The organism is Micromonospora sp. WMMD1082 (assembly GCF_029626175.1).
GTDB lineage: Bacteria > Actinomycetota > Actinomycetes > Mycobacteriales > Micromonosporaceae > Micromonospora.
In genome coordinates this window covers 1,546,744-1,604,414 of sequence record NZ_JARUBM010000002.1, presented here as the reverse complement: position 1 = coordinate 1,604,414, position 57,671 = coordinate 1,546,744, and the positions used below count along the sequence as shown (strand labels likewise).

Below are 57,671 nucleotides of genomic sequence, written 5' to 3'. Positions count from 1 at the left end.
GGGGCAGCCGGTCGAGCCAGCGCTTGAGCCGGTCCTCGCCGACGACGGCACCGAGCCAGTAGAGGACCAGCGCGCCGAGCACCGAGCCGGCGGTGGCCGCGACGGTCACCAGGGCCACGTTGAACCGACCCTCGCCGGCCAGGTACCCGGCCATCGCCAGGACGATCTCGCTGGGAATGGGCGGGATGATGCTCTCCAGGGCGACCAGCAGCGCCACCCCCACCGCACCGCTGGCCTCGATCACCCCGGCCACCCAGCCGGTCAGCCCGCCGAGTTGGCCGGGATCGACGTCCTGGGCGAGCGCCATGGCGATGCCTCCGCGGGATCGGCGTGCATGACCCACCTACCCGCGGAGCGGGTTCGCACACCGGGAGCTGGGCATCCTCACTCCGGCGAGTGCAGCCCCCCGTCGGCCGGGCCGTGCCGCCAGCCGGTGAACCGGACCACCAGCCCTCCCCGGCTGGGCGAGCAGCAGTAGGGGCCCGCCCATGCCGTCGCCTCCGGGGCCAGCGGAGCGAGCCGTACCAGCCGCCACGGCTGCGCGGCCACCCGGGCGCGTACGGTCAGCGCGTCACCGGCCCGGCTGACGCGTACGGTCACCTGCCGGCCGGCCCAGTCGGGGACCGGCGCCACCGACCAGTCGGAGAGGTCCCGCGTGACCACCGCACCGACCTGGGGTTGGCCGTCGCTGACCTCCACCCCGGCCTTCACCCAGTTCCGGTCGTCCACCCGGACCAGCACGCCGGCCTGGTCGAACTGCTCGGTCCAGTCGAGCCGGAAGTCCACCTCCACCGCGCTGCCGGCCGGGAACGGCGTGAGCAGCGCCGGGGCGTCGTCGTGCACGAAGCCGTAACTGGTGTGCCGCCACAGGTCGCTACCCGCGCCCGGTTCGACACTGAGCCCGCCGTCGGGCTCCTCGACCGCCCGTACCGGCTGCCGGTGCCAGCTGCCCTCGGACCACTCGATGCTCCGCATCACGGCACCGTACCGAGCCGCCGGGTTTGCCGCCTTCCCGCGCGGGAGAAGGTACGCAGGCATGTCTGACAGGTGGTACTCCGAGGCCGTCGTGTACTGCCTCGACATCGACACGTTCGCGGACTCCGACGGCGACGGGGTCGGCGACATCCGGGGCCTGATCGGCCGGCTGGACTACCTGGCCCGGCTCGGTGTGACCTGCCTCTGGCTGCACCCCATCCACCCGTCGCCCAACGACGACGACGGGTACGACGTGACCGACTTCTACAACGTCGACCCCCGGTTCGGCACCCTCGGTGACTTCGCCGAGCTGCTGCACCAGGCCGGCAACCGGGGCATCCGGGTGATCATCGACCTGGTGGTGAACCACACCTCCGACCAGCACCCGTGGTTCGTCTCCGCCCGCTCGTCGAAGGACTCGCCGTACCGCGACTGGTACGTCTGGTCCGACCGGGAGCCGGCCGACCGGCACCAGGGCATGGTCTTCCCGGGGGAACAGCACGAGACGTGGAGCTACGACCGCACCGCGAAGGCCTGGTACTACCACCGCTTCTACGAGTTCCAGCCGGACCTCAACACCACCAACCCCGAGGTACGCACCGAGATCAAGAAGATCATGTCGTTCTGGATCCAGCTCGGTGTCGCCGGCTTCCGGATGGACGCGGTGCCGTTCATCATCGAGCGCACCGAGCCCGGTGACCCGAACCCGGACCTGGACTTCGAGTTCCTCACCGAGCTGCGCCACCACGTGCAGTGGCGGCGCGGCGACGCCGTACTGCTGGCCGAGGCGAACGTCGAACCCGACGAGCTGCCCGCCTTCTTCGGCGACAGCGGCGGCTCGGCGAACCGGCTGCACATGCTCTTCGACTTCATGCTCAACGGCCGGCTGATGCTGGCCCTGGCCCGGCAGGACCCGGAACCGGTGATCGAGGCGCTGCGGGACACCCCGGCGCTGCCGGAGGGCGGGCAGTGGGCCACCTTCCTGCGCAACCACGACGAGATCGACCTGTCCCGGCTCACCGCCGAACAGCGCAACCAGGTGTACGAGCAGTTCGGTCCCGAGGAGGACATGCGCATCTACGACCGGGGCATCCGCCGCCGGCTGGCGCCGATGCTCGACAACGACCGGCGGCGCATCGAGCTGGCGTACTCGCTGCAGTTCTCGCTGCGCGGCACGCCGGTGCTGCGCTACGGCGAGGAGATCGGCATGGGGGAGGACCTGTCGCTGCCGGGGCGGGAGGCCATCCGTACCCCGATGCAGTGGTCCCCGCACCCCAACGCCGGCTTCTCCACCGCGGAGCCGGAGAAGCTGGTCCGCCCGGTCATCGACCGGGGCGAGTTCGGGTACGAGAAGGTCAACGTCAACCTGCAGCGTCGGGACCGCAGCTCCTTGCTGGCCTGGTTCGAGCGGATGATCCGGACGCTGCGGGAGGCCCCGGAGATCGGCTTCGGCTCCACCACCCACATCGACGTGCCGATGCCCCCGGGTGTGCTGGCGCACCGGGCCGACGGGCCGACCGGGACGATGGTCTTCCTGCACAACCTCGGCACCGCCGACGCCGAGGTGGACCTCAGCCTGCTCCAGGCCGAGGCGGATCTGCCGATCGACGTCCTCGCCGACCGCAACTACGACGACGTCGGCAAGCTGGACAAGCTCAAGGTCGCCGGCTACGGCTACCGCTGGATCCGGCTCTGCCGCTCCTGGTCGTCGTCCTGACCGCCGGTCGTCCGGCTGCTGGTGATCCTCGCCGCCGACCCGGGTGGGTTAGGCTCCTGCCGTCGAGCGAAGTTACCGGGAGGTAGGTATGTCGGAGGGGCAGCGGGTCGCCATCGTGACCGGGGCGGCGCGGGGGATCGGGGCGGCCACCGCCAAGCGGTTGGCCGCCGACGGGCTGGCCGTCGCCGTGGTCGACATCGAGGAGTCGGCGACGAAGGAGACCGTGGACGCGATCGCGGCGGCCGGGGGCCGGGCGCTCGGCGTCGGCGCGGACGTGGCCGACCGGGCACAGGTGGAGGCCGCCGTCGGCCGGGTCGTCGCCGAGCTGGGCGCGCCGACCGTGCTGGTCAACAACGCCGGGGTACTCCGCGACAACCTGCTGTTCAAGATGACCGACGCCGACTGGGACGCGGTCCTGGGCGTACACCTGCGGGGTGCGTTCCTGTTCAGCCAGGCCGCGCAGAAGCACATGGTCGATGCCGGGTGGGGCCGCATCGTCAACCTCTCCAGCACCTCCGCGCTGGGCAACCGGGGCCAGGCCAACTACTCCGCCGCCAAGGCCGGCCTGCAGGGCTTCACCAAGACCCTCGCCATCGAGCTGGGCCCGTTCGGGGTGACCGTCAACGCGGTCGCGCCCGGGTTCATCGTCACCGACATGACCGCGGCCACCGCGGCCCGGATGAAGGTGGACTTCGCCGCGTTGCAGAAGCACGCCGAGTCGGAGATCCCGGTGCGCCGGGTCGGCCGGCCCGAGGACGTGGCCCACACCATCTCGTTCCTGGTCAGCGAGGGCGCGTCGTTCGTCTCCGGCCAGGTCGTCTACGTCGCGGGTGGCCCTCGGGACTGACGGGGCCCCTGCTTACCGCCGGCGGGTGCCGTAGAGCCAGGCGAGGCCGAGGATGGGGAGCACAAGCGGGATGTAGCCGTAGCCGCTGCCGAAGCCCGACCAGACCGTCTCGTCCGGAAACAGATCCGGGCGGGCCAGGCTGAACGCGCCGATGCCGACCACGCCGACCAGCTCCACGGTGCAGCAGGCCAGGGCGACGCGGCGACCCGCATGACCGGCCCGCGCCAGGCCCACCGCCGCGACGATGTAGACCACCGCGGCGAGCGCGGAGAGCAGGTACGCCAGCGGTGCCTGGTCGAACTTCGTGGCGATCTGGAGGCCGGCGCGGCTGGTGGCGGCAATCGCGAAGAGCAGGTACACCGCGATCAGCAGCCGCCCGGGACCGGCGTTGGTCCGCGGCCGGTCGGCGCGTACCTCAGCCACCGAGCACCTCCCACGTCTGCTGGAGCCGGACCACGACCACCGGCGTCACCAGGCAGACCGCGCAGACGATCGCCGATCCCCAGCGGGTCGGCTCCATCCGGGCCAGCACCGCGGCCAGCGGCGGCAGGCAGAGCAGGGTGACCAGGTAGCCGAAGAAGGCCCCCGGTTCGCCCGGCCGCTCACCCCCGGCGAGCGCCACGGCGGTCACCACCACCAGCCCGAGCAGCAGCAGCTCCAGCAGGGCCAGCCCGACCAGCTGCACCCGGTCCGGCGGCCGGTGACGCAGCGCGGCCACCAGCGCCCAGCCGGCGACCAGCAGCGACAGCACGATGGCGGCGACGGCCAGCGCGCCGTCGGCCGGCGACCCGGTGGCGGTCGCGGCGGCGGTCACCGGGTCCGCCCGGTGCTCGTTCCGATCACCGGCCCACTCTACTAACCCTCGTAGTAAGAGAGGCGGTGGCACCGGGCGGCCGTCGGGCGGGGGACTAGCGTGGACCTGTCGCGGGTCCGCCGCGGCCAGGCGAGGACGCGGAGGTACGCGATGCGGTTCGGGTTGTTCGGCACCGGCCACTGGGCGGCGGAGACGCACGCGGCGGCGCTCGAAGCGCACCCGAGAGCGGAACTGGTCGGCGTGTGGGGGCGGAACCCGGAACGGGCCGCGGCGCTGGCCACCCGCTACGGCGTGCCGGCCTTCGACGACATCGACGCGCTGATCGAGGCGTGCGACGCGGTCGCGGTGGCCCTGCCACCGGACATCCAGGTGGAGATCGCGGTCCGGGCCGCCACCGCCGGCCGCCACCTGCTGCTGGACAAGCCGCTCGCGCTGACCGTCGCCGACGCCGACCGGGTGGTCGATGCCGTGGCCGGGTCGGGCGTGGCGTCGGTGGTCTTCTTCACCGGCCGCTACCAGCCGGACGTCGCCGGCTTCATCGCGGCGACCGCCGCGGCCGGGGGGTGGCACACCGCCAACGTGGTCCGGTTCGCCTCGATCTTCCAGCCCGGCAGCCCGTACGCCCAGTCGCCGTGGCGCCGGGAGCACGGCGCGCTGTGGGACATCGGCCCGCACGCCCTGGCGGTCCTGCTGCCGGTGCTCGGTCGGGTGACCCGGGTGGCGGCCACCGACGGCCCGGGCGGTCTGGTGCACCTGCTGCTCAGCCACGCCGACGGCGCGACCAGCACGGTGTCGCTGACCCTGGACGCCCCGCCCGCGTCGGTCGCCGCGGAGTGCGTGTTCTACGGCGAGAACGGCATCGAGACGCTCCCGAACGGGAGCGGGAGCCCGGCGACGGCGTTCGGGGTGGCGATCGACCAGTTGCTGGCGGAGATCGACGCCGGCACCCGGGACCACCGCTGCGACGTACGCTTCGGCCGCGAGGTCGTGGCGGTGCTGGCCGCCGCCGAAGCCGCCCGTGAGCAGGGGGTACGGGTCAGGTAGGTGGGCGCAGCGCCTCGGTCAACTCGGCGGGTGAGCTGACCTGGTCGACCGGGAGGGCCTTCACGGCCTGCAACTGCTCGGTGCTCGCGCCGTTCTCCTGGCACCAGCGGATCAGGTCCTCTCGGGAGACGGGATAGTCCAGCCCCGCGAGGTACTCCTGCAGGGAGGCGCCGCTGTCGGTCATGCTCTCCGACCTACCCGGGCAACCGCCCGGCCACACCACCGGCGGGCCCCCGCGTTTGCCCGTCCAGGTCCCGGGTAGCCGCAGGCATGCTGGTACAGCGGCTCGGCGCGCCGAGCGACCTCGATCCGTTGCTGGAGCGCGTCCGGGACGCCCGGGTGGTGATGATCGGGGAGGCGACGCACGGCACCTACGACTACTACCGCATCCGGGAGCAGCTCACCCGGCGCCTGATCTCCGAGTGCGGCTTCTCCTTCGTGGCGGTGGAGGGCGACTGGCCGGACTGCGACCGGGTGCACCGCTCGGTGACCGCTGCTCCCGGCGGGCCGGTCGAGCCGCAGACGGCCCTGGAGCGCTTCGAGCGCTGGCCGACGTGGATGTGGGCGAACGCCGAGGTGGCCCGCTTCTGTCGCTGGCTGCGCGCCTGGAACATGGAGCGGGCCGAGTCGTCCCGGGTCGGGTTCCACGGCCTCGACGTCTACAGCCTCTGGGAGTCGATGCAGGCGATCTTCGACTACCTCGGCGAGGAGGACCCGGCGTCGCTGGAGGCCGCGCAGGACGCGTACCGGTGCTTCGAGCCGTACGGCAAGCGGGTCGAGGAGTACGGCGTGGCGAGCCGGTTCGTCTCCGCCCGCTGCGAGCAGGAGGTGATCCGGCTGCTGGCGCGTACCCGGGAACACGCCGCCACCGACGGGCCGGGATCCTTCTCGGCCTGGCAGAACGCGGAGGTGGTGGCCGGCGCGGAGCGCTACTACCGGGAGATGGTGGCCGGCGGCCCCGGCTCGTGGAACGTCCGCGACGTGCACATGACCGACACGCTGGACCGGCTGCTGGACCGCTACGGGGCCGGTGCCCGGGGGATCGTCTGGGCGCACAACACGCACATCGGTGACGCGCGGGCGACCGACATGGCCGCCGACGGGATGGTGAACATCGGCCAGTTGGCCCGGGACCGCCACGGTGCCGACCAGGTGGCGCTCATCGGCTTCGGCAGCTGGCGGGGCACGGTCGTCGCCGCGCCCCGCTGGGGTTCGCCGGCCGAGGCGATGGTCGTGCCGCCGGCCCGCCCCGGCTCGCTGGAGCACCGGCTGCACGAGTTGATGCCGGAGCGGGCGGTGCTGGTCTTCGGCGGCCCGGACCAGCCGGGCTGGGTCACCGACACCCTCGACCACCGGGCGATCGGCGTGGTGTACGACCCGTCGTTCGAGTCCTGGGGCAACTACGTGCCGACCCGGCTGGGGCAGCGGTACGACGCCTTCATCTGGTGCGACGAGACGACGGCGCTGCACCCGTTGCCCGCCCTGACCACCCCGGGCGAGATGGAGACCTACCCGGCCGGGGTGTGAGGCCGGCGACGGCGTCAGGCAGATACCTTCTCGTGGAGCTGGGCGCGCAGCTTCTCGCCCTCGATGTCGACGTTGGGCAGCGCCCGGTCGAGCCAGCGGGGCAGCCACCAGGCCCGCTTGCCGAGCAGCGACATCACCGCCGGGACGATGGTCATCCGGACCACGAAGGCGTCGATCGCCACGCCGATGGCGAGCGCGAAACCGACCGACTTGATCACCGGGTCGTCGAGGAAGACGAAGCCACCGAAGACCGAGGTCATGATCAGCGCGGCGGCGGTGACCACCCGGGCGCCGTGCCCCATCCCGTTGATGGTGGCCTGGTGGGCGGTGTCGCCGTGGACGAAGTCCTCCCGCATCCGGGAGACCAGGAAGACCTCGTAGTCCATGGCCAGGCCGAACAGGATGCCGATCAGCAGGATCGGCAGGAAGCTGATCAGCGGGCCGGGGGTGTCCAGGCCGACCAGATCGGCGAGGTGACCCTGCTGGAACACCGCGACCGTGATGCCGAACGTGGCGGCGACGGTGAGCAGGAAGCCCAGGGCCGCCTTGACCGGTACCAGCAGCGAGCGGAAGACCAGCATCAGCAGCAGGATCGACAGGCCGACCACCAGCGCCAGGTAGATCGGCAGCGCGTCGGAGAGCTTCTCCGAGATGTCGATGCCGATCACCGTCACGCCGGTGAGCAGCACGTCCGCGCCCTGGATGCCGCCGACGGCGGCGCGGATGTCGTGCACCATCGTCTCGGTGGCCGGGTCGGTCGGGCCGGTCTGCGGAATCACTCCGATCACCGCCGTACGGTTGTCCGGGCTGAGCTGCGGCGGGGCCACGGCGAGCACGTTGTCGGTGCGCTGGACCAGGGCGGTCACCTGCGGGATCGCCGCGGCGGTGGCCTGCGCGTCGTCGCCGGCGACGACCACCGCGAGGCGGCCCGTGAAACCCGCTCCGAATCCCTCGGTGATCAGGTCGTTGGAGACCCGGGCGGCGGATCCGGCCGGCGCGGTGCCGGCGTCCGGAAGGGCGAGACGCATGTCCGGGGTGGGCAGCGCCAGCAACCCCAGGCCGAGCACGCCGACCAGGATCACCGGGATCCGGAAGCGGGTGACCAGCCGGGCCCAGCGGAATCCGAACGCCGACGGGTCCTCACCGGCGATGGTGGCGGCCTCCGGTGCCGCGCGGTGGGTGGTGACGTCGCTCCGGTGGGCGTCGGTGCCCGGGGCGTCGTCGCCGCTGATCGCGACCGGCACCGAGGAGCGCAGCCGGCGGGGCAGCACCCGGCGTCCGGCGAAGCCGAGCAGGGCCGGCTGGAGGGTGATGGCCACCAGCACCGCGATGGTCACCGTGCCGGCGGCGGCCAGACCCATCACGGTCAGGAACGGGATGTTCACCACCGCCAGACCGGCCAGGGCGATCACCACCGTGGCCCCGGCGAAGACCACCGCCGAGCCGGCGGTGCCGACCGCGCGGCCCACCGCCTCGTCGGCGGGGAGACCGTCGAGCAGGTTCTGCCGGTACCGCGAGGTGATGAAGAGCGAGTAGTCGATGCCGACGGCGAGGCCGAGCATCAGCGCGAGGATCGGCGCGGTGCTGGTCAGCTCGACCGCGCCGCTGAGCGCGAAGAGGCCGGCCATCCCGACGCCGACGCCGATCAGCGCGTTGAGCATGGTCATCCCCGCCGCCACCAGCGACCCGAAGGTGACCACCAGGACGACGAGGGCCACCGCCACGCCGATCGCCTCGGTGGAGCCGACCTCGGGTTCGGTGTTGAGCACCTCCCCGCCGGCCGCCACCTGCCAGCCCTGCGCCTCGGCCTCGGCGCCGACCCTCTCGTACGCCTCCCGCTGCTCGTCGGTCACCTGGTCGGCGCCGCCGCCGAACTGCACCTGGATCAGCGCGTACTGGCCGTCGGGCGAGACCGCGCCGACCTGGAACGGGTCGACGGCGCCGACCACGCCGGGCACCGTCGTGGCCTCCGTGGTGACGGCCTGCACCACCGCCTGACCCTCGGGTGTGCCGAGCTGGCCGGCGGACGGGGCCTTGACCGCGATGGTGCCGGTGGCGCCGGCCGCCGCCGGGAACTGCTCGTCGAGCAGGTCGAGCGCGTGCTGCGACTCGGTGCCGGGCATGGTGAAGTTGCTGGCCGTCGGGCCGCGCAGGGTCGCCGCGGCCAGGCCGAGCCCGACGAGTACGACGAGCCAGATCGCGGCGACGAGTCGCCGCCGGCGCATCGAGCCCCGGCCGATCCGGTAGAGCAGGGTCGCCATGAGGTTCTTTCCCTCTCGGTCGTCAACAAGTGGTGGGACGGGTCAGTGGGTGGGCTCCAGCGCCCGCCGCAGCAGTGCCAGCAGCGCGTCGCCGAGTTCCTCGTCCGGCACGTCGGCAAACTCGCCGCAGGCCTCGGCGATGCCGGCGAGCAGCACCAGCGCGGCGATCCGGGCCGAGGCCCGCTCGGGGTGCCCGGCGAGGGCGTCGATGAGCCGCTCGGAGATCCGGTGGATGTGCGCGAAGACGGGTTGTTGCAGCAGTTCCGGGAACTCACCGCGAAGCAGGGCGATCTCGCTGCGGAACCGGACCGCGAGTTCGACGAAACCCTCGGCGGCGACCCGCTGCGCCGAGGCCGGGTCGGGCTGGGCGGCGATCCGGTCGTCGAGCGACCGCAGCACCTCGATCGCCGGGGCCATCAGCTCGGTGAGGATGGCCTCCTTGTTGGCGAAGTGGTAGAGCACCGCCGCCTTGGAGCAGCCCACCTCGCCGGCGATGTCCTGCAGGGAGGTGCCCCGGTACCCGATGGTGGCGAAGCGCCGAGCCGCGGCGGCCAGGATCTCGCCGTGCGTCTGCGGGGTGAGGCGGGCCATGACCTCAGCATGCCTGACCGATCGGTCAGAGCCTGACCGATCGGTCAGATTAGTGGCGTTGGCCACAGCCAAGTCGGCGGTCCTGCCGGTCGGCGGAGTGCGGTGCTGGCCCTGTCGAGCTGAGAGCACAGACGGATCGGGCTGGCGGGTTCCGGTTGACCGCTGGGCGCCCGGCCGGGATGGTGGTCGGATGGACGGCGCAGACGAGACCCGGGACGGGATTGCGCTGACCAATCTCGACCAGGCGTTGTTCGACGGGTCGGGGGCGACCAAGCGCGACCTGGTCGATTACCTCGACGCGGTGGCCGGACGGATCGTCCCGCACCTGCGCGGCCGCCCGCTGTCGGTGGTCCGGGTGCGCCCGGGCCAGCCGCCCTTCATGCAGAAGAACCTGCCGCGCCACACCCCGGACTGGGTACGTCGGGTGCCGATCTGGGCCGAGGCGTCGCGCCGCGAGATCGCGTATGCGCTCTGCGACGACCGCCGGACCCTGCTCTGGTTCGCCAACCAGCGGGCCGTCGAGTACCACCCGACCCTGGCCACGGTCGACGACCTGGGCCGCCCCACCCACCTGGTGCTCGACCTCGACCCGCCGTCCGATGGCGGCTTCGCCGCCGGGGTGGCCGCCGCGCTGCTGGTCCGGCAGGCCCTCGCCGACGCCGGGCTGGCGGGCGCCGTGAAGACCAGCGGCGCCAAGGGGGTGCACGTCTTCGTCCCGGTCGCGGCGGGCCCCGACGCCGAGGAACTGGCCGCCGCCACCCGCGCCCTCGCGGCCCGCGCGGAACGCCTGGATCCGGCGCTGGCGACCACCGCGTTCATCCGCGAGGACCGGGGCGGGAAGGTCTTCGTCGATCCCACCCGGAGCGGCGGCGCGACCGTCGTGTCGGTCTACAGCCCCCGACTGCGACCGGGGGTGCCGGTCTCCTTCCCGGTGCCGTGGGCCGACCTGGAGTCGGTGACACCGGCGGATTTCACCATCCGGACGGCTGCCGCGCTGGTGACGGACGAGGATCCGTGGGCGGACCTGATGCCGGCGCCGCAGCACCTTCCCACCGACCTGGTCGAGGAGGGCCGGACCATCCCGGTGCCCCGGGTGCAGGCCATGCACGAGGGCCGCCGCCGGGCCCGCGCCCGGCGTGCCGCCGCCGACTGAGTACGCGGGCCACCGCGCCCGGCCCGCTGTCACCGTTCGCCGTGCGCCCATCCCGGCGCCCGTGATCCCGCCGCGCCGGCGGTCGGACACGACGCTGTGCCGGACCGTGGCGGCGGTCCGGCACAGCGGGTTCGGGCGGGTCAGATCATCCAGCGGTGGCGCTGCACGAAGGGCAGGCGGGCCCAGACCCGACCCAGACCCCAGGTGTGTCCGGCGTACGCGGCGGCCAGGGCGACCAGCACCACGGCGTAGATCAGGTGGTAGTCGACCAGCGGGTTGGTCGAACCGGTCGGGTCGCCGCCGGCGGTGAACCGGGCCAGTGGGAACTCGGCCAGCCACATCAGCGCCATCATCAGCGTGCCCGAGGCGGCCGCGATCCGCAGGCCGACGCCGGCGATCAGGGCGAGGCCGATGGCCGCCAGGCCGACCATGAACAGCGTGTTGGCCCACCAGGTGCCGGCGATCGAGTGCGCGATCGACTGCAACGGTCCCACCTCGACATTGGCGAGGAAGCCCCGGGTCGGCGAGCCGCCGTTGATCCAGGCCCGCTCGGCCGGGGTGGCGTAGCCGAGGCCGAAGGTCTTGTCGAGGAAGGCCCACAGGAAGACGAGGCCGGTGGCGACCCGCAGCACGGCCAGGGCCCGGGCGGCGGTGGTGGTCAGCATCGCGCCGGGCAGCTCGGCGTGCTCGAGGGGCCGTTCGATCGATCGGTGGGTGCCGTGGTGGATGGTCATCGTTGCCTCCGTGGTCAGCTTCTTACGCGACCACCCTCCCTCGGCGGCGGGGCCTGGCGCCTGGGCCGGAACACCCGATGCCGCCGGGACCTTGGTCCTGACCTCGCCGGGCATCCGCAGGATCGATCGTGGTCCTTGTGCTGCCTGACGAGCGGGCACTAGATTCTCGGCGAGCACGTTGGTCAAGGGCGCGCCCGCGGCGAACGCTGGCGAGCCACCGGGGGAGTGACCATGAACGATGCCCATCCGTCGGCCCTCTCCATGCGCGGGCTGCACAAGTCCTTCGGCCAGAAGGTCTCGGTCGACCGGGTGGACCTGGAGGTCCCCCAGGGCTCCTTCTTCGGGCTGGTCGGGCCCAACGGGGCCGGCAAGACCACGCTGCTGTCGATGGCGGTGGGGCTGCTGCGCCCCGATGCCGGCACGTCGGCGGTGCTGGGCGCCGACGTCTGGAGCGATGGCACACGGGCCAAGGCGGACCTGGGTGTCCTGCCCGACGGCCTGGCGATGCCGGAGTTCCTCACTGGCCGTGAGCTGCTCACCTTCCTGGGACGGCTGCGCGGGCTCGGCCCCGGGTTGGTGGACGCCCGGGCACAGGAACTGCTGGCGGTGATGGACCTGCTGGGGGCCGAGCAGACCCTCGTCGTGGACTACTCGACGGGCATGCGCAAGAAGATCGGGCTGGCCACCGCGCTGCTGCACAACCCCAGGGTGCTGGTGCTCGACGAGCCGTTCGAGGCCGTCGACCCGGTGTCGGCGTTGACCCTCAAGCGCATCCTCACCCGGTTCGTCGCTCGGGGCGGCTCCGTCATCCTGTCCAGCCACGTGATGGCCCTGGTCGAGCAGCTCTGCGACACCGTGGCCGTGATGTCCGGGGGCGTGGTGGTGGCCAGTGGCCCACTGGCCCAGGTCCGTGGCGAGGCCACCCTGGAGGAGACGTTCGTCGACCTGGTCGGCGCGGCGACCGGCACCGTCGAAGGGCTGTCGTGGTTGGGGACCTGATCCGGCTGAAGCTCGCGCTGACCCGGAACTCGGTCACCGGTAGCCGGGCCGTGTGGGCCTGGAGCGGAGCCACCGTCGGCGCCGCCCTCGCCCTGGGCGTGGTGGTGCTGGCGGTGCTGCCGCTGCGGCCGGCCTCGGTCGTGCCGGACCTGCTCGCCATCGCCTACTTCACCTGGCTGATCGGCTGGGTGGTCGGGCCGGTGTGGTCACCGGCGCCGCCGCTGCGCCCGGCCCACCTGGCGATGCTCCCGCTGCCTCGGCACCGGCTGGCGGTGGGGATGCTGGCGGCTGGTTTCGTGGGTCTGACCACCGTGGTCACCGTGCTGCTGTTCACCAGCCTCGTCGGCTATGCGGCGCGGCTGGGCGTGCTGCCGGTGCTCCTCGCCGTGCCACTGGTCGCGTTGCAGGTGTCCCTGCTGGTGCTGTTGTCCCGGGTGGCGCACGTGGCCTTCGGCCGGCTCGCCCGGGCCCGTTCCGGCGCGGCGCTCAACGGGGTCCTGCTGGCGATCGTGCTCGTGCTCACCCAGTCCGGCTGGATGGCGGTGACCGGGCTGCTGTCCTCCGGCGTCCTCGATCAGGGCTTCCCCGACGGCTTTTCCACCGCCCTCCGGTGGGCACCGTCCGGGTGGGCGCTGGCCGCGGTGGAAGCGGCCGCGGCCGGTAACTGGGTGCGGACGGTCCTCGTGGTCGCGGCGATGCTCGCCGTGGCCGCGGTCCTGCTCGCCCTCTGGGGCACCAGCCTCGGCGAGGCGCGCGGTGCCCGGGCGGTGATCCGCGGTTCGGCTGGGCGGCGCACCCCGCGAACCGCCCCGTTCGACCGGCCCGCCGGCGCCATCGTGCTCAAGGAGCTGCGCAGCTGGTGGCGCGATCCGGCCCGGTCCGTAGCGTTGTCGGCACCGTTCGCCTGGGGGGTGCTCACCGCGCTCCTGCCGCTGACCTTCGGCGCGGTCGAGCTGCTGCCGTGGGCCGGGACCTTCATCGCGGTCATGTCCGCCACCTGGATGGCCAACATGTACTCGTTCGACGGGACCGCCCTCTGGCTGACCATCCAGACCGGCACCGAGCGGATGGACGTGCGGGCCCGGCAGTGGGCCTACCTGATCGTCTACCTGCCGATCACCCTGCTGGTCACGGTCGGGTTCACGGCCTGGAGCGGGCTGGGCTGGGCCTGGCCCTGGGCGCTGGCGGCGGTGACCGCCACGCTCGGCGGCGGAGCCGGCCTGGTCGCGTACACCTCCGTGGCCTCGCCGGAGCCCGGACCGGACGCCCACGAACGGGCGGAGAACCCGGCCGAGGGTTCGGAGGGCATCGGGCGGGCCTTCGTGGTGTTCTTCGCGGCGCTGCTGCCCCCGTTGCCGGGCCTGGGGGTGGTCTATCTCGGCACCGCCCGGGACAGCGCGGCCCTGCAGTGGCTCGGTGTCCTGGTCGGTGTCCTCGTCGGCGCCCTGCTGGCCTGGGGCCTGGGCCGGCTGGCCGCCGTCAGGCTGGCGCGCACCGCCCCGGAGATGCTGCTGCTGATGCGCTCCGGACGCGCGCCGTCGGACACGGGCACCAGCCCCGACACCACCGCGGACGAGTCGCCCCTGACCGGGCGGGACCTGCTCGTGGAGACGACCTGCTGGGTCCTGGGCGCCATCGCCGTCCTACCTCAGGGACTGCTCACCATGCTGTTCAAACTCACCGGCAACCACGACGTGCGGGTGTGGTTCCTGGCGATGTATCTACCCGAGCCGTGGGGCTGGCTGACCAGCATCGGCATGGTGCTGCTCGGCGCGTACCTGCTGTGGTTCGCCGCCCGGGTGCGCAGGACGCGCGGCCAAGGCTAGGAGCGCCCCAACCGGAGGCCATCTCGACGGGGCCGGGACCAGGGCCCCGACCTCGTCGACCGCCGGCCGTCAGCCGCCGCTGGTGTTCCAGTTCTGCACCTCGATCCGGCTGCCGCCGCTGTGGGGGGTGAAGATGCTGAGCACGTTCTGCGTGGGAAGCAGGGCGTGGTCGATCAGGGGATCGGACATGTAGGTGGCCGCTGACCTGTGCCGCACCGTCCAGTCCGACCAGTTGGACGCCTTGGAGGCGGTCGCGATCTGGAGTATGCGGGTGCTGGAGTGGCCGCTGACCACGTACAGGTTGTCGCGCGAGTCCACCGCGATGTCGCCGCGGCTGAGTCCTTCGGTGTAGCCGAGGTACCGCTGGTTCCATTGCTTGGAGGCCTTGTCCCGCCAGTAGTGGACCAGGACGGCGCTGTTGCGGGCGGTGTTGAAGTCGGTGATGCTCGGGGTGTTGGCCGGCAGGTGCGAGGAGAGCACGTGTACGTTCCCGGCCGCGTCGACCACCTGGGACTCCTGGTTCATCAGGCCGCGGTTCTGGCTGTTGGGCCAGACCCGAAGTCCGGCGGCGTTGGAGGCCAGCGGGTTCGAGCCGGCGGTGGCGACCACGGTGCCCGCGTTGTTGCGCCAGCTACGGCCCTTGTCCCGGCTGTAGGCGTAGAACAGGTCGTGATTGGTGCTGCCGTTGGGGGTTTCCCGGACGGTCCAGGTGACGTGCAGCAGCCCCTCGCGGTCGTACTCGATGCCGAACAGGTACGGGTTGTTGTCGTACGAGGTGCCGTCGATGAACTCGCCGATGTAGGACCAACTCCCTGAGCGGTACTCGTAGAGGACCTCGTCGCCGTTGCCGCTGACGCCGGTGCGGATCGCCATCTGCAGCGTGCCGTCCGGAGCGGAGAAGAACTGCGGGTAGGTGACCGTGGGCATGTTGGTGCCGGCGAGGCTGTTCTGCACGGCGCCGAAGCTGCTCGCCGACCAGGTGGCGCTGCCCGGTGAGGTGGCCAACCCGGTCGCGGACCGGCGGTACTTGAACCGGTCGGAGTGCATGTCGAAGGCCAGGTGGATGGTGCCGTCCTGGGGCGAGATGCCGATGCAGATGACGTTGTGCGAATCGGTGGAGGTCGTCCGGTAGTCGGTCAGCCGGATGTTCTGCCAGGTGCCGCTCGGTGCCTGCCGGCGGGACAGGTTGGCGTACCCGTCCTGGTCCCAGAACGCGGCGTACTGCCAGCCGTTGAACGTGGTGATGCCGTCCTGTTGGAACGATTCACCGTTCATCAGGCCGGAGTAGCTCACCGCGGTCCGGCCGTTCGTGGTCAACGTGCTGGTGGAGGCGTGGCTGACCACGGGCGCCGCCGCGAACGAGGCGGGCGTCGGGCCGACCGTGACGGCGAGCGCCGTCACGGTCAGCAGACTCACTGCTGCGGCGGCGGATCGTCTAGGTAGGCTGAAACGTTTCATCGAGGCTCCGTTTGTTTCGGTGGTGTTATGCGGGAGTGTTCGAACGATACGAATGCCCCACCCGTCCGTCAAGGTTCGACGTCGGCCGATGCCTGTGCGTCGCCTACTTCCGAACTTGACCTTGACGCAGCGTCAACCCTGCATGCTGGCGCCATGTCCACCGAGACTCGACCGACGACCGAGGTGAAGATCCTGTCCACGGTACGGCGGGTGTCGATCGGTAGGGATCATGGCGTGGGCCGTGGCGGGCCCGTCGACGTCTGCACCTCGCAGGGGATGCCGGTGAAGAAGAAGTCTCGTGGTGGGGTGAAGTCGCCGGTGTACCGACCGTGGAAGCCGAATTCGATCGGGGTACCGGTCGCCGGCGGCGTTCCCCAACCGCCCGACAGGAATGCCTGGGTGCCGTCGAGGGCAAGGCTGCCGTTCCAGACCTGGGTAACGGTCAGGTGCGGCGCGATGGTGAAGGTGGCCCGCCAGGGCCAGGGCGGCACGCCGGACCAGGGCACAATGCCGTGGACGGCGAAGGACTCGCGTCCGGCACCGATCCGCACCGCGCAGGTGAAGTCGGCGGGCAGCGTACGGAAGGTGACCGGTTCCGACAACGGGCTGACGCTGTAGCCGGCTCCGGCCAGCGGGGCGGCGTAGACCGCGAACGTGTACTCGGTGTCGGGGGTCAGCGCGGCCAGCGCGTACGAGGTGCCGGGCATCGAGGCGTAGCCCTGCCATGCACCGTCGACCAGCCGCTGCATCGAGTACCGGAAGACCGGGCCGTCGGGCCGGCTCCAGGTGAGAACGGCGCTCGTGGCAGTCACCTCGGTAGCCAGCGGCTGGCCCGGTGCGGGCAGCGGTACGAGGGGATCGCCGGAAGCCGGCGTGACCGGTGCGAAGAACCCGGCCAACACGGTCGCCAGGACGAGCACGATGAGACGAGGTGCCGGTCGATGCATGATGGACAACCTCCTCGGCTGCGCGATCGGCGACAGCCTGAGCCATAGATAGAGTTCAAACTCTAAGGCATCTCCGCTGTCGGGCGCAGCCGCGCGGCCTCGATCGTCGTGGGGGTTGCCGGCGAGTGCGCCGCCATGCGGAGCAGCGGCTGAAGGGCGTCCAGTAACGGTCCGGGATGGATGGGCACGCCGTGGGCGCTTTCTCCGGCTTCGCCGGCTTCGAACTCGCCGATCTCCAGCCCGATGACGCCCGCCTCGGCTATCGCGAGCGCGGCGGAGCTGAGATCGCTGAGCGTGAGGCCGCCGGGCACGAGGTAGTCGGTGGGCACGATGCCGGGCTCAAGGACGTCACAATCGAGGTGTACGTAGACCGGGCGACCGGCGATCGCGGCCGCCAACCGCTCCGCGATGCCCGGGCCGGCTTCGACCAACGTGATCACGCCGTCATCGATCAACGACTGCTCGGCGGGATCGATGTCGAGCGCGCCGCAGAGGATCGCGTTCTCTGGTTTCAGCCCCTGACCCAGGCCCGAGTTCCACAGCCCCAGGGGGCCGCTGAAGGCGAGGCCGCCGAGATAGCCCGTGGTGGTGCTGTCGGGCGTGTTGAGGTCCGCGTGCGCGTCGAACCAGACGACCACCGCATCCGGGCGATATCTGGCGACGACCGGGAGCGTGGCCAGGGCCACCGCACAGCGGCTCAGCGCGGTGACGGGAAAGGCCCCGTGCCGAAACAGGTCGTCGAAGTGCGCCGACATGGCTCGCAATGCCGGTCGGGCCGCGGCCAGTTCCTGGTCCCAGTTCGCGCCCAGCGCCGGCTCGGGCGAGCCGATGACGACCGGCGCCGACCCCAGGCGGGCCGCGAGTTCGGCCGCAACCATCGCCGATCCCCGCATGGCGCGGTCGTTGTGGTCACCGGCACGGCCCGCGAAGTGGGTGATCACCGGCGACGGGATGGTGGAGGCGGATACGGTTCTCACTGTGTCAATGTCGGTCTGGGACTAGACAGAAGGGGTGCCCGGCCGGATCGGTGAGTACCCGGAACCGGTCTCCGCCCGGCTGGTACTCGGGCTTGACCGCCCCCAACTCCAGCAGCATGGCCTCAGCTATATCGATGTTCTCGACCGCGAAGTCGAGGTGTAGTTGCTGGGGTGTGCTCTGTCCGGGCCAGCATGGCGGCTGGTAGTCGTCGACTCGCTGAAAGCCGATGAACAGCCCGTCGTCACGGGTGATCCCGGCGAACTCATCGTCGGACTTAGGATGCAGTGCGAGTCCGGTGGCCCGCCCGTAGAACGCGGCCAACGCCAGGGGGTCGGCGCAGTCGAGCGTGATCGCCGCAAGGGTCAGCGTCGAGCGCACGGGCCACTCCTTCGTGGCGATACGCCGGCAAGTCCACAGCAGTGCTGCTCCACGTGGCTCATACGGCGCAACAGTAGTCCGGCGGACGTGGCTGTTCACTGCTTCCGGCGGCGCGTAGGGGACTCCCCGGGTCACCCTGGCGGGGTCTCCCCATGAGTTAGCGGTATTACCGCGACGATCCCCCCGGAAGGCCGACTAGGACGCCAACCGGCGTAAGAAGGGGTCCAAGGGCGGCCGGCCACCAGCCTTCGACCCGCAGCGGTACAAGCAGCGTCATGCCGTGGAGTACGGCATCAAGTTGGCGGCCATCCGACGCCAACCCTGACTACGGATACATGTGGTGGCTCAACGACGGAGGCCGCGTGTTCCCCGCAGCACCCACCACCGGGCGATGTGCCCGAGGGAACCTTGGCCGCCATCTGCTGTGGGTGGACCCGGCCCGGGAACTGGTAATCGTCTCGCATTGGGGAAACGAGCCGGAGATCCTACTGCGGGATGTAAGCGCTGCCGTACCTCTGTCGGTCTCGTAGGCCGCACGGAGCCAAAGAGCGCAGGCAAGTCGGATCCGTTGGGCGCCGAGTTGATCGGCGAACACTCGTCGTCATCGACAAGATGATCATAACCGCGAGGCCATCGCCACGCTGCCCCTATCCGGTGAACACCGGACCACCGCGGCCCGAACGAATACGAAACTGTCTGGCACACCCGCGAGCACAACTACAGACGTCAATTGCGCCATCCTCAAGCAGCTGTCACCGATAAGTCGCCAGGCCAATCACAGCAATCCCCGAACTCCGGAAAAACGGACCGGCCTCACTTGACAGAACTCCCCTTGCGGTCAAACTTCTGAAGACTGGCTCGAATCCAGCTAATCGATCCCACGGAAATGGAGTCGTCATGCGTGGTCTGCGATTGCCACGAAGCCCATCCGTCCACCGGCCCTCGGGGCTGTCCAGGTATGTCGTCCCCCTGGTCGCCGCCCTGGCCGTGCTTGCCGTGCCGTCTGTCGCCTCCGCCTCGGTTGTCACGATAGAGCAACTTGCCACCGCCCGCTGGTCGACCCCGATCCAGTGCCCGGATGGCTCCGCCGCTTCCAACGGCCTCCTGATCGTGCAGTCGCAAAACTTTTTCGACGAGGGCGTGACGCCTGACCCTAATCCGCCCATTTCAGTCACGTTCCGGGGTCAATGCCCGGACGGCACCTTCAGCTGGGGCGCGGGGCAGCCGACCCACCTACCGACGACGCAGTTCGACCCGGACCTCGCATACGTGAGCGTCAGCGGCACATACGAAAACGTCCGGGACAACAGGGGCGGGCTACACACCGTCTCGGTCAACGCCAATTGGACCGCGACCGGACCGACCGTGACCGAGGACGACGGGCATGGAAACTGGCTCATCCAGCGCCCGGCGGCCGCGACGGCGACGATCATCTTCGACGGCAACACGGTCATCGACGGCACCGCCAACTACCCGAACCATACGCCGTTCATCCGAGTCGAGGCATTCAGCTACTAGGCGGTGTTTCGTGGGGCGTTGTTGTTGGTGCGTGGCGGTGGTCGGTAACTGAAGAGGTCTCCGGTAGTTGGTTCAGCGACCAAGCTGGGACTTCACACCGGAGACCTCGTGCCGAGCGTAGCGGCAGTGAGGCGACATGACCTGACCGATGTGCAGTGGGCGGTGCTGGAGCCGTTGCTGCCTGCGGGAACGGGTCATGCTCGACTGCGCAGATGGACCATGAGACTGGATCAACGTGCCCACTGGTGGTGCACAGTTCTGTGAGGTGCCCCCGGCGGGGCATGTCACAGAACTGCAAATGGTCGCTGCCCCCGCCGTCGTCGGCGGGCACAGCGTCGTTTGTGCTGGTGTGGCCGGTGGTGGCACGGGGGCCGTCTGCCGTGGCGCGGGTTAGCCGGGCCAGGTGTGGGGCGGCGTGGTGGCTGACGGTGGCTCGGAACGTGACGTGGTTGGTGCGGACGTCGTGGTGGATCTGTACGGCGAAGGCGTCCAGGAGGCGGCGGAGGCGGTCGGTCGGGAGTAGGCCGAGTTTGACTTCCATCTCGGGTAGGGCGGTGAGGATGTCGGCGCAACCGGGCTCGGCGGGCATGGTTTCTTCGAGGTGGGCGAGTTCGGCGGTCTTGGTTTCGCGGTCGCGGTCGAGTTGGGCTCGGCGTTCGGAGATTTCCGCGAAGACGGTGCCGTCGGGGTCGTCGTTCTCCTCGATGACGCGTAGGAGGCGTCGGCGGCGGGTGGTGATGTCGTCCAAGGTCCGTCGTAGGACGGCGATTTGTCGCCGTTGCTCGTCGGCTGCCTGTTGGGCGGTGATGTCGAGGCTGCGTTCGGCGAGTTGCACCCGGTCGGGGCCGAGGACGTAGGTGTTGAAGAACCGGTCGGCGAAGTCGAGCAGGACGTCTTCGGTCACGGAGATCATGCTCGGGTGGCCTTCGGGGATCGCGCGTTCTCGGGGTTGGCAGGAGTAGTAGGTGTATCCGGTGACGGTGCGGCCGAACATGCGTCGCTGGCACGGGGCGCACCAGACGTAGGAGCGCAGGGCGTAGACCCGTTTGGTCTGCCTATGCCGGTTGGGCGTTCCGTGGTGGGCGTCAGCGCGGGAGCGTTCTCGGGATCGGCTCACGTTCTGCGCGGCGAGGAACGTCTCGATCGGCACGATGCCCGGGTGGGTGGGTTGGGCGGAGACGATCCACTGTTCACGGGGGTTGACCTTGCCGGGGTGCAGTTTGTCTTTGGTCGAGCGCCGGTTCCAGACCATGTGGCCGGTGTACTTGGGGTTGACGAGGATCTCGCGGACGGCCGAGCCGGTCCATCGTCCGACCGCGCGGGCGGGGTCGACGGGTTGTGGGGGCGGGTAGCGGTCGAGGTCGATGTTGAGCCGCTCGGCGATGGCCCGGTACGACAGCTTCTCGTCGACGCGCCAGGCGTAGATTCGCTCGACCACCGGTCCGCGATTCGGGTCGATCTTCAGCTTGGTCTTGTGTTTGCCTTCCGCGCGTTTGGCGGGGACCGGGTGTTTGTGCTTCTCGGCGAGGTAGCCGTATGGAGGCTTGCCGACGTTCCAGCCCTGGGTGGTGTGTTCCTCGAAGCCGTCCCACGACTTCTCCAGCATCTCGATCATGTACCACTCGGCGACGCCCTGTTTGGTGCGGCGCAGGAGGATCTGGGCGGCGCGTTTGCGGCTGTTCGACTGCGTGATCGGCTCGTCGGCGGCTAGCAGGGGCACCCCGGCGAGTTCGAGGTCGTGCTCGATCTTGGTGCCCTGGTGGGTCCACCGGGCGATGCGGTCGATCGACTCGCAGATCACGACGTCGAAGCGGCGATCCGGTGAGGTGGCCTCATCGAGCATGTCGGCGAGGCCGCCGTCGCGGTGCACGGCGATGTCGAACTTCTGCCACGCGGTGCCCCGGCCGCGCTGGCTGAGTTCCTTGCGGGAGGATTCCACGTCCCAGAACCACGCGACGATGACCATGTTGGGCAGCAGAGCCCGTTCGGAGTTGGTCAACTGCCGGGGGATCGACAGGGTGGGGTCCTGCTGCTCCTCGGTCGAGGTACGCCCGAGGAACGCGACCCGTATCGTCCGCTGGGGTACGGGCGTGGTGGCGGGTGGGCGGAGCCAGTCGGGCAGGGTGCGCGTCACCGGTAGCCTCCGTCGCGGATGAGCTGGGTCAGGACGTTGATGTACTCGACGCTTCGCAGTCGCCAGGGCATGACCGGCCGCCGGTCACCGTCGCGGATTTCGGGGGCGTGGAGGAACTCGATGCCGGCGACCGCGAACGTGCGCAGGAGCACGGTGCTCGTCGTCGTGTGGCGGGATAGGCGGTGGACGTCGGTGCTGATCACGAAGTCGAATCGGCGTGCTGGCCGGTTCGCCTCGGTGAGCAGGTCATTCAGACCACCGTCACGGCTGATCTCTCGCTCGGTGTCGAGGAACAGGCTGGCGGGTGTCCGCTGGTAGTCGGGTCGGGTGCCGAGGTCGGAGAACACCGCCGTGATCGCGCCGTCAGGCAGCACCGAGACGCACCGCTGGTACTGACCGCCGAGCACACGGGTGGCCGTGGCGAGGTCGCTGGCCTCGGCGGTCCGGCCGTAGAACGCCACACGCGGAAGCACTGTCGTGCGGCGGATGTTCATGCCTCGGCCGAAGTGCCGGTGGTGCGGTCAGCGGCCCCCGGTGGGCGGACGGCGACGGTGACTGCCCCATCGTTCGGCGCTGTGGCTGGTTTGTCGTGGGGGCCGTAGACGACGATGCGCCCGCTGTCGTCGCGGGTAGCAGTGGCGTACATGACGCGTACCTCCTGCGGTTGGTTGGTGTCTGGTCAGGCGACGGCCGACCGCCGGTGCTGCCGGTCGGCCGGTGGACGTCGATCACCGCTCAACTCGGTGAAGGGATCAAGACCGCCCCGACGGCAGCACACTCCACGGCACGCCGAGTGGCCCGGAGGGTGACCGGTCAGGCGGGCTCGGCGCGGTGCCGCTGGTCGTGAAGCCAGGTCAGCACGTCGAGGATCACCTCGGCTTGCAGCACGGCCAGCCGCCGACCGGCGTCGCCGTCGAGCACGGTGACGTCGAATCGCACCTCCGGTGCATCACTGCGGGCGACCGTGACCTCTGCCGACTGCCCGTCACCGCGAGCCGGAGACTCCCGATCGGGCTGGGTCGACGCCCTGCGTTGTCTGCCGTGGCCCGGCTCAGGGGCGGACGGTCCGCGCCCGTCCGGTACGCCCGGATCGGGGTTGCGGGGGACGTGAGTAAAGGGAAGGAGAAACCCGGCGGGTGCCGGTTGGGGCCGGTCGCCGGGGCTGGTGGAGCTGGGCTTCGGCATGGGCGTGTGGGCCACGTCCGCCGACGAGCGCTGACACTAAGGGATTACAAATCCGGGCCTCGGATTGGAAACCCCGCCCCGCGCCGAACAACTCGCGTCCCCCGAGTTGCTTGGTTGAACAAGATCCTCAACGGGTTGAACACACAGGTCAGGCCCCTGAGGTGCCGACTTCCGGCGGCACGGGAGCGGCGTGGAACGCCGATGCGATCGGCGACAGATTGCACAGAATCTCTACCTGCTTGAACAAGATCATCTTCTGCTAGAACGCGCGGTCTGGCTGACCGTCTCGGGCCGTGGACGAGATCGCCATGAGGTGCGGTGCGCCAACACGCCCCGTCCGCCGACCTCGTCCGCCGTCCCGGACGGTCGGCGACCCCGTCCGCGCCTCGTCCTGCAAGGTCGTCTGCATCAACCAGTACGACTCCCTCCGTCCCCGTCCGCCGTCCGCGCCGGACGGCCTTCGTCCCCGCCGCCTGCTCGCCCCGTCCAACCATCCCCACCGCAGCGGCGCTCGTCCCATGGAGGGGTGACCAGCGGTAAGCCCCCGAAGCGGGGAGGCCCCCATCAAGGCTCGGATACCCGTATACATCGAGCGCCTTCATCGGATCACGATCGGCACGTCGGGTCGGCAGATGGTGATCCTCGCCGTGGTGCGTCTGCTGCTTTACGTGGCGGGCTGCGCCGCGCCACGCCGCGCCGCGCCACAAAGGAGCATCGCGGGTTGCTCGGCGCGACCGCTGCTACAGCTCGAATCCTCGGCACCCGCCGAGCATGCAGCGGTCGAGCTGATTAGCCGCAGAACACCTGCTGTTCAGGGTGAGGGTTCTAACGAGAGGTCTTACGAGCGATCCAACGAGGAACGCAACGACCACGAACAGCTGGGTGAACACGCCCCCTTGAACAGGTCGTACCCGCACGTGGACGGCGGTGAGGAGAAGCCGTGGACCGGAACCGACTGATAAGAGATATCCCTCCTACTCGCACATCTGCCACCGTCAGTCCCCGCCTGGCGGCGTCCGTCATGGCCGCCGAACCCGGCCGACTCACCCCGAGAACGACCCCTGCTTGGCGCGCTTCCAGAAGCCACGGGTGGTCGTGTTTCGTCCGAGCTCCACGTTCGCGCTCGCGACCGAACTGCGGGATGCCGTGCGCGACTATGCCTCGGATCCCGTCCCGGTCAGCTCGTGACCGTCGCCGTCGGTCGCCGACGCGAACCACGAGATCGGCGCAGCACTCACCGTGGTTGGCGAGGTGCGGCGTACCCCTGAAGCGCCTGGTCGACGGCGCGGCAGAAGTCCGTACTTGATGATCGTGGTGCCGGCCTCTTGGCGTCCGGAGCACGGCTCGACCTGGCCGCACGTCACGCACTCTCCGGTCGGTCGGACGGTCAGGTGGCGTTCAAGTTCGGCCTGGGCTCGTTCGACCTCTTCCATCGCGGTGCTGGCCAGGTAGATCGTGCTCATAGCGACCTCGACGATGGCGTAACGCGCAAGGCGCTCATCCGAACGAGTGCCGGTCGGGAGCTTGGGCCGAGCGGCGTGCCGTCTACCCGTAGCGCCAGACTGTTCCCGTTCAACGACCCGTGGCCGTGCATCCGGACCTGGTCACCGACGCAGGTGGCTCGTGGAGTCAGATTACGGTTTCCGTTCATGTGGTCCTGCTCCACGACCTCAACCACGTCGCCTAGCTATCACGGTTCCGGCCAGATCGAGTGCTACGGAAAGCGGATCACTCGCGGTGGCTGGCAGGTATCCCTGGTCCAACCCGCTCGCCTTCATCAAGGGGCGTAACGTTCCTTGGTGTTTGGCCGCGACAGCCGAGTGATTGATGAGGTCGCGCGCCGCGTTCGCGTCCTCGTCGTGGATCGCATCTGCCACCAGCTGTTTGATCAGGCCATCTACGACATCGGTTGGCAAGCCCGGCGAGAGGTCCAGGGCCGTCAACCCGAGGCGAACGCGGAACACTGCGAGCCCGGGAGTTCGCGGTACGGCGGACACTCGATCGACAAGGTCGGTGAAGTCGACGGCGACCGTCACCATGGCCAACTCCTGCCAGGTCTTGAGGAGCCCATGCACCGCTTGCTCCCACGGCGCCTCGATCTCGGTGGCCGCAAGGAAAGCCGCTGCTGACGGCCCTTCGTCCCGCAGCAGATGAGCGACGATCGCGACCTGTCGTCCATCAACGAGTGTCGGTCCGATGCCGTCGTATCGGCGTACATGGGTCACGGCGTCGTCCCACCGTCCGGCAAGGGTGAGGGCGCGGGTTCCGTCGGAGAGGAGGGTGCCGCGCAGCCAACTGTAGATCTGACTCAGTTCTTCGGGTTCGGCGGAAAGTTGTCGAGGGTGTATCTCCAGGCCAGCCAGATGAGCGGGAGTGCCGCCGACGATGGCCGTGTACAGGTGGGTGAGTAGGCGGTACGCGCCGTCGCCGTCGCCGTCACGAATGCTCAGGCGAGCGAGGTTGACGACTGGTTCGAGAGCGAAGCGGGCCGTGTAGCCGTTCAGCGGGGCTTGGCTGAGGTAGAGGCTGGCGTGGCGGCGGCACCAGGCGCGGGCAAGATTGGGGTCCCCGCAGTCGGAGGCGACGAGGGCCGCCCCGTTGAACACCATGGACGCCTTGTCCGGGTCGTTCTCGCGGTGTGCGGTCTCGGCGAGCCTGACGAGCCGGTCTACCCGAGCGTCCAGTGGTTTCGCGGGCGGTCGTTTGCGGGCGACGAGAGGGAAGCGGGCCGCGATGGTGGCGGCACGAAACGGAGTCATCATGTCCTCATCCGCTGCGGAAGGGCCGCATGTGGGCAACGAGGTGCGTTCGGGTCGTACGTGACGGCGCAGCCGCGCTCGTCCACCGGGGCGGGACAGGACACCGCCCCGGCCTGAAGGCGGTCAGAAGGAGATCGTGAGGATCGTGTCGGCTCGGCTGATGTCGCCGTGGCCGGCGGGCCGGGTTCCTGCCCGGTGCGCGGTGACGGTGGGCTGGTTGGGGCGGTTCGCCTCGTCCCATTGGTCAAGCAGGTTGGTCAGCTCGGTAGCGAGCGTGGTGGCGTCCGGGCCGTGGGCGATTGCGCCGAGTTCGTGGTGGCCGTTGCCCGCGTCTTGGAAGGCGAGGTAGGCGATGGTGCCGCCTTGGTAGATGGCGGCACCGGCCCATCGGTAGGCGGGGGTGACCAGTCCGCTGGTGCGGGCGGTATCACCGACGCCGAGGCGGCCGAACGGCTTGTTGGCGTGCACGATGAGCCACAGGTCGAGGTGGCCGATGGGGTCGGCGTCGCTGACCTGGATGCCGGTCCAGCGTTCGAGCCGGGGGTGGCTCAGAGCCTTGGCGAGGGCGGCGCGGTCGGGTTGGTTGGTGGCGTCGAGTTTGAGAACCACGTCGGTGTCGAGGCGTACGTGGTGGTCGGTGTGTTCGGTGCTGCCGCGCATGGGGACGAATCCGCAGACCAGCGGTGTCGTGGTGCTGACCAACTGGTGAGAGCCGGCGCGGTCGAAGGCGAAGCAGCGGGTCAGGCCGCTTTCGTGTACGCGCAGGGGCACGACGATGCGGCCGTGGTCGGCGAGTTGTTCCCACCAGGCGGCGGAGATGTCCCAGGCTCCGGCGGTGACGATGATCCGGTCGTAGGGCGCGTGATCGGGGTCGCCGAGGGCTCCGTCGCCGCAGATCACCTTCACGGTGTTGTAGCCGGCGCGGTCGAGGCCGGCGCGGGCGCCGTCGGCGAGGTCCTGGTCGAGTTCGATGGTGACGACCGTGCCGCCGGGGCTGGTCAGTTCGGCGAGTAGGGCGGCGTTGATGCCGGTGGCCGCGCCGATCTCCAGGACTCGGTGGCCGGGTTGTGGGGCGAGTTGTTCGAGCATGTCCGCGACGAGGCTGGGGCTCGACGCTGACGACAACGCCGCACCGCTGGGGTCTCGTTTGGTGACGATCTGGCGGCGGGTGTACACGGTTTCCAGGTCGACGCCGGGGAGGAACCGCTCGCGGGGCACCGTACGGAATGCGTGCGCGACGGCGGCGGATCGGATGTGGCCGCGCTGTTCGAGCGTGCTGGCGAGCTGTTCGCGGAGCGTCGCGGCACTCGACGTTGCCGGTGCGGTGGGGGAAGTGTTCACTGCGTTGACCCTACTTCCGATCTTGGCGGCGGGTTGATAGCCGGATGGGGTGTCGAAGGGGTGGTGGAAGGTGACGGTCACGGCCGCCGTCGCGAGTAGCCAGGTGTCGGTGGCGGAGATGCCGAGCCGGTTGAACAGGAACAGGAGGTGGTGCGTCAGCACCTCGCGTAGGTCGCGGGTCAGCGCGCCGTGTCGGTCGAGGAAGCCGAGGTCCGTGCCCGCCTGCTCGTGGGCTCTCGGCCATTGCGGGGTGATGACGAGCGGGCTTCTGGCCGTGTGGTCGGCTGCGGTGAGTAGGCGCTGCACCGCCGCGATGAGCCGTGGGCTCGGCGCGTGGGCGTTCGGCTGGTGCCGGCGCGAGGCGAGGAGCCGCCAGACGTCGCCCTGCTCGGAGAACTCCAGTCCGGCGGCGCGCATGAGGCGAGTGGCGAGCAGGACACCGAGTTCACGCCGATGGGCGCCGCCGGCGGTGGCGAGATGACCGAGGGTGTGGCGGCTGTCGGCGTGGAAGAGGGTGTGGGCGATCGTCATTGCCTGGTCCCCGCCGAAGGCGTACGCCTCGGGCCGGTAGACGGGCTCGGTGACACCGCGGACACGGTCGTCGTCGGTGATGGAGGCGAAAAGGGCGTAGACGCGGGCGAGCCGGTCGCCGGACAGTAGCCGCAGCCGCCACGTCTCGCTCTTGCGGATGAACCAGAAGGCGACGATCGCGCGGTGGTCTTCCGCAGCGGTGAGCTCAGGGGCGAGCCGCGTGGCGGCGAACTCCTCAGCGGTCTGCCAGTCCGAGAAGGTCAGGTTGAGTTGGCGCCATCGGCTTACCGGCGCTACGCCTGGTGGCTCGGTGTCGGGTTCGTGATCGAGATCCACAACGCTCTCCGTGTCTATTTGATCAGCAGGCTGGTGGCCCAGCGGAAGTCGGTGCCGGTCGCGACGGTGTGCAGGGTGAGGGCGATTCCGGCGGGGCCGGTGATCAAGCCGGATCGTGTCGGGGTGGTGTCCGTGGCGTGCTGGATCAGCAGGCGCACGATCTGGGGTAGCTGTTCCTGGAGGCTGGTGGTGCGGGCGTCGGCGGCGGCAGACCAGGCCGTAGCGGCAAGCCCTGCCCAGCCGTGACACAGCGACGGATCGACGATCCGGCTGAGTTGGCGGGGATCGGCCAGGCAGAAGGTCAGGGCCTCTTCCGCCGCCTCTTGCCGGGCGGCGTCGTCGAGAGCGATCCCGGCCAACTGCTGGGCGCGGGCGACTCCAGGGGTGCCGTAGCACCAGGACGGCCGCGCCGGTCCGCCCATGGAGGGCCTCCCGGCGTGCAACTCCGCGAGGGTGATCTTCTCCGGCCACCATGGACCCGCAGGGCTTGCCTGCTGCCAGCAGTCGAGCCACGCGCAGATCCGGCGAATCGCCTCCGCGTGCCCCGGTACCCGAATGTCCTGCCGCATTGCCAGCGCCAGGAGAGCCAAAGGGCCGGCGATGCCGTGCGCCATGCCGACGTTGGCATGCCCACCCTGCTCCGAACCTTCGCGGTCGGCGGGGTCTGCGCTCCACCACCCCGGCGCGAGTCGACCTGCGGCGTCGTCGGTCTGCGCCGGCTCGGTGAGCCGGACCAGGTACGCCAGTACCCGCCGGAGCAGATGTCCGTCCGGGGCGCGGCGCAGCAGGTGGGCTCCCAGGCCGGTCAGCCCTCGTACGAGATCGAACTCCGACAGCGAGGGCCGGGTACGCGCCGCGAGGCGTGCCGTGGCAGCGACCAGGCGGCGTTCCACCAGATCGTCGAGGGCATGATCAAGCGCGTCCAGGGCTGCCGGGCGGGAGTGCGGCATGGCCATGGTCAGCGCGTGGGTGACAGCGGGTGCGCCGAACCAGAGTCCGGCTCCGCTGCCGTTGTTCAGCGGGTCAGCGGTCGCGCGTCGCAGCCATTCATGGACCGGTTCCCACCCACCGTGTCCCGTTTGCGCTCGCACTCCGTGCAGGAGTGCCACCCCGGCGGCACCCCGGGACAGCGACTGGGCGTACCAGCGGGTACTACGTGGCCCATAGTCGTCCGCTGCGAAATCCGGGGGCGGCGGCTCGGTAAGGGTGTCGGTGATGCACGCGGCCATCGCCTCGGCCGCCCGCAGTAACGGAGTCCTCATCAGTGTTTCGGTCATCGGGACGCTCCTTCGGCGCGCACCCGGCGGCGCACCGCCGCCAGCGCGACATGGCGGGCTAACCGATACGTGAGCTGTTCGGCGTCTTCGTCCGGGCCGAGAGCGCGAACGACGTGCAGGTGTATCAGCGACGCGAGCACCGAGGCGGGGGTGAGCGGGCCGGCGACGGCGGACAGTTCGGCGGCGTACCGGGTTGCGGCCGTGGAGCGTTCCTGCCACGCATGCTGGATGGGCTCCGGAAGTTCGCCCGGGTTGAGGGTGACTGCTTGACGCAGCACGTCTCGCTGGACCGGTGCCTGCCCGGTCTGCTCGGGGCGCGCCACCAGCCACTCGCATCCGTTGGTGCGGCTGCCGAGCATCGAGACGGCCAGGTCGACCATGCTCAGGGCGGTCAGTGCCTGCCGATCGATCCCAGACGCGGGCTGCGCAACCAGCTGCGCCAGGGCTGCGGTGGAGTCGGCGGCGAAGAGTTCCTCGGCCGCTGCCAGCACGGTGCCACAGCCGTACCGACCGGACTCGGGATGGTAGGTGTCCAGGCTCCAATCGCCGGCAAGGCGCTGCTGTCGGAGCCCGGCGACCCACCGCCCGACCCGTACCGCCGCGTCGCCGTAGTCATCGGTGTGCAGTCGTAGTCGAAGATGCGGGGTGGGGCGTTGGATACGCACGAACCACCACAGCGGCGGCTCGGGCCAGTCGGCGAGCAGCGCGGGCAGCCCTCGCGTCAAGACCAGCTCCATCGTCGAAGGATCGACGGCTACCGAAGCGGACAGCAGGCCAGTGGCACCCGGTATGACCGGCTCGGGGGGAACGGGCGAAGGCCATGCGCCTCGTGCGCCCGCAGCCGGCGCGGCAGCGGGTGCAACCGTCGAGGCGACTGGCACGACGATCTCGTGGGCGCGGCCGGAGAGCCAACCGAAATCCTCCGGGCTCGCCGCGTCCACCACGGTTACCGGTCCGGCGCTGGCGTCCAGGTGGGCACGCAGCAGGGCACGATCCATGGACTGATCGAGGTTGAGCCGAAGCCGCTGGTCACCGTTGCCGACCTGCACCCATGCCGGCAGCCGCAGCCTCGTCCGCAGCGCCTCCCAGGCCGACAACCATTCGCCATCGCCGGCGTCCGCACCGGGCAGGGACGTCGGATCGACGCGCCACCGGGCCGCCACCAGGAGGACACGGTCGTACCTCAGCGCGGGTCGAAACGGCAAGCATGAAGCCGCACCCCAGTCGAACGGTTTCAGCCGGGCATCCGTGGCTCGCGGCAACTCCAGGAGAAACCGGCCGAGCAACGGCATCGTGTGTACGGCAGCCGCGTGCCCCACTGTCGGCTCCACCACCCGCCGCCGCGACATCGACACCAGCACCAGCCGATCCCGGCCGGCGGTCACACCGAGGTCGTCGAGGCCAATCACGTTCTCGGCCACGGGCCGGTGCTCGGCCAGGCTGACCAGCCACGGCAGTACCTGCCGGGAGTTGAGCACGTTCTGGCTGTGTAGCTTGCGCGGCGGGAAGCTCAGTTACGCCGGCATGGCCCCGGCCACCGCGACCGGAAGGCGGGCGAACTCCCGGCACATCAACTCCCGGTCGGCGTAGGGCAGCCTGTCGAGGAAGCGCCCGCTCGTCGCCATCGCCGAGCGGCCCATGCCGGTCAGCGCGACAGTGAACCGTCCCTGTGTCAGCGCCTCCAGCGAGACCGCGCGGACCTCTGCCGAAACGTCGACGTGAGGGCTGACAGGCCCGGTGACCCGGCCAGTGCCGGCGAGCCATTCGACGGCCGCGTCATCGAGAACCACCTCACGAGCACCATCGATCACCGCCTGCTGAGCCATCGCGAGCAGACGCTTGTCACGGTCGGACAGCAGAGCCACCGGCGCATCGGCCACAGTGGCGAAGTGTGCTGGGAAGCCCAACCCGACGAGCGGATCTACCAGCCGAGCGAGCGGCACCACAGCCGTCATCCCGTAACGGTCGACGAACCGGGCACGGTACGCACACCACTCGGGCCGCCCCGCCGGATCCGGCGTCAGCCGTCGTAACACCTCCACCGAAGCGGCGATCTCGGCGGCGAGCTGCTCCGGCAGGGCGACCTGATCCGCGAGCTGAAGGTCCACCGCGAGCGGCTGGGTGGCCGGTGCCACGCTGCGCATATCGTCGGCGAGCCCACGAAGGTACGTCGTGCTCCCCGCGCTGATACCACCGAGACGACCATGCAGCGAGCGCAGTTCGGCCCGAAGGGCTCGCTGTCCCTCAGGAGCACCGTCGAACATCGCATCGATGGTGTCCAGGACATGCCTGATCGAGTCTGTGCACGTCGATGGTGGTCGGAGAGCGGAGATCAACACGCCGTGGTCCACCAGGCCGGCAACCATCGCGTCAGCGGACCCGCGTGGGAAGCCTGGAAACGCAGCAGCGACCGTGTCGACCAGCTCAGCCCACGGCAACGGGGAATGGGCGAGCGAAAGCGCCAGCCGTACCGCTTTGGTGTTCCTGACCGAGGTCGACTCCGCACGTGCAGAGGCATGCGGTCGGCGCGCCACGACGATCCGAGGCCCGGTCACCGGCGCCAGGTTGTTCGCCTGCACGGGCAGACGGCGGCGCACGTTGGGCTCAGCTTCCAGGCGCGCAATCAGGGACGCGAGCCAACTCGCGTCCGGCCGTACCCGGATCGCGGGCCGCCCTGCCGGCACCACCGCAGCCACCGTGTCGAACCGCAGGGTCGCCACCCCCGAGAACAACCCGAAGGGCGTCGCACGCCGCTGCGCACGGACCAGGTACCGCGCCAGCGCCAGCGCCATCCGCCACCCTCGGTCCGGAGTAGCGCTCCCGGTGGCGAGGACCGCTTCTACGCGAGCAGCGAACTCGGGGCTGGCGGCCCAGATAGCCTCGGCCAGGCCGACCTTCCGCCACGTCGCTTGCAACCAGTTCGCGATACCGGAGGCGTCGCTCCGCTCCGGCCAAGGCGCTGGGCCGTCGGGCCATGAGTGAGCGGCAATGCGGATCGTCGCGGCATCGACCGACCGAAACATGAGTCGTCCTCCTTCCGTCACGAGGCGCTCCTCCAGGGACATGGCTGGATGGGGGTGCTGGTTCCGGCAGGCATCGGGGGATCGCCTGCCGGAACCAGCGGGGGTGTTCGGTCAGCAGTCGCTGCCCTTCACGGTGTCGCAGCCGTCGTCCGTGTCGGCCAGCAGGGCGGCGGCGACCGGACCCTCCGTGACGATCTGCACGTCGAGCTCGAACGGGTCGTTGCTGACGGCGAGCAGGCTGTTCATGGCAACCTCCAATGGGACTGGGATGATGGGTGGGCAGGTAGCCCCCGCAGCTACCGGCACGTTGGCTGGCGGATCGATCCGCCTTCCTGGAACGAAGCCCCAAGAGAACTCGCGACGTTCGGCCTGCCCGCCGCCACGCCCTCCCTGGCAGCGACAGCGGGCAGGAGCCCCAGTTATGCCGGATGGCGATCAGCGCTCGTGGCGTCCATGCCGCTCCTCCCGCACCTCGGACGTGGGGGTCCGCCGCGAAACTGTCGCCACGTGACCCCACTTCAAGCCGTATACACATCGCTTGTTGTGCTTCCACGATCGCGGTTCTTGCGCAGCCCCCGGAACACCGACCAATGGGGAAAGTTGGGGGGAGACCTACCGGTCGCCGCACGGTTGACCAGGGGTTTCTATACGGAAAGCAGATCGGCGCTGGCAGTGATCGGCAGAACAAGCATTAGGCTCTCGTCACCGGGGTCCAGGGTGGATCGCCGGGCTGTTCGCGTCTCTCGCCGGAGGTATCGGTGATCAGTCCATATGTCCGTCGCCGCCGGCTCGCTACCGAACTCGTGCGACTACGAGAGGAACACGGCTACTCCGCCGAGCGGCTCTGCAAAGAGACAAGAATCGCCAAGCAGAAACTGAGCCGTTTGGAAAACGCGAGAGTCCGACCAGATCAAGACGAGATCATGCGAATCCTCGACCACTTTCGGGTTGACGAGCAGCGGTGGGCAGAGATCATGGCTATTGCTCGGGAGTCCCAGGAGAACGGCTGGTGGGAGAAGTTCCGCGTCGAGATGGGACCACGCCAGGCCCTCTACGCGGACCTGGAAGCCGGTGCTGAGCACATCGCCGAGTACCACATCACCCTGCTGCCGGGCCTGTTGCAGATCCCGGCGTACACCGAGGTCCGCGCGGTGGCAGATCGTGCTGCCTACCCCCGGAGATTCACGGTGGAGCGAGCACTGGAAGCCCGAGCTGCCCGGCAACGGGTCCTTGACAGGCCCGGCGGACCCACCTACGAAGTGATCATCGATGAGCTCGCAATCCGCCGGCACGCCGCACCGCCGGAGGTCGTCCGCGCACAGCTTGACCACCTGATCTACGTCGGTCACGAGAAGCAGAAGACCACCATTCAAGTACTGCGGCTGACGGCGCGAATCGCTGGCAACGCGGTACCCCGGTCGTCGTACTTCAGCTACCGATACCCCGACCCAAGCGATCCAGTGGTCGTCGCGGTCGACACCATCACCAGCGACTTCGTCCTCACCGACCCGGACGAGGCTGCCAACTGCTTAAGCCGGACAGTGTTGCCTTCCGCGACCGGGTATGGGCAACTTTTGCTCGCTTGCAATTTGGCACCATGAACGTCGGTGAAGAGTTCTGCATTGATCTAGATCAACGCGGAGAGGCCCGATTTTCGATTCTTGCTGCCGATGACGAAACGGTGCTGGTCGTACAATGTGTTTCTGCCAGAGAAGTCCGGTCATCCCAACTGAGGGCTGAGATACACGCCCTTCGCGACGTTCGAGTCGAAACCCTTCGGGCACTGCGACGAATTTTTCCCGGAAGAAAAGCAAAAATTATTCTCGCTACTAAGAACATTGCCTTGATGCCTAACGCGCAATCGTCTCTCGAAGACGCCGACATCATACACATGGACGAAGAGGCGATTAGCTACTTCCTGTCTTTGGCGGAGCATCTCGGCAAAGCGGCCCGATTCCAGCTATTGGGCAACCTGTTCGCGGGGCAGCGTATACAAGGTTTAGACTCGGAGGTTCATGCCCTGCGAGGAAAGATGGGCGGGATTACATACTACTTTTTCGCAATCGAGCCTGACCGACTGTTAAAGATCGCCTATGTACTGCATCGGAATAGGGCCAACAGCGATCTAATGCCCACCTATCAGCGGTTGATAAGACGTTCAAGGCTTCAGGATGTGTCTAGGTTCGTTGACGCCGGAGGGTTTTTCCCGAATTCAATAATCTTGAATATGGAGACAGGGAGATCCCCGAGGTTTGATCCGGCTACGAAGGCAGGGGATGGGCCTGTGATGGGTGTCCTGCACCTACCACAGACGTATCGTTCAGCTTTTGTGATCGACGGTCAGCACAGACTGTACGGATATGCCAACTCTGATCGAGCGGTATCGGAACTGATCCCAGTCGTGGCTTTTGTGAACTTGCCGAGGTCGGAACAGATCCGGCTTTTTATGCAAATTAATGAGAACCAGCAGGCGGTTCCTAAGAACTTGCGCAATACTCTAAACGCCGACCTGCTATGGGATTCAGACGACCTTCGCCAAAGGAGCAGGGCGCTCAAACTTCGCGTTGCCCAGCATCTTGGCGAGTCCAAGTCATCTCCCCTCTACGGCAGGGTCATAATAGGCGAGAATACTCGGTCGCCCATCCGCTGTCTGACAATTGAGGCGATCAGTAATGGCCTAACCCGCGGTAGTTTTGTCGGGTCCTTCAACAAGTCGAGCGTCAAAGACAGTGGCACGTTCTACATGGGCACAAACGACGCGACGTTCGCGTTACTTGTCCCATTCCTTGAAAGATGCTTCCGGCATCTTCGGGATAAGCTATTTGCGCAGTGGACGCTGGGCGGCGCTGAAGGCGGATTTGTCTTCATCAACCCAGGCATCGAGTCTTTGTTGAAGATTTTCAGCGATATTGTCGACCACTTAATCCTGCAAGGCGCGATTGATCCTCGCATCACCCCAGCCGAAGATGTGTACCGTCAGTCGAGCGCATATCTTGATGCGATCGTTGAATACGTGGAGTCACTGGGGGTCGAGCAAGCGGCAGAGTATCGGCGAATGTACGGTTCCGGTGGTACCACCAGGTACTGGCGACGGCTCCAGCGGGCTATACAGAAAAGGCACCCGGACTTCGACCCGCCCGGCCTGAGTGCGTTCCTTGAGGACGAGGCTAAGACTTTTAATACGGAATCATTTAAGATGATACGCGAAATCGAAACGTTCTTAAATGAAGACATAAAACGCAAGTTGCAGGAGAAATTTGGAAAGATAAATTGGTTTGCCCTAGGCGTGCCACGCAAAGTCCGCGAATCCTCAATGACCATGGCGGCTCAGAAGAATGTCGACCTTCCGCCTGACAAGCAGGTTGGGCCATGGGACTGCCTCCATATCATTGATTACTGCACTATCATGACGCAAAGCCAAGATTTATGGCTGGAGCTCTTCGCCAAGCGATACACGCTTCCCGGCGAAGGGCGCCCGAAAGCAAGCTGGCGGTCCAGATCCAGCTGGATGAACGAACTGAACAGAATTCGGAATCAGAATTTCCACACATACACAGTCAAGCCGAGCGAGTACGAATTCTTGGTTGAGGTGACGGGATGGCTCTTGAGGGAGGAAGGCGAAGACGACATCTAGGGTCAGAACCGCCCCGCTCGTCCGTCCGCACCACACGGCAGGCCGTGCTGGATAGATCGACAACACAAAGCAGACTACTCGACTAGCTTAAATGTTTCGATGACTCACTGCCGTCGGTTGAACAACTCTACCGCCCCCATGGCGAGAATTCCGCCATGCGGACCAGCGTCGCGCAAGCGTTCGCCGAGAACAGCGACGCGTTCATGCTGCGGGGCAATCCGTTGACCTGGGACGGGAAGTGGCCCGACCCTCCCACCGGCGAGGCCGCCCGCCTGGTCGCTCACGTTATCGAGCGGTACACGCAGACCATGCAGCGCCCGCCCCGCCGGCGTCGTACACAAGCAGTCGATTCTTCCCCGAGGAACTTTCCCGGTTCCAGGACGCCCTCAACGGCTACAAGCATGACCTAGTCAACCTGGCCGCGTCGACTGGCGTCCGCCTAGAGCACCGACCACATCGGCGAGTCAGCCACCCGGAGAACTCCTCCGTGAGGTCCTGCTGTTGAGCAGGATGAACTGGAACTCTGCCCGGACTGCCGAAAGGATCCCAGTCGCCCTCCCGGTGCGCTAAGGAGGTTGGCGCGATCCTGCGAGACCTTCCAGCCGGAATCGCGATATGCCTTCTACGTGTGAGAGGCCGGTCCGGAGGTCCCCTCGGCCATCGGCGTTACTGGTTGGACTACGTTCCATAGGACGATGTGTCTTGTGATCAGGTGCCTACGCTGGCATGCTGGCGTGGCATTCCGGCAAACCGGACCGTCGGGTCGCCTCGTTCGGCAAACGGACGCCGAGGTCCAGCAGACCAGGGATGAGGTGGCAGTGTTCTTACAGGGCCGCCCGAGAGGGCTACCAGCGAGCTTCGACGGGCGGTGATGGGTTGGCACCGAAGTCAGGTGCGGCAGATGGCCCCAACACGCTGCTCAGCGACGCCCGCCGCCGGCTTCTATCCCCGAGCGGTTCAGGCCGACGGATGTCCCGGCAGGAGGTCGCCGAGGCGGTCAACAACTACCTGTGGGACACCTACGGCACGAGAACCAGCATGGACGCCAACCACGTCGGGAAGCTTGAGCGAGGAGAACACCGCTGGCCCAAGCCCACAACCCGGGAGGCGTTCCGGGCGGTGCTGAAGGCATCGCGGGACGCTGACCTAGGCTTCTACATCACCCGTGGCCAACGCCATTCCGATCCCGTTGTGCACCAGATGCCCCCTGGCGAGAGGCTCACCGCTGATGATGATCATACTGGCGAGTCGCTGACCGGCAGGGAGATCACGGACACTGGCGACATGAACCGCCGTCAGTTGCTACGCCTGCTGAGCCTGACAGGTGCGCTGTTGGCCGCGCCCGTCCCGGGAAGCCAGCTCGACTTGGCGCGCATCGAATCCTCCAGCGACGGGAACAGGCGACTAGACCCAGCGACCCTTGACGAGTACGAGGGACTGAACGCCCAGCTGTGGGCGGCCTTCGGCGCAGCCGAGTCCAAGGCAGCAGTATCACCGCTGGTCAACCGTCAGCTGACGACACTCACGGCCAACCTACGCCGCTCCCACACGACACCCGTGCATCGTAGGCTCTGCCAGGTCACCGCCGACCTCCTCCAGCTCGCCGGCGAGGTCGCCTTTGACGCGAACGCGTACGGCGAGGCCGCGCACTGCTACACGCTGGCAGCGACCGCCGCCCGAGAAGCCGCTGCCTACGATCTTTGGGCGTGCGCGATGATCCGTCACGCCTTCATCAGCGTCTACGAGCGCGACTTCCGGCACGCCGCACCGATGCTGGACGTTGCCACCGGCCTGGCCCAGAACGGGGACAGCGCGCTGTCGACCCGGCACTGGGCACGAACCGTGCAGGCGCAGGCTCTCGCGGGCCTCGGCGACCTCAGCGGATGCCGGCGGGCGCTCGACCAAGCCGAAGAGGTCAACCGCCTGCCCGGCCGGGTTCACAACGGCGGATGGTTGCGCTTCGACGGCTCCCGGCTCGCCGAGGAACGCGGGGCCTGCTACGTCGAGTTGAGGCGCCCAGACCTGGCCGAACCTGTGCTGTCCGGCGCTCTGTCGCAAAGCCTCTCCACACGACGACGCGGAACCGTCCTGACAGACCTCGCCTTGGTCGGAGTTCACCGTAACGACGTACACCAGATCGTGCTCTACGGCAGCGCCGCCCTCGATACTGCCCGCCAAAGCGGCTCCGGCGTGGTCGGCTCCAAACTCAACCGACTACACCACCACTTGCAGCCGTTCCTTGCTGACACTCACGTGCGGCATCTCAACAGCCAGATCAATGCCCTGATAAGGGCAGGGAACTGACACGACCAGAGGGAGGACCAGCGTGCAGGTCGAAGAACCAGGGCGCGTGTTCCGGGAGGCGTGGATCGCGGGAGTCCGTAAGCACTACCCCGGCGAACCGAAGCCGGGCTACGTGACGCCCTGGGATGATACGCCCGAATGGGAACGGGACAGTGCCGCCGCAGTCTATGAGCAGGTCCGCCAGTTCATCGAGGCCGCCGACGGCGCAACCGCGAAGCTGACCCGTGAACAGAAAGGACGCTTCGTCGCCCTGTGCTGGATTGCGCAGATCTTCAAACACTTTCCCAGCCCGAAGGCTTCCTACGTGGCCGACTGGTCAGACATGCCAGAGTGGCAGCAGGAGACGGACTCGGACATCTTCGAACACATCGAGCAGACGTTGGTCTCGATGCGCTGAGCTGAGCACAAATCGACAGGAGCGCGCAACTCCCACTTGATGCTCGCATCGGAGTCCGGCTTCTTCCGAGCCGGCGCGAGATTGGCGGACAGGGCACTACGCCGGCCAGCATGAACTGCGCCTGCAAGCGGTGACACTCCCAGGTCTTGCGCGGCGCGCCCGGCTTCCCGGGCGCGCCGACGAGGAGCATCTCAGTGTGCGTCAAAATCACCTTCGCGGATGCCGTCAGTGAACGCCGTCCACTCACCCCGGGTGAACCCCAGCACTGGTCCCGTCCGGTCCTTCGAATCCCGCATGCCCACGGTGCCGTCGAGCGCGAAGGCGACCTCGATGCAGTTGTCGCCACCGCCGGAGCGGCTGGACTTCCGCCAGTTGGTGAACTTCTCGGGGTGCATGGTCATCTCCTGGTGTAGTCGGGCAGTTCCTCCGCCACGCTGGCGAGGAAGTCGAGGCTGTCGGCGGGGCTGAGGGCTGCGGATCGCAGGCGCTCGTACAGGGAGGCGTAGGCGCATCCGCGCGGATCGCTGTCCGTATGATTCAACTGCCCACCCTCGCTCCTCGTAAGACTGCACGTCTTTGCGAGATACGGTCACATACGAGTTGGGCAAGAGGCGTAGCCGAGCTTCCCGGGCGATAGCTCTTGGATTCTGCAAGAAGTCGTTGGCGTCAGACACGGGTCACATCAGCGCTTCCTAATAGCGAACAATTCCTCAGTCGCCGTGCCCACATAGCCAAAGCACCGCGCACCGCATTCCTTCGACCTTCCGGCAATCGACTACTGTTCAATATTATCGCGGATCGGAAGCGCCGCCCATCAGGAGCAAACATAGATATTCTCCACCGCTCGCTTCTTCTGCTCTCCGCCGGATGCTCCAAGAGTGGAGTGGCTATGCGGGCGGCTTTTTAGTGTGACAGACGTAAAATGAGACGTTAGCAAGTCAAGGAGGTTCACGCCGGCGAGACTGAGGAGTCCATTATCAGGATAAGAGAGGACTAGAGGTATACCCCTAGCTCTGACTCCGGATGCGAGCGCCTCGAAAGCGCTTTGTACCTTGGTTTTTACGGAGAAGTCGGTGACGAATCGATCATTCCGGTACCGGCCAGCGCCAGTTGAAGCTGGGTAGTCATAGCGATACAGAGTTTCATAGACGTGATAATAGCGCGAGTAGTGATCTTTCGTGTACGGCGGGTCTGCGTAGACCACTCCTACACCATCTAGTGCGTCAGATGAGATTATTTTCAGGGCATCAGCGTTGCAGGACATATTGCCTTCCCGCCACTTTTGCGTGCCCTCTTGCGTCATGTCTATTATGCGGTCGGTAAACACCGCCCAGATGTCTCTCGACCATGCTCGCCGAACTCTTGTCTGTGAGAGCTCGCCCGAAACTCGTAGGTATTGAGCTGTGTGGCCTGGCGCGTTCATGACGGTCGCCGCAGCGCTGAGCCAAGCTGCGATCATCCAATCCCAGTCGACACTGCATGGCGCCTCCTGGTCGATTGCGTATCGCAGTGAGTCGATCTGGATCGACTGACGGACGCTGAAATAGCCAGCCGCAAAGTACAAAGTAGCTAGACTGTACTTCTCGCGTGTGTCCGCTACGGCACAAATCCTTGCCATACACCTAGCGTCGCTACTTATGCCAACATGCGGATAATTCGCCATGAATGTTGCAAGCGTCTTCCAGTCGGCTTTCAGTGCGACGGACTCTCTGGCGAGTACCGATTCGTGAGCTGTCTCCAGTTCTTGCTCTCTTTCGCGGTAGCGAAGCCGTATGCTGGGCAGTAGGTGAGCAAATTCAGTTCGACGGCCGCGGCAGAAGCGTGCTCGGGCTAATACTGTAGTGAAGCTAAGGGCATCGTTTGTAATGACGTGGTGGTCCGGTGAGAGCGCCGAGGCGACTGCACCTATACCTGAGAATAGATCAACAACCGACCCTGATGGCGTCACTGACTCGATCGCCGTCCTAACATCCGCAGCAAGGTACCGTTTCGTGCCCATGTACCGGACCGGCATTGCGACAGCCTCCAGGGCGCTCATTGGTGGCTACATCTTGACACTGAATGAGCACGTAGCGTATTGGGCGCAATAGGTGCAGTACTGTACCGTCCAGGATGGATCTCTAGCAACCCTACGCGCTCATTTTCCCCGATGGTGGGCACGCGTTCTCGTGCTCTGGTCGGTGACGGTGGGTCGCCCAAGGGCGGCGTTCGCCGCGCTCGCTCCGCAGTTTGCTCTTGGTGATTTTGGCGGATCGGTGGGTTGTACCCGCAAGCTTCTAGTACGGCAGCCGCCATTTGCTAGTTGAGCAGGGCATACTCTCGCCCGAGTCGGGTTCGTTGGTGGTGCCAGCGTGCTCGGGCTTGGTGGCGGCGTCGCCAGTTGCGCCAGTGGGTGTCGTGGTCGGCGGGTTTCGGCCGGTGCCAGGTTGTGGCGAGCAGGCGTGCGGTCTCGGGGATGGTCAGCGGGATCATGCCTGGTTCGGTGGGTGGCCGCTGATCGGGTGTGTCTGGTGGCGGGGCTTGGGTGTCGGTCCTGGTTTTGAGGCGAGCGGCGGCGATCGCGCAGATGGCCGGGGCGGTCATGACCAGCACGGTGTGCCGGATGATCGCGGTGTGGAGGCAGGCTTGGCATTGATCGAGGCCGAAGGAATCCTTGCTGAACTCGAATGTTTCCTCGACCGGCCAGCGCAGCCCGGCTGCCCGGACGAGCCGGGCCAGGGTCAACGGTTGGCCTTGCGGGACGTAGCAGTAGTGGAAGGCCAGTTCACCGCTGTTGAGGTGACGGCGGACCAGGAGGTAGTGCCGGGGTGAGTCGGTCGCGATCCATGCCCACGCGTACCAGCGTTGTCCCTTCGAGCCGGTACCAGCCGAGCGGACCTGCCACCGGCGTTTGTCGGCGGCGAGCAGGGCGACGGCCTTGGCGCAGGTCATGCGGGTTTCCGGGTTCAGGGTGAGCATGAAGGTCGAGGCGACGCGCAGTACGTAGGCCTGCTGCCGGTCTTCGAAGAACTCGCGTAGCGGGGTGCAGTTGCCGTAGACCTCGTCGCCGCAGGCGAAGTCGAAGGTGACACCGTCAGCGTAGGCGTCGGTGCAGATGTCGATGGCCAACTGTCCTTTGGTCCGGAACGTCACCGTCTCGGCGATGCCCATCCTCGCCGTGGTGCCCGCGTCTGCGAGGTGCTCGGCCGGGATCCACTGCCGGGCGGCGATCAGCGCGTGTCCGACACGTTCGCGTGCATACGCCAGGTGCACCGTGTTGATCCCGTTCGCGAGCCGGCCGGCGCAGCCCATGTACTGCCGTTTAACCCCGCACGTCGCCGTGCCCTGCTTGGCCTGGCCGGTCTCGTCCAGGGCGGCGATCCGCAGCCCCCGGCGCGTGCGGCGCCCGGCCACAGCGTCCAGGCCGGTTACGACGAAGCGGCGCACCTGACTCATCGCCGCGTGCCCGTCCCACACCGCCCGGTTCAGCAGCCTCTGGGTGCGATCCGGCGTGCGGTCCCCGGCCTGCTGCGCGATCGTCCACCCGTTGCGCTTCGGGATCTCGCTGACCAGCGCCGATACGTACCGGCCCGCGTGCTGCCAGGTCTGCGTACGCACGAAACACGACCGCAACCGCTCCAGCAGCTCACCCGCGGTCCGGGCCGTCCGGGCAGCCTCTATGCTGGCAGCAGCAGCCGCCTTCGATCTTGTTGTCTTCACAAACACATGATCAACAGGCGGCTGCGTCCATGATGGCCACCACCCCCGCCGCATCCCAGCAGGTCAGACTGCTAATGGCGGCTGCCGTACTAGCCACGAAGCGAGCCGTCACGCCGAATGCGAATGCGCAACACCCGGTCCACACATCGAGATCGTCGAGGTGCGGAATCCGCTTATTGCGGGCGAAGCTCGTGTCTGCTCGCGGGTGCACCGTGTCCGAGCCGGCGACCTCGTCACAATGGTATGTGGGCACGCCGGGAGGGGGGTCGAGCCCGACGAGCTGGCGCACCCGGTCGCCGCGCATCGGCCGCGCGCAGGTGCTGGTTCGCTCTCGCGCAAATGCGGTAGCTCAGGCGCCAGCACACATCCGCGTCCGGTCGCTTCGGACCGACCGCAGTCGCCACATCCTCGAACTCCGTGAGGCGTGCCTCGATCTCCAGGCGGCCTACCCTGCCCCCGGCCACACGCGCGTAGCCGCGAGCCGGGCGCGTTGGACGCTCGCGCATCAGGCCAACACGAAGATGCCCCGGCCGCTCGGCCGGGGCATCTTCAACCGTTTACTCGAATGCGAAACTGGCTTCAACGATCAGCGATCGACCGGTCGCGGTACGCGTTTGCAGTTCTGTGAGGTGCCCCCGGCGGGTCCCGTACAACATGGGAACGCGCTGCTACCAGCGACAACACCGCGTTCGTCGTGATCGACGGTGTCTGGCCGTTGCCGCCAAGGGGCCATTAGGCAGGGCGGTCCGACTACGGGTCGACCCCGCAGGATGGCGGTCCAGCTAAGAAGCTGGCGGCGTCCAACGCCGCCAGCTTGGGCTACTCGGCCAGCTGCTCGCCCGTCCGTGGATGTGTGCGTCTGTGACCTGCTCGCCGGGGCTACTAGCAGCGACCCTGCGGGACCCGTCCGACTGAATTTGCTTCCCCGTGGCGGGCAGATCGGTCACAAGGTCAAGCGTTCAATGCGGATGGCGGCGGGCTTCGAAGGCTGGCTGGCTCAACCCCTGGGCTCGGCGTTACCCCTGGATGCAATCATGCGCTGGGACGGGGGAGGATCATCCCCACCGACTACCGGGGCCGAACTCGGCTCAGATGGCCCACCGTTCGTCGATCTGGACGGGTAGGTGGGCGCCGCGCGAGCCAGGGGAGTCAGCAGTGGGTTGAGCCGCGCGCTGAGGAGTGCCGTGTCGGCGGCAGAAAGTGCCAGCAGCGGACGACGAAGGTAGATGCTCCATGCCTGCGGCTTGGGGAACGCATCCAGCTCTTCGACGAGCGGAGCAAGCTCGACACCGCCCGGGTAGACCACGGCGCCATCGATGTGAAGCGGACAGCCCGAGCGGAACTCCCTGCCGGCTAGCTCGAGCGGCTGGCGAAGGAGCTGGACGGCGCCAACCACAGTCGCGTGGCCGATGATCCGCCCACGGTCGCGGGTGGGGTTGTGCCATGCTCCCCTCGTGGCGTAGAGAAAAAGCTCGTCACCCGCGGCGAGTGCACTGACTTCCGCCCGGGACCCGGCGGGGAAAGCCATCCGCTGCTCGCGGAGCACCCATGCGATGCCGTCTCGGTCGCCCAACACGAGGAGATAGGCCCGGCTCATGCGGAGAGCGTAGCCGCTCGTGCCTCCCGGACCGCCAAGCATCACGGTAGGCTCCGCAGGCGATGTTCCGGGGAGGAGGTTGGTGGCCCCCGGTTCTCGTGGCCCGGTAGAGTCCTGGGGGCCTCGGCGTGCATGCCCTGCTCGGCCGGGCCAAGATGCTGCAAGGAGTCTGCGGAGACGATGGCGAGCGTTACCGGTCGGCTAGCCCTAACATGGGTAAACAAAGACAAGGCGTTGATCGGCGCTGGCGATGGCGGCTATGAGTGGGCTCCCCGCGATGATCCGCGAGTCACAGAAGTACGCCTTCTACATGAGGTCGGGGACGTCGGCGAAGCCGCCGACAATCTATTGATTGAAGGTGATAGCGCACACGCATTGCGGGCCTTGTTGAACATCCCGGAGTACGCGGCGAAATACCGGGGCAAGGTCAAACTTGTATACATCGACCCCCCGTTCAACACTGGGCAGGCATTCGCTCACTATGATGACGCGCTTGAGCACTCCATCTGGCTAGGGATGATGCGAGAGCGCCTTGTTCTGATTCGTGATCTCCTGTCTCCAGACGGCTCGGTCTGGGTTCACTTGGATCATACAGAAGCGGCATACTGCCGCGCCCTGATGGACGAGATCTTTGGTCGAGACAACTTCCGCAATGCGGTGGTTTGGAAACGTACTACGGGAAAGAGCTCGGCAGTTCGTGGTCTAGGGACCCTTCATGAAGTCATCCTCTTTTACGCTCGGTCGCCAGAGATGCAGCCCAACCGGATACTTCTGCCCTATGACGACGAGTATTTGTCAGTAAAATACTCTAGCTCCGATGCGAAAGGTAAGTACCGGTTAGGCGACCTCACGGCGCCCGGCATCCGAGAAGGTCATAGCGGGCGACCTTGGCAAGGCATGGACCCGAGCGCGAAGGGTCGTCATTGGGTGGCACCCAATCCCAGCGGGGTTCTCGATAGGCTTCCGCCCGATGCTACGACCCAACAAAAGCTTGACCTCTTACTGGAATGTGGGTATGTCCAGCTTCCTCGCAAGATCGGGCAGTGGCCGCAGTTCAAGCGCTACCTGAATGAATCAGGTGGGGTCGCACTGGGCGATCTTTGGACGGACATTCCGGTCCTCAACAGCCAAGAGGCGGAGCGGAACGGCTTTAGCACACAAAAGCCGGAACGGCTGATAGAACGAATCATCGAAATTACAACTAAGCCAGGGGACGTAGTTCTCGACTGCTTTGGCGGCTCCGGGACGACCGCAGCAGTTGCCCATAAGATGAACCGACAGTGGATTTTGGTTGAGCTGCTGCCATCCAATCTAACTTCCTTCATCCAGCCGCGGCTGACCAAAATAGTAAATGGCGAGGATCCGAGCGGGATCACTCAAGAGGTCGTCGAGGAGTTCGAGAACACCCTTCCCGACGGCGTCGGATACGACGAAGTGCGGCGCGCCGCCGCTGTCGTGAAGAAGATGGCGGATGCGAATGCATTCGATGACCTCGGCGGTCCAACCGTGTCGACACTTGAGGCAGTTGCCCGAGCCCTGCGCTACATGGTCCAGTCAAAGAAACAGGTAGTGAACCGCTGGTCCGGTGGGGGCGGTTTCCGGATCGTCCAGGTGGGTCCTTCGATGTACGAATTTGGAGAGGGCCGCGTCTTCCTCTCCGAGTGGGCGACTAACGGCCGATTTGCGGAAGCTGTGTGTGCCCAGCTCGGCTTCGCTGTTGAAGATGCACCCCCCTTCGCCGGACGTAAGGGTCGGACCCGCCTAGCCGTAGTCGACGGAGTGGCGGACGAGGGGGTCATAGCGGGTCTCGTTTCGCGCCTTGCCGACGGGGAGCGAATGGTCCTTGTAGCCAAAGCCGTGACCGAAGACGCAGCGGAGGCCCTAGTCAAGCTCAGTCCTGGATCGAAGCTCAAGAAGGCGCCGCGAGACGTCCTAATCCGTAAAGGACGAGTTTCCCGATGACCTGGATCGAAGCGGACGAGGCGCTCGTTGACGACATCGCCTCGCGTATGGATCTGCGCATACCAAACCGCAACGCGTTGAAGACCATCGTCGAACACATCGCCCCTGGCGACGGGCGCGAAGTGGTAGCTGACCTGGCGACAGGTGTCGGCAAGACATACATAACCGCAGCGCTTATCGACTACCTCGGCGAGCAAGGCGTCTCCAACGTTCTGATTGTTACACCTGGAAGGACGATCCAGGAAAAGACCATTGCCAACTTTACGCCTGGGCACGCCAAATTTGTGCCTGGAATGGAAACCAACCCCTTGCTTGTCACAGCAGAGAACTTTGCTCGCGGCCAGGTGGGGGATGCGCTGCGTGACGGCAGTGCCCTTAAGGTCTTTGTCTTCAACGTTCAGCAACTGATTCGTCCGACCGCAAACACCTCGCGGCGGGTTCGAGAGGTCGATGAATTTATAGGCGCGGATCTCTACTCCCATCTCCAAGAGGCCGACGATCTGGTGGTGATCGCGGACGAGCACCACGTGTATCGGTCCCAAGCGAGGGCGTTCTCGGCGGCTGTCCGGGACTTGCACCCTCGCGCGTTGGTTGGGCTAACCGCCACACCAGACGCGGCCGATGAGCAAAAGGTGATCTTCCGGTACAGCCTAGCGAAGGCCATCGCGGACGAGTTGGTCAAGGTCCCGGTGATCGCCTACCGCGAGGACGGCCACAATAGCGTACGAACTCAGTTAGCGGATGCCTGCCATCTCCGCCGTCTCAAGGCTCAGGTGATGACCGATTGGCACACCGAGCGCGGAAACCAACTGGTAAACCCAGTACTTTTCGTCGTCTGTCAAACTATTGAAGAGGCAGACGACGCCGCCGCAATCCTTGCTGAGGATGGTTTCATAGGGGATCCTAATGCCGTACTCGTCATCACATCCCAATCCAGTGACGACGCCCTAAAGGCGCTGGAAAGAGTCGAAAATCCAGACTCCCCTATTCAATGTGTAGTTTCCGTGAACAAGCTACGGGAAGGGTGGGATGTCAAGAATATTTCCGTAATCGTTGCGCTGCGGAAGCTCGCCTCCGAGGCTCTAACGGAGCAAATTCTCGGTAGAGGGCTCAGGCTCCCCTACGGGCGACGCGTGGGGGTTCCCATGCTCGATAGCGTTGACCTGATCGCCCACGAATCATACCGTCGATTGTTAGCCAATAAGAACGTTCTCCTGGAAAAGGTCCTCGTCGCGCCACAGGACACGGCTGGACGCACGGGTAGCAACGCCGCGACACCAGAGGCAGAGCCGGCGGCCACTCAAGGATTGCTCCCGTTGACCAACGCGCCGCAGGTGATTAACGGGGAGGAGACCGACGGCAGCCTGGCGATGATCCTGGCCTCAATGGATGCGCTCGACGCCGAGGCTCAGACCGAGCGCGAGCGTCTACATCAGGTGCTAAAACCTGTCGCGGGCGCGCCTACCATCAGATTCCCTCGTCGTGAACGCGAGATCCGACCGTCACGGTTCACGTTGTCGGATGTAACAAGCCAGGACGCCCGGCGCGAAGGCGCACGATTCATGACCGAGATCGCCATCCCACTTAGGCGGGACGCGCTTGACGCTACGCACACGATTGACGGCGACGTCCAAGTCGTTCGGCGAGCCGAGGTGTCCGAAGTTGCCACGCAGAACTTTATGCCTGTCGACAAGGTGCGCGATAACCTTGTTAACCGTCTTATGAACCTTCCGCTCATCGAGTGGAATCTCTCCGAGTTCAATGCGGCTAAACGTGTGGTTGACAAGTTTCTAGAGGGCGCAGGCGTGACATCGGGCGACCAGGTTGATTGGGGCGAAGCGCGTGCCCAGGCGGCGACGTTCGCCTTCGAATCGCTAATCCGTTCCCGCTTCGCCTCGCGTGTCATGGACGCCGTGTTCCGGTTCCGGATTGTAAATGTCCCGCCCCCGTTGCAACCCATGCCGGTTGATGTGGCGGATCACATGATGATCTCGTCTTCCCAACCGTTTTTAAGAGGTCGTTTCTATTCCGGATGGGTCAAGAGCATTCTTCCGCTAGCGTCTTTTGACGCCGAAAGGACGGAGTTGCGTTTGGCGCGGATTCTCGACGCGGCGTCGCAGATTAGATGGTGGCTGCGCATCTCGACTCAGGATCAGGCATATCTTGAAATGGACGATGGGACACGCTATTTTCCAGACTTCATCGCCATTGATTCCGATGGTGTGCACTGGGTCGTGGAAGGCAAGTCCGACCGCGACGCAGATCGCGCGGATGTGGTCCGGCGCAAAGCGTCGGCTGAGAGCTGGGCGCGGGCGGCAAACGACTCCGACGCTGTTGAGACGACTTGGCGCTACCTCTTCGTAACCGAAAGTGTGCTGCGGCAGTCAGCAAACAATTGGGCGACAATCCTGACGCTTGCACCACCCGAGGACTAACGTGGAGGTCGGACGCTGAGTCGAGCCCTTAGGCGGTTTGTGGAGATCACAACCACAGCGCTCGACCGACTTGTTCCTTCTGGGCGGTCGTCAACCTAGGGCAGGGGTACTTGTGCGGGAGCATTCGGCGCGCACACCGATATCCGCAAGCTGCGGCACTCCGCACCGCACTGCTAATACTTACCGCCCTGAATTAACTCTGCGTAGAGGTGCGCGTGCGCCTCTCTGATCCTTTCTACCTCGAATCGCCGTGCCGCTGTGGCCGCGTTGTTTGACAGTGTCTGCCAACGCGGCGAGTCCGACAACGCTGCGATTAGCGCGGCGGCGAGCGCAGCGTGATCCCCTTCGGCGACCACAATTCCGGTGAGTTCGTTTTCAATGAACTCGGGTATCGCACCGTGGTTGGTCGTGACGACCACCCGGCCGGCCGCTTGGGCCTCGATGTTGCCGATGTGCTGGGACTCCGAGTCTCCGTCAGGCCCTGTGGTGCTGGGCGATACGTAGACCCGGCAGCGGCGGATTAGGCTGAGCACCTGGCCGCGCGGGTCGATGGGGTCCGGCGTGTGGACCTTGAGTCCGGATTTAGGATCGGACGACGGCGCGCCGTCGCCGTAGCCGAGCAGCGTTAGCTCCGCGCCTGGAACCGCCTTCCGCACGAGCGGCCAGGCCGCGAGTAGGACGTCAATGCCCTTCTTAGGCACGAACCGGCCGATGAACGTCACGCGCGGCTCCGCCGGCAACGGTGTCGGGTCGAAGAATCGTTGCTCGACGGAACCCGGAACCACACGGATGCGCGCCGGTTCGATCCCGAGGTTCCGAACGATCTCAGCCAGGAACCGTGAGGGCACGACTGCCATGTCCAGCGCAGTGAGAAGAGGCATGAGCCGCTTTGGCTCCTTGCGTGGAAGGGCCGTTACGTCGTAGCCCCAGAATGACACTACCAACGGTATGTCCAAGGCCCGGGCCAGCGCCGATGCGTCCGGAAGACAATACCCGTGGTGGAGGTGAACCAGGACTGGACGTGACCCGTCAAGACGGCTGATCACAGCCGAGGCAGCCGCGGCGCCCTCCGCGGGAGCTTGGCTGTCAAGGCTGATGAGGCCGGCTGGCGGCGGATAGACATGGCTGTTGGTGACGGGCATTCGGCTCACCACGGTCGCGCGATACCTGCTCGCGGCGATCGGCCCGTGTACGAAGCTGTCGCTGAGCCACATCCACTGCGTTAGGTAGTGAAGGATCGTTTGCGTCATGCCGGCTCCCCTGGCAACGTGCACCAGAGCCCGTCCGGCCGCAGCGCCGCGAGTACCGAGCCAATGGCCTCGTTGCTGACTCCCCGGGCCGGCTTGGTGGCCCATGGCGCCCCGACAAGGGTCAGCGCACGTACGTGCAAGTCGCGATAGGTGGCGAGGTCGAGCTCGGCGACGCTTGGCGGGCCAGCCAGTACGAGGGTGCCGAGCCGAGGGAGAGTGGTGACGGCGTGCCGGATCTCCTCAGTCGAGCCAGTGGTGTCGATGATGACCTCGGGCGGGTCCTCGCCGTTTCCCGGGATGAGTTTCCGGATTAGCACCGCCAGCAGGCCATCGCCGGTCACCATTACCGTCTTACCGCCGACCCGTCCAGCCGCGACGGCTGCCTCGGCTGTGGCGATGAACTCTGCTGCGGCCAACCGGCCGGATTCGGGAGTTGCAGCGTAGATACGACCCCACAGTGCGCCTTCTCTGCTGCCGTTTAGGAATGCCCGATGGCCTGCGGGAACCGCATCGCCCACGTGTAACGTCGATGTCCAGAGCCAGCTCATGACATCTCCAGCTCAGCCAAAAGCTTGCAGGGATCGATCGGTCGACCGCAGTTCGCCGACTCGTACGCGGCGGCCACGATTGCCTGAACGGTCAGTGCATCCTCCATTGTGACCTCGGGGCGCCGCCCGCTTCGCGCCGCGTTGACGAAGCTGTCGATGGCCGCCACGTCGGCGTCATCCGGCTCAGGACGGGCACGTACGTCGGTGCCGGGATCGCGTCGCGATGTGAACTGCCACTGCGGCAGCACTGTGCAGTGACCTTCTGAACCCCACATTCGCAACTCCTGGCCGGGCGGACCAGGAATGGTGGCAGTGCCTACGAACGTTGCTACTGCCGTACCGAAGCTTACCGTCAGTGAGGCGAAGTCTTCGATCTCGGCGGAATGCGGTGATGCGAGCGTCGTTGCAAATACCCAGTCCGGATCATCGGGCAGTAGAGCATTCGCGATGTCGATGTGATGCAGGAGATTCATCATCACGACGCCGCCTCCGGAGCGAGTCTTCGAGAGCCTCCAGTCCGAGACCGCACGCATGCTGTAACCGCCCCGATAGTACGAAGTCGGCTTGTCCACGAGATAGGTCGACAAGAGGCCGACCGGCGTCCCGATGAGCCCTGCGTCGCGGGCACTCCGTGCATAGCGATAGGCCGCCTCGTACCGACCCGGGAACAGCACGCTCGCGGTGGTGGAGGCGTCACCTGCGGCACGGACGATACGCCGGGCGGACGCCAGGTCAGCCGCGAGCGGCTTCTGCAGCAGCAGGTGCTTGCCAGCGTCGAGTACGGCAGTTGCGAGACGTTCATGGGTGTCGTGTGGCGTGGCGATCAGGATTGCGTCCACTCCAGGATCGTTCAGTACGTCCGTGAGATCCCCAGCCGCAGTTGCGCTGGTATCACGGGCGAGAGCCGCGGACAGATTGCGGTCGGTGTCGAACACACCGACGAGCGAGGCGGTGGCGGCGCGGCCCAGTGCATGGGCGTTCTGCGCTCCGATGTCGCCGCAGCCGACAAGTGCGAACCGCATCGGCGGTGGGGGCTCGTGAACGCTCATGGCCGAGGTTCCCGCGCGGGCGTTCCAGCCAACTGCGGCGGCGATCAAGTGACGGTCTTCCACGAGCTGGCGGTACAGCAGACCGGCCTGTCCCGGTGTAAAGGTCGTGACCAGATCCGCCATCGTCAGGCGACCCGCAGCGAGCAGCTCGAAGTACTCGTCTGTGTAACCCGCGAGCAGATTCTCGCCGACGGCCGTCGCGGCGTCAGACATCGTGTCGATGTGGGCACCGATCAAACGCAGGCCCCGCTCCTGAATCTCCCGCACGGGAACTGCGGCCGTGGGAATCCTCGGCGACCCGAGCAGAACCACGCGGCCACCGTCCTCGGCAGCGGCAACAGCAACCGCCAGACCAGAGCCACTCCCCGTAGCGTCGATCACGAGCGGAGTCCTGTCCCGGACTGTCCCGGATTCCAGTACATCGAACGTGACGCTGGACTCGTGCGCCAGGCTCCATCGCTTTGCAGCCGAAGTCGCTAGGACGGTGCACTGTTGTGTGCCGCGTGCGGCGGCCACACGGCGGGCCATCGCGCCGATGAGGCCCGCGCCCACCACCGTCAGGCGGTCGTCGGGATCGAACTCGCCGAGACCAAGGCCGTGCATGGCGATTAGGCCGACTTGCCACAGGGCGGCGTCGACGGGGGAACAGCCGTCGGGCACTGGGTGTACGCGATCCAGCGGGGCCACCACCACGCTCTCATGGGTGGCGGCCCGTACAGCCACGAGATCGCCCGGGCGGGCGCCGGAGTCGGACTCAATGACGCGTCCTGCGGCGCCACAGCCGGGCAGGTGGGGAAAACCGATGGTGGCGTTGGGCAGCTCTCGGAAGCGGGCGCGTTCCGTGCCGGTGTTCGACACGCTGTGCGTTACGGAGACGACGGCGTGCCCGCTGCGTCCGCGGGCCACTGTCTCCACCAGCCCGACTTGCCCCGGGGCTTTCCAACAGACCTGAATAGCCTCGTAATCCATCTACTCTTCGTTTTCTGCGAGAACGGGAAGTCGTCCACCCGCGTAGGGGCCGCTCATGACACGACTCTCAGTCGGGTTCCATTCGTGCCCAGGAGATACGAACGGGGAGTCTTTCTCCCATTGCAGCGCGCCCTGGCAGTACTTGAAGAGCAATGCCATCCGGTCGCCCTGGCCGCGCCATCCCATCGCCCCGTGGGTGACCGCCTCGGTGAAAATGAGCACGTCACCGGGATTCATCGGTACGCGCCGCACGTGTGCGCTCCATTCGTCGTCCAATTCCTCCAGGGCTGGCATTTCCGACGGGAGTGGGAAATTCGATTTATGACTGCCTGGGAGGCAGCAGAATCCACCGTCATTCGGGCCGACCTGCGTCAGCGCGAACTGCGCGACCACCATGGAATTGTGGATCCTCCCGTCGCGGCAGACGTACATCTGCGTAGGGTCGAAGGGAGTCGCGCCGTTGTGCAGCGCATGCGAAGTGGTCCGGCCCCGGGAGAACACGCCATACGCGTGATCGAGCCGGTAGTCAGGCCCGACCAGGGCGGACAAGTACTTCAGCAGCTTGGGATGCGCCACCAGCGACCGGACAGCGGGTCCCCAGTCGAGAACGAATGATTCTGAGGAATAGCGGTAACCGTCCTTGCCCGTCCACTCGGCATCATCATAGTAGTCGCGTGGGAATCCGGCATGCAGGTACTTTTGGGTGGTCAATGCATCCTCCACCCCAGCGCCTCGCACTTCGGCGCGTAGTGCATCCAGTTCCGGCTCGGTCAAGACCGATCGCACAACGATGTAGCCGTTCAGGTCGAAAAGATAGCGTTCTTCCTCGCGCATGTCTAGGACTCCGTCTCCCTGATCGTTGGGGGTTGATAAAGGATGTCGACATCGTTGCCCGAGTAGTGTATTACTGTCCTAGTGAACTCCAATCGAGAAGATTCGCAGCCTGGTCCCGATCGAAAGCAGGGAGTATCGAGACACGTCCTGCTCGTCAACTATTTCTTTCCGCCGATGACTGGAGGTGGTGTTCCGCGTCCAGTAAAGATGGCGAAGTACCTGCGGCACTTGGGCTGGGACGTCACCGTGCTCACCGTCCACGGTGCCGGTCCAGTCGACCCGCGACTGTCCGTTGACGGTGTGGCAACAGTGCTCCGAGTTCGGGAATGGCGGCTGGGATGGCTCCTCAAGGTGGTCGGCGGCACGGTCCGTGTCCTGCGCTTGGCTTCGGAGCGGTTCGCCCGGCGCGGGGAAACCGGCCGAACGTCGTTGGACCGCGGGTTTGCGTATGAGGAACGAGAGATCGAGTCTTCGAAGATCGGCTGGGTGCTTCCTGCCCTGCGCGCCGCTCTTCGAGCCCACCGCACCAGTCCGATCGACGTAGCGGTCGTGTCGTTGCCGCCTGCGGCGTCTGGCACGGTGGGCTGGTTGTTGAACCGTCTGCGGGGGATCCCCTACGTGGTCGAGTATCGCGATCCGTGGACGGTGGGCGCCTTCTGGACGTCCGACGCGGACGGCCGACCGCGTAGCGATGTGGCGACCCGTGCGCGATACCGCCTCACCCGCCGGCTGGAAGCGACGCTGCTGCAAGCCTCGGCGGGCGCCATCATTGTCAACGGCGAGGCGCACGTGGATCGCTTGGCAGCGGCGTTTCCGCGTCAGACAGCAGGCAAGCCAATCGCCCACATTCGGAACGGAGTGGATATCGAGGACACTGCTCCAGAACGGGGCTCCGATGCCACCACCCCGGTGCTGAGGTTGTTGCACACCGGCTTCTTCTACCACTTCTATACACCGCACCAGCTGATCAGCGCCTTGCGGCTGGTACTGAGCCGCAGATCCGAGGCACTCGACGGCATCGAACTTGAGTTCATGGGCTCGGGGTTCCCCGAGCACCTGGTCCAGGAACTCGACGGCTGGGGGCTCAGTCACCTGGTCCGGCTGACCGCCGCGGGGAGCTACTCCGACGCGTTGGCGGCGACGCGCCGCGCTGACGGGCTGTTCGCCGTGCTGCCGGCTCTCGATAGCGACCGCGATCGCCTCCCTACCAAGGTTTACGAGTACCTTGGCACCGACCGTCCGATCCTCATCGTGGCGGATCCCGCTGGAGCGGCATCCAATCTGGTGGCTGGGTTGCCGGACGTGCTGATCGCCGACAACCGCAGTCAGGAGGCCATCGCCGACGCCTTCGCGTCCTTTGTCCAACTGGCACGTCGCCGACGCGCCGACGGGTGCCCGGCGGAGAATGGCAAGCGTGGCGAACCGCACCACTACCTGCAGCGTGCGGCAGAGATGGACCGCTTCCTGCATCAGGTTCTCAATCACCGGAACGTGTCGGCCGGTTCGTGACCCCATGGTGCTGTCAGCTCGCGCCAAGGGCCTGCCGGTACGGCGTGCCATCGAACCCTGGATAGCGCCGGCCGACCGCCTCAATGGTCGCGGGCGTCCAGTACGGGTTCCCGACCGCCGGAAAGCCGAGCAGAACCCGCTCGTCCGGTGTGAGAGCGGCGATGAGTTGCCGGACGGCCGGCTCGTCCGCTCGGTTCGGCCAGGAGTAGAAACCGTGCCAGGGTGCCGCCACCCCGTACGCGAAGCTCAACGTCAGCCGATTTGCGGACTGTCCGTGCAGGGCACTGCCGCGGTGCAGTGTTCGGTAGTCGTATACGAGCAGGGATCCCGCCTTGCACAAGAGTGGTTCCTCGTGTTCGTAGATCTGAGGCCATCGGTCGCGTTCGAGGTGTGTGTCCGTGATGCGTAACTGACCGCAGTGCGTCCGCGACACTGCCATGGTCGGGCCGGTGTCGGTGGTGACGTCAGTGAAGTATGCGAAGAAGCCGACCATGGCGGAGCGTTCCTCGTCCGGCAGGACGACCAGCGTGTGGTTGGTGTAGTCCAGGTGGAGGATTTGTTCAAAGTCTGCGGCTGCAGTGAACTTTGATTGGTAGCCCCCGCGCATGAGCCGAAGATCGTTCGATTCGGTCACCTGCACGGCGATGTCCCGTACCCGGTGGTCGAAGGGCAACCCGTCCAGCAGCGGCACACCGGTCGGAATAGTTCGCACCGAGTCGAATTGCCCACCTTGCAGCTCGGGATACCGACTCGGATCGGCCCAATAGTCGTGTGGGGCTGGGAAGATCTGCAGGAGATCGGCGACGATCTGTTCCAGGTCAGGCGAGAAGAAGTCCGGGATAATGAGCCAGCCGTGACTTCGGTACGTGTCCATCTGTTCTGCGGTCAGCACGAGTGGTCTCCGATCGTGAGTGGTGACGACGGGCGGAACAAGAGATCATGCGGGAGTCGCAGCCGGGGCGGTGCGCGTTGCCGGCGCGGAGCTATCAGCGGTGCTCGGTGCGTAATCGTTGAATCGGCCGGGTCCTTCGAAGATCTGCCGGCCGAAGCTGCGGTTGAGCGCGGCGTGCCGTGCTTTGGCGACGGCGCCGTCCTGCCGGCGGAGCAGCCGGGCCAGATTCTTGGCTTGGGAGTTCTCCGCCAACCTCACCAGGCAGTCGTCGAGGAGTAAGAGGTCGAGTTCGGCCAGCAGGAACGCCGCGACGGCATCGGCTGCGCTTGAGACCATAGGCTCGTCGTGAATGTTAAAACTAGTGTTCACCAGCATGGGGAGGCCGGTGCTCTCCTCGTACTTACCGAGCACGTCATGTAGGAATGGGTCGTCCTCACGCCGGAGAACTTGCGGTCGGGCCGTGCCGTCAACATGCACCACGGCCGGACACTTTTCTGCCACCCACGACTGCACCGGAAGGCAGATCGTCATGAATCGTGCACAGTCCTCGACATCGGTAGGTACCGCGTCCAGGTCGAAGACATCGGCGAAGCGCTCGGCCCGAAGGATCGGCGCGAAGGGCATGAAGTCGGTACGTCGCAGCTTTGCGTTAAGCCGATCGTTGAGCGTCACGTCGCCGGCGCCGGCGAGGACGGATCGTAGGCCCAGTGCCCGTGGTCCAAATTCCTGCCTGCCGCGGACCACCGCCAGCAACTGCCCTGAGACGAGGGCGTCGCTCAGTGCACGGCTCGCAGCCGAGCGGCCGAGGCGGTGGTACACAAGGCCGATCTCCTCCAGAGCCGTTGACGCGTCGCTACATGGGTCTGGCCCAAGAGCCACGGTGTCTCGGCGCGGCCTTTGGCGCGACGGTACGGAGTTCCGACCGCGAGTTCCTCCTTCGTACCGGTCAAACACCGCCCGGGCCGCCCCGATCGACAGGCCCTCGTCGCCCATCGGCGGGCAAACGAACACAGCCCGGAATCCGAGGCGAGCGATCTCCAGGTTGACCTTGACATTAGCAAAGACGCCGCCAGAGAGCAGAAGTGGCAAGTCTGCACCACATTGCTGCTTGATCCATCGGGCGATCGTGACGACCTTTTCCTCCAAGACGTCCTGTGCGGCTCGGGCGATGTCGGCGTCGGTGTAGGGAAGCTGTCTTCGGTATTGCGCGATCTGGTGCAGGTTGGGCTCATAGAATGGCGGGACGTCCTCGTCGCAGAAGCCGATCCATCCATACGCCCTGGGGTGCTCCGTGCGCATCTGCCGGTGCACCCGCCATACCTCCCGGCGGCAGTCTGGCCGCGAGATCCCGTGTGCGGCCAAGCCGGTGACCTTGCCCTCATGCTTGCAAGGGGTGAATCCGAGTAGCGCGGTGACGTCGGAGTACAGCGAGGCTAGCGTGTCCAGTTCCCCGTAAGCGGCAGCCGCGAGGCGTTCGGTCGCCCCGGCACGGACGTGGAACACAGCGGCGGTGACCGGGCACGTGTACGCGCCGTTATCACACGTCAGAACGATCGCTTCGGGGTACCCGGCAAGCACGTAGGCCGAAAAGGCGTGCATGTCGTGGTGGTCGAAAAACTCAAGCGGCCGGCCTAGTGCGGTCAGCCGGTCACGCCACACTGCGGGGAACTCTCCAACCTGGTAACCGGGTAGCGGCGCCATGACGTCCCGGAAGACCTCGTTGCTCGGGACGGCAGGCCCGCTGGCCGCTAAGTACGGCACACCGATTGCCCGGATCTGCCGGAGGTCGATGCTCGCTAAGGCACGGTTGGGGAATCTTCCATCCTGCTTGACACGCGAGAGGCGTTCCTCGCTGACGGCGTACCGCACGATTCCGTCAGTGCCCACCAGGCAGACGGAGCTGTCGTGCATACCGTTGTAGTTGATGCCTAAGTACATGCCAACCTCCGTGTCGGTCAACGGTGAGCGTTGTCAGAGGCCAAGCGGCACAGTGTTGTCAACGCAGCCGTTGTCCGCCCAAGGGTCCGCACGGACCCGCTCGACGTGTTCCCAATCGATGTCAGACCGAGACAGCGGCAGCCAGGTCCTGCGGTTGGCCTGCCGGTGCGGTGTCGGCTGCCCAACCGTCCCGAGGCACGAGCGGCACTCGGGCAGCGGCGTCGTGGCATTGAGAAACGCATCTAGGCGCTCGGCCAAGGTCTCCAGCGGTTCGATCGCGCACCGGCTGGCCTGCGGTTGC

At 66.8% G+C, this 57,671-nt stretch carries 48 protein-coding genes and 2 pseudogenes (2 of these 50 only partly in view); 16 read left to right on the top strand and 34 right to left on the bottom strand.

What is annotated here, in order from left to right; genetic code table 11:
* Together O7615_RS07575 and O7615_RS07570 are read right to left on the bottom strand one after the other, a co-directional pair.
* A protein-coding gene (locus tag O7615_RS07575) for a DedA family protein (RefSeq protein WP_278176639.1) crosses the window boundary here: on the bottom strand, positions 1–307 show its start. 362 nt of this gene lie to the left of the window's left edge; the window shows 307 of its 669 coding nt (coding positions 1–307); its start codon is at positions 305–307; the stop codon falls past the left edge of the window.
* Positions 308–384: 77 nt separating this feature from the next.
* A complete protein-coding gene (locus tag O7615_RS07570; RefSeq protein WP_278176638.1) occupies positions 385–975 on the bottom strand; it encodes a DUF1349 domain-containing protein in 591 nt (196 codons plus the stop codon).
* A gap of 61 nt (positions 976–1,036) precedes the next feature.
* Between O7615_RS07570 and O7615_RS07565 the strand changes: the two genes are divergently transcribed.
* Positions 1,037–2,692 (top strand): alpha-amylase family protein, encoded by a 1,656-nt coding sequence (locus O7615_RS07565; RefSeq protein ID WP_278176637.1) that lies wholly within the window; start codon positions 1,037–1,039, stop codon positions 2,690–2,692.
* An 88-nt stretch (positions 2,693–2,780) separates the two neighbouring features.
* Complete coding sequence (gene fabG / locus O7615_RS07560) at positions 2,781–3,539, top strand: 3-oxoacyl-ACP reductase FabG (RefSeq protein ID WP_278176636.1); 759 nt, start codon at positions 2,781–2,783, stop codon at positions 3,537–3,539.
* Between the two features lie 12 nt (positions 3,540–3,551).
* Here fabG and O7615_RS07555 read toward each other — a convergent pair whose 3' ends face one another.
* Together O7615_RS07555 and O7615_RS07550 are read right to left on the bottom strand one after the other, a co-directional pair.
* A complete protein-coding gene (locus tag O7615_RS07555) occupies positions 3,552–3,962 on the bottom strand; it encodes a hypothetical protein (protein WP_278176635.1) in 411 nt (136 codons plus the stop codon).
* A complete protein-coding gene (locus O7615_RS07550; RefSeq protein ID WP_278176634.1) occupies positions 3,955–4,353 on the bottom strand; it encodes a hypothetical protein in 399 nt (132 codons plus the stop codon). The genes O7615_RS07555 and O7615_RS07550 overlap by 8 nt, the downstream gene beginning before the upstream one ends.
* Before the next feature lie 150 nt (positions 4,354–4,503).
* On the opposite strand from O7615_RS07550, the gene O7615_RS07545 reads away from it, so the two are divergent.
* Positions 4,504–5,397 (top strand): Gfo/Idh/MocA family oxidoreductase, encoded by an 894-nt coding sequence (locus tag O7615_RS07545; RefSeq protein WP_278176633.1) that lies wholly within the window; start codon positions 4,504–4,506, stop codon positions 5,395–5,397.
* On the opposite strand, the gene O7615_RS07540 is transcribed toward O7615_RS07545, so the two are convergent.
* Positions 5,390–5,581: a DUF2795 domain-containing protein gene (locus tag O7615_RS07540; RefSeq protein ID WP_278176632.1), complete on the bottom strand. Its 192-nt coding sequence runs from the start codon at positions 5,579–5,581 to the stop codon at positions 5,390–5,392. The genes O7615_RS07545 and O7615_RS07540 overlap by 8 nt on opposite strands.
* An 86-nt stretch (positions 5,582–5,667) precedes the next feature.
* On the opposite strand from O7615_RS07540, the gene O7615_RS07535 reads away from it, so the two are divergent.
* Complete coding sequence (locus tag O7615_RS07535) at positions 5,668–6,924, top strand: erythromycin esterase family protein (protein ID WP_278176630.1); 1,257 nt, start codon at positions 5,668–5,670, stop codon at positions 6,922–6,924.
* Between the two features lie 14 nt (positions 6,925–6,938).
* On the opposite strand, the gene O7615_RS07530 is transcribed toward O7615_RS07535, so the two are convergent.
* Together O7615_RS07530 and O7615_RS07525 are read right to left on the bottom strand one after the other, a co-directional pair.
* Positions 6,939–9,185: an MMPL family transporter gene (locus tag O7615_RS07530; RefSeq protein ID WP_278176628.1), complete on the bottom strand. Its 2,247-nt coding sequence runs from the start codon at positions 9,183–9,185 to the stop codon at positions 6,939–6,941.
* A 42-nt stretch (positions 9,186–9,227) separates the two neighbouring features.
* Positions 9,228–9,776, bottom strand: coding sequence for a TetR/AcrR family transcriptional regulator (locus O7615_RS07525; protein WP_278176627.1), 549 nt, complete (start codon positions 9,774–9,776; stop codon positions 9,228–9,230).
* Positions 9,777–9,966: 190 nt separating this feature from the next.
* On the opposite strand from O7615_RS07525, the gene O7615_RS07520 reads away from it, so the two are divergent.
* On the top strand, positions 9,967–10,929 hold the full coding sequence (locus O7615_RS07520) for an ATP-dependent DNA ligase (protein ID WP_278176626.1): 963 nt from the start codon (positions 9,967–9,969) through the stop codon (positions 10,927–10,929).
* A gap of 140 nt (positions 10,930–11,069) precedes the next feature.
* Here the strand turns inward: O7615_RS07520 and O7615_RS07515 are convergent, their stop codons facing one another.
* On the bottom strand, positions 11,070–11,594 hold the full coding sequence (locus O7615_RS07515) for a DoxX family membrane protein (RefSeq protein ID WP_278182006.1): 525 nt from the start codon (positions 11,592–11,594) through the stop codon (positions 11,070–11,072).
* A gap of 300 nt (positions 11,595–11,894) precedes the next feature.
* On the opposite strand from O7615_RS07515, the gene O7615_RS07510 reads away from it, so the two are divergent.
* Positions 11,895–12,662 (top strand): ABC transporter ATP-binding protein, encoded by a 768-nt coding sequence (locus tag O7615_RS07510; protein WP_278176624.1) that lies wholly within the window; start codon positions 11,895–11,897, stop codon positions 12,660–12,662.
* The gene (locus O7615_RS07505) at positions 12,647–14,488 is read left to right on the top strand and encodes a hypothetical protein (protein WP_278176623.1); all 1,842 of its coding nucleotides are present in this window, start codon (positions 12,647–12,649) and stop codon (positions 14,486–14,488) included. The genes O7615_RS07510 and O7615_RS07505 overlap by 16 nt, the downstream gene beginning before the upstream one ends.
* Positions 14,489–14,557: 69 nt before the next feature.
* Here O7615_RS07505 and O7615_RS07500 read toward each other — a convergent pair whose 3' ends face one another.
* From O7615_RS07500 to O7615_RS07485, 4 genes are all read right to left on the bottom strand, one after another.
* Positions 14,558–15,904: a BNR repeat-containing protein gene (locus tag O7615_RS07500; RefSeq protein ID WP_278176622.1), complete on the bottom strand. Its 1,347-nt coding sequence runs from the start codon at positions 15,902–15,904 to the stop codon at positions 14,558–14,560.
* A gap of 269 nt (positions 15,905–16,173) precedes the next feature.
* Positions 16,174–16,893, bottom strand: coding sequence for a fibronectin type III domain-containing protein (locus tag O7615_RS07495; protein ID WP_278176621.1), 720 nt, complete (start codon positions 16,891–16,893; stop codon positions 16,174–16,176).
* Between the two features lie 62 nt (positions 16,894–16,955).
* On the bottom strand, positions 16,956–17,834 hold the full coding sequence (locus O7615_RS07490) for an arginase family protein (RefSeq protein WP_278176620.1): 879 nt from the start codon (positions 17,832–17,834) through the stop codon (positions 16,956–16,958).
* 40 nt (positions 17,835–17,874) lie between these two features.
* Positions 17,875–18,249, bottom strand: a complete 375-nt coding sequence (locus O7615_RS07485; RefSeq protein WP_278176619.1) for a VOC family protein — start codon at positions 18,247–18,249, stop codon at positions 17,875–17,877.
* Between the two features lie 897 nt (positions 18,250–19,146).
* Here O7615_RS07485 and O7615_RS07480 point away from each other — a divergent pair.
* On the top strand, positions 19,147–19,767 hold the full coding sequence (locus O7615_RS07480) for a hypothetical protein (protein WP_278176618.1): 621 nt from the start codon (positions 19,147–19,149) through the stop codon (positions 19,765–19,767).
* Here the strand turns inward: O7615_RS07480 and O7615_RS07475 are convergent.
* The 3 genes from O7615_RS07475 to O7615_RS07465 all read right to left on the bottom strand — a co-directional run bounded on the left by O7615_RS07475 (position 19,757) and on the right by O7615_RS07465 (position 22,840).
* On the bottom strand, positions 19,757–21,901 hold the full coding sequence (locus O7615_RS07475; protein WP_278176617.1) for a recombinase family protein: 2,145 nt from the start codon (positions 21,899–21,901) through the stop codon (positions 19,757–19,759). The genes O7615_RS07480 and O7615_RS07475 overlap by 11 nt on opposite strands.
* Positions 21,898–22,374, bottom strand: a complete 477-nt coding sequence (locus O7615_RS07470; RefSeq protein WP_278176615.1) for a hypothetical protein — start codon at positions 22,372–22,374, stop codon at positions 21,898–21,900. Before O7615_RS07470 ends, O7615_RS07475 begins: the two co-directional genes overlap by 4 nt.
* A gap of 340 nt (positions 22,375–22,714) precedes the next feature.
* Complete coding sequence (locus O7615_RS07465) at positions 22,715–22,840, bottom strand: hypothetical protein (protein WP_278176614.1); 126 nt, start codon at positions 22,838–22,840, stop codon at positions 22,715–22,717.
* 878 nt (positions 22,841–23,718) lie between these two features.
* On the opposite strand from O7615_RS07465, the gene O7615_RS07460 reads away from it, so the two are divergent.
* Positions 23,719–24,045: a hypothetical protein gene (locus tag O7615_RS07460; protein ID WP_278176613.1), complete on the top strand. Its 327-nt coding sequence runs from the start codon at positions 23,719–23,721 to the stop codon at positions 24,043–24,045.
* 195 nt (positions 24,046–24,240) lie between these two features.
* Here O7615_RS07460 and O7615_RS07455 read toward each other — a convergent pair whose 3' ends face one another.
* From O7615_RS07455 to O7615_RS07425, 7 genes and pseudogenes are all read right to left on the bottom strand, one after another.
* Positions 24,241–24,549 (bottom strand): hypothetical protein, encoded by a 309-nt coding sequence (locus O7615_RS07455; RefSeq protein ID WP_278176611.1) that lies wholly within the window; start codon positions 24,547–24,549, stop codon positions 24,241–24,243.
* 207 nt (positions 24,550–24,756) lie between these two features.
* Entirely contained in the window at positions 24,757–25,848 is a 1,092-nt protein-coding gene (locus tag O7615_RS07450) for a hypothetical protein (protein WP_278176610.1), read from the bottom strand.
* Positions 25,849–25,968: 120 nt separating this feature from the next.
* Positions 25,969–28,053 (bottom strand): methyltransferase, FxLD system, encoded by a 2,085-nt coding sequence (fxlM, locus tag O7615_RS07445; RefSeq protein ID WP_278176609.1) that lies wholly within the window; start codon positions 28,051–28,053, stop codon positions 25,969–25,971.
* A gap of 14 nt (positions 28,054–28,067) precedes the next feature.
* Positions 28,068–29,330 carry a lanthionine synthetase C family protein gene (locus O7615_RS07440; protein ID WP_278176608.1) on the bottom strand — a complete coding sequence of 421 codons (1,263 nt, stop codon included), beginning with the start codon at positions 29,328–29,330 and terminating at the stop codon, positions 28,068–28,070.
* Positions 29,327–30,328 (bottom strand): thiopeptide-type bacteriocin biosynthesis protein, encoded by a 1,002-nt coding sequence (locus O7615_RS07435; RefSeq protein ID WP_278182005.1) that lies wholly within the window; start codon positions 30,326–30,328, stop codon positions 29,327–29,329. Before O7615_RS07435 ends, O7615_RS07440 begins: the two co-directional genes overlap by 4 nt.
* Positions 30,323–32,353: pseudogene (locus O7615_RS07430) on the bottom strand (lantibiotic dehydratase family protein); the annotation flags it as partial. The gene O7615_RS07435 and the pseudogene O7615_RS07430, both read right to left, overlap by 6 nt.
* A 111-nt stretch (positions 32,354–32,464) precedes the next feature.
* On the bottom strand, positions 32,465–32,599 hold the full coding sequence (locus O7615_RS07425; RefSeq protein WP_016815038.1) for an FxLD family lanthipeptide: 135 nt from the start codon (positions 32,597–32,599) through the stop codon (positions 32,465–32,467).
* A gap of 512 nt (positions 32,600–33,111) precedes the next feature.
* Here O7615_RS07425 and O7615_RS07420 point away from each other — a divergent pair.
* The 4 genes from O7615_RS07420 to O7615_RS07405 all read left to right on the top strand — a co-directional run bounded on the left by O7615_RS07420 (position 33,112) and on the right by O7615_RS07405 (position 38,688).
* Entirely contained in the window at positions 33,112–33,954 is an 843-nt protein-coding gene (locus O7615_RS07420; protein ID WP_278176607.1) for a helix-turn-helix transcriptional regulator, read from the top strand.
* A complete protein-coding gene (locus tag O7615_RS07415; RefSeq protein WP_278176606.1) occupies positions 33,951–35,987 on the top strand; it encodes a DGQHR domain-containing protein in 2,037 nt (678 codons plus the stop codon). The genes O7615_RS07420 and O7615_RS07415 overlap by 4 nt, the downstream gene beginning before the upstream one ends.
* 969 nt (positions 35,988–36,956) lie before the next feature.
* Entirely contained in the window at positions 36,957–38,291 is a 1,335-nt protein-coding gene (locus O7615_RS07410) for a transcriptional regulator (RefSeq protein ID WP_278176605.1), read from the top strand.
* 22 nt (positions 38,292–38,313) lie between these two features.
* The gene (locus O7615_RS07405; RefSeq protein ID WP_278176604.1) at positions 38,314–38,688 is read left to right on the top strand and encodes a hypothetical protein; all 375 of its coding nucleotides are present in this window, start codon (positions 38,314–38,316) and stop codon (positions 38,686–38,688) included.
* A 191-nt stretch (positions 38,689–38,879) separates the two neighbouring features.
* Here O7615_RS07405 and O7615_RS07400 read toward each other — a convergent pair whose 3' ends face one another.
* The 5 genes and pseudogenes from O7615_RS07400 to O7615_RS07380 form a co-directional block, all read right to left on the bottom strand.
* Entirely contained in the window at positions 38,880–39,089 is a 210-nt protein-coding gene (locus tag O7615_RS07400; protein WP_278176603.1) for a DUF397 domain-containing protein, read from the bottom strand.
* Positions 39,086–39,193 (bottom strand): annotated as a pseudogene (locus tag O7615_RS07395) (transcriptional regulator); the annotation flags it as partial. The gene O7615_RS07400 and the pseudogene O7615_RS07395, both read right to left, overlap by 4 nt.
* A gap of 309 nt (positions 39,194–39,502) precedes the next feature.
* Positions 39,503–40,726 (bottom strand): DNA adenine methylase, encoded by a 1,224-nt coding sequence (locus tag O7615_RS07390; RefSeq protein WP_278176601.1) that lies wholly within the window; start codon positions 40,724–40,726, stop codon positions 39,503–39,505.
* 260 nt (positions 40,727–40,986) lie between these two features.
* Positions 40,987–42,387: an IS701 family transposase gene (locus O7615_RS07385; RefSeq protein WP_278176600.1), complete on the bottom strand. Its 1,401-nt coding sequence runs from the start codon at positions 42,385–42,387 to the stop codon at positions 40,987–40,989.
* Positions 42,388–43,384: 997 nt separating this feature from the next.
* Positions 43,385–43,984 (bottom strand): hypothetical protein, encoded by a 600-nt coding sequence (locus O7615_RS07380; RefSeq protein WP_278176599.1) that lies wholly within the window; start codon positions 43,982–43,984, stop codon positions 43,385–43,387.
* Between the two features lie 180 nt (positions 43,985–44,164).
* Between O7615_RS07380 and O7615_RS07375 the strand changes: the two genes are divergently transcribed.
* Together O7615_RS07375 and O7615_RS07370 are read left to right on the top strand one after the other, a co-directional pair.
* Entirely contained in the window at positions 44,165–45,946 is a 1,782-nt protein-coding gene (locus O7615_RS07375) for a site-specific DNA-methyltransferase (RefSeq protein WP_278176598.1), read from the top strand.
* Positions 45,943–48,381, top strand: coding sequence for a DEAD/DEAH box helicase family protein (locus tag O7615_RS07370; RefSeq protein WP_278176597.1), 2,439 nt, complete (start codon positions 45,943–45,945; stop codon positions 48,379–48,381). Before O7615_RS07375 ends, O7615_RS07370 begins: the two co-directional genes overlap by 4 nt.
* A gap of 173 nt (positions 48,382–48,554) precedes the next feature.
* On the opposite strand, the gene O7615_RS07365 is transcribed toward O7615_RS07370, so the two are convergent.
* From O7615_RS07365 to O7615_RS07350, 4 genes are read right to left on the bottom strand one after another with little or no spacing between them, the layout of a single operon-like run.
* Positions 48,555–49,631: a glycosyltransferase gene (locus tag O7615_RS07365; RefSeq protein WP_278176596.1), complete on the bottom strand. Its 1,077-nt coding sequence runs from the start codon at positions 49,629–49,631 to the stop codon at positions 48,555–48,557.
* Complete coding sequence (locus O7615_RS07360) at positions 49,628–50,179, bottom strand: hypothetical protein (protein WP_278176595.1); 552 nt, start codon at positions 50,177–50,179, stop codon at positions 49,628–49,630. The genes O7615_RS07365 and O7615_RS07360 overlap by 4 nt, the downstream gene beginning before the upstream one ends.
* Complete coding sequence (locus O7615_RS07355; RefSeq protein ID WP_278176594.1) at positions 50,176–52,197, bottom strand: Gfo/Idh/MocA family oxidoreductase; 2,022 nt, start codon at positions 52,195–52,197, stop codon at positions 50,176–50,178. Before O7615_RS07355 ends, O7615_RS07360 begins: the two co-directional genes overlap by 4 nt.
* The gene (locus O7615_RS07350) at positions 52,198–53,031 is read right to left on the bottom strand and encodes a phytanoyl-CoA dioxygenase family protein (RefSeq protein WP_278176593.1); all 834 of its coding nucleotides are present in this window, start codon (positions 53,029–53,031) and stop codon (positions 52,198–52,200) included.
* Positions 53,032–53,205: 174 nt separating this feature from the next.
* Here O7615_RS07350 and O7615_RS07345 point away from each other — a divergent pair, with 174 nt between their 5' ends.
* Positions 53,206–54,540, top strand: coding sequence for a glycosyltransferase (locus O7615_RS07345; protein ID WP_278182004.1), 1,335 nt, complete (start codon positions 53,206–53,208; stop codon positions 54,538–54,540).
* Positions 54,541–54,553: 13 nt separating this feature from the next.
* Here the strand turns inward: O7615_RS07345 and O7615_RS07340 are convergent, their stop codons facing one another.
* The 3 genes in view from O7615_RS07340 to O7615_RS07330 are tightly spaced (at most 45 nt apart) and all read right to left on the bottom strand, a layout consistent with a single transcriptional unit that may run on beyond the window.
* Entirely contained in the window at positions 54,554–55,432 is an 879-nt protein-coding gene (locus O7615_RS07340; RefSeq protein WP_278176592.1) for a phytanoyl-CoA dioxygenase family protein, read from the bottom strand.
* A gap of 45 nt (positions 55,433–55,477) precedes the next feature.
* Positions 55,478–57,391 (bottom strand): carbamoyltransferase C-terminal domain-containing protein, encoded by a 1,914-nt coding sequence (locus O7615_RS07335; protein WP_278176591.1) that lies wholly within the window; start codon positions 57,389–57,391, stop codon positions 55,478–55,480.
* 12 nt (positions 57,392–57,403) lie between these two features.
* A protein-coding gene (locus O7615_RS07330; protein WP_278176590.1) for a radical SAM protein crosses the window boundary here: on the bottom strand, positions 57,404–57,671 show its final stretch. 584 nt of this gene lie beyond the right edge of the window; 268 of the gene's 852 nt are visible here — the last part of the coding sequence; its start codon lies beyond the right edge, outside the window — the gene reads right to left on this strand; the stop codon is at positions 57,404–57,406.

What these genes read in the sequence shown, in the direction of transcription:
- O7615_RS07570 (WP_278176638.1), bottom strand. Translation starts at nt 975, where the DNA reads ATGCGGAGCATCGAGTGGTCCGAGGGCAGCTGGCACCGGCAGCCGGTA.
- O7615_RS07565 (WP_278176637.1), top strand. Translation starts at nt 1,037, where the DNA reads ATGTCTGACAGGTGGTACTCCGAGGCCGTCGTGTACTGCCTCGACATC.
- fabG (WP_278176636.1), top strand. Translation starts at nt 2,781, where the DNA reads ATGTCGGAGGGGCAGCGGGTCGCCATCGTGACCGGGGCGGCGCGGGGG.
- O7615_RS07545 (WP_278176633.1), top strand. Translation starts at nt 4,504, where the DNA reads ATGCGGTTCGGGTTGTTCGGCACCGGCCACTGGGCGGCGGAGACGCAC.
- O7615_RS07540 (WP_278176632.1), bottom strand. Translation starts at nt 5,581, where the DNA reads ATGACCGACAGCGGCGCCTCCCTGCAGGAGTACCTCGCGGGGCTGGAC.
- O7615_RS07535 (WP_278176630.1), top strand. Translation starts at nt 5,668, where the DNA reads ATGCTGGTACAGCGGCTCGGCGCGCCGAGCGACCTCGATCCGTTGCTG.
- O7615_RS07530 (WP_278176628.1), bottom strand. Translation starts at nt 9,185, where the DNA reads ATGGCGACCCTGCTCTACCGGATCGGCCGGGGCTCGATGCGCCGGCGG.
- O7615_RS07525 (WP_278176627.1), bottom strand. Translation starts at nt 9,776, where the DNA reads ATGGCCCGCCTCACCCCGCAGACGCACGGCGAGATCCTGGCCGCCGCG.
- O7615_RS07520 (WP_278176626.1), top strand. Translation starts at nt 9,967, where the DNA reads ATGGACGGCGCAGACGAGACCCGGGACGGGATTGCGCTGACCAATCTC.
- O7615_RS07515 (WP_278182006.1), bottom strand. Translation starts at nt 11,594, where the DNA reads ATGCTGACCACCACCGCCGCCCGGGCCCTGGCCGTGCTGCGGGTCGCC.
- O7615_RS07510 (WP_278176624.1), top strand. Translation starts at nt 11,895, where the DNA reads ATGAACGATGCCCATCCGTCGGCCCTCTCCATGCGCGGGCTGCACAAG.
- O7615_RS07495 (WP_278176621.1), bottom strand. Translation starts at nt 16,893, where the DNA reads ATGCATCGACCGGCACCTCGTCTCATCGTGCTCGTCCTGGCGACCGTG.
- O7615_RS07480 (WP_278176618.1), top strand. Translation starts at nt 19,147, where the DNA reads ATGCGTGGTCTGCGATTGCCACGAAGCCCATCCGTCCACCGGCCCTCG.
- O7615_RS07460 (WP_278176613.1), top strand. Translation starts at nt 23,719, where the DNA reads ATGGTGATCCTCGCCGTGGTGCGTCTGCTGCTTTACGTGGCGGGCTGC.
- O7615_RS07455 (WP_278176611.1), bottom strand. Translation starts at nt 24,549, where the DNA reads ATGAGCACGATCTACCTGGCCAGCACCGCGATGGAAGAGGTCGAACGA.
- O7615_RS07450 (WP_278176610.1), bottom strand. Translation starts at nt 25,848, where the DNA reads ATGATGACTCCGTTTCGTGCCGCCACCATCGCGGCCCGCTTCCCTCTC.
- O7615_RS07440 (WP_278176608.1), bottom strand. Translation starts at nt 29,330, where the DNA reads ATGACCGAAACACTGATGAGGACTCCGTTACTGCGGGCGGCCGAGGCG.
- O7615_RS07435 (WP_278182005.1), bottom strand. Translation starts at nt 30,328, where the DNA reads ATGGATCGTGCCCTGCTGCGTGCCCACCTGGACGCCAGCGCCGGACCG.
- O7615_RS07425 (WP_016815038.1), bottom strand. Translation starts at nt 32,599, where the DNA reads ATGAACAGCCTGCTCGCCGTCAGCAACGACCCGTTCGAGCTCGACGTG.
- O7615_RS07415 (WP_278176606.1), top strand. Translation starts at nt 33,951, where the DNA reads ATGAACGTCGGTGAAGAGTTCTGCATTGATCTAGATCAACGCGGAGAG.
- O7615_RS07410 (WP_278176605.1), top strand. Translation starts at nt 36,957, where the DNA reads ATGTCCCGGCAGGAGGTCGCCGAGGCGGTCAACAACTACCTGTGGGAC.
- O7615_RS07400 (WP_278176603.1), bottom strand. Translation starts at nt 39,089, where the DNA reads ATGACCATGCACCCCGAGAAGTTCACCAACTGGCGGAAGTCCAGCCGC.
- O7615_RS07390 (WP_278176601.1), bottom strand. Translation starts at nt 40,726, where the DNA reads ATGAGCGCCCTGGAGGCTGTCGCAATGCCGGTCCGGTACATGGGCACG.
- O7615_RS07380 (WP_278176599.1), bottom strand. Translation starts at nt 43,984, where the DNA reads ATGAGCCGGGCCTATCTCCTCGTGTTGGGCGACCGAGACGGCATCGCA.
- O7615_RS07375 (WP_278176598.1), top strand. Translation starts at nt 44,165, where the DNA reads ATGGCGAGCGTTACCGGTCGGCTAGCCCTAACATGGGTAAACAAAGAC.
- O7615_RS07370 (WP_278176597.1), top strand. Translation starts at nt 45,943, where the DNA reads ATGACCTGGATCGAAGCGGACGAGGCGCTCGTTGACGACATCGCCTCG.
- O7615_RS07365 (WP_278176596.1), bottom strand. Translation starts at nt 49,631, where the DNA reads ATGACGCAAACGATCCTTCACTACCTAACGCAGTGGATGTGGCTCAGC.
- O7615_RS07360 (WP_278176595.1), bottom strand. Translation starts at nt 50,179, where the DNA reads ATGAGCTGGCTCTGGACATCGACGTTACACGTGGGCGATGCGGTTCCC.
- O7615_RS07355 (WP_278176594.1), bottom strand. Translation starts at nt 52,197, where the DNA reads ATGGATTACGAGGCTATTCAGGTCTGTTGGAAAGCCCCGGGGCAAGTC.
- O7615_RS07350 (WP_278176593.1), bottom strand. Translation starts at nt 53,031, where the DNA reads ATGCGCGAGGAAGAACGCTATCTTTTCGACCTGAACGGCTACATCGTT.
- O7615_RS07345 (WP_278182004.1), top strand. Translation starts at nt 53,206, where the DNA reads ATGACTGGAGGTGGTGTTCCGCGTCCAGTAAAGATGGCGAAGTACCTG.